Origin of the sequence: Rhizobium sp. Leaf306, assembly GCF_001423425.1 — a bacterium.
Lineage (GTDB): Bacteria > Pseudomonadota > Alphaproteobacteria > Rhizobiales > Rhizobiaceae > Neorhizobium > Neorhizobium soli.
Genome location: NZ_LMNX01000003.1, coordinates 403701 through 461371, shown reverse-complemented (window position 1 = coordinate 461371; position 57671 = coordinate 403701). Strand labels below are relative to the sequence as shown.

Here is a 57671-nt window from a genome sequence, read left to right as displayed (position 1 = left end):
TACGCGATCTCAAGCCAACATTGCTGCACATTAATAGCTTTGCCGGCCTGGAGTGGGTTCATCAGAAAGCGCTTCTCGAGTTTATATCGAACGCCGAAATCCCATACCGATATGTAGCTCATGACTACTCGGCGGTAAGCCGGTTCTATCATCTGACGCGGCCGGATAATATCTACCGGGGTCTGCCCGACTGGCAGGAAATCGAGTCTTGGTCGCGGATGATCGAACACGGGCCTGCTGACATGAGCAGTATCGCGGAACGGCGCGCGACCTATAGCCGATTCCTGTCAAAGGCCGACGCCGTGGAGTTCCCAAGCGCCGCCACACGACGCGTGTTCGAGAATTTCTATTCGGACTTCACAGCCGAAGTTATTCCCCACGAGGAGCCGTTTCGAACAGACGAGCGGGCTGTCCGCCGTTTGAAAGACGGTAAAATCCGTGTCGCCAGTATTGGCGCGATCGGTCCGCACAAAGGCAGCGACGTGATTTTAGCGTTGGCCCGTCACGCGGTATCGCACGAGCTTGACATCGAATATTCCATCATTGGTTATTCCGACCAGGATGCGGCAATGAAGGCTGCCGGCGTCAATGTGACCGGCGCCTATTCATCCGAGGACGAGGTGATCGAGCATCTGAAGGAAATGCAACCCGACCTCGTGTTCATCTCGAGCGTCTGGCCGGAGACTTACTGCTATACGCTTTCAATACCGATCGCACTCAAACTACCGGTTATGGTTTTTGATTTGGGAGCGCAAGGCGAGCGAGCCGCCGAGCTCCCGTGGAGCGTTCGGCTTGAACCGAGATTGATCAACGCGCCGAACAAATTATCGAGCGACATCGCAGAGCTCGACATCGATGAGCTATGGAGACTTCTAGATCCGTCCGAATGACGACGTCCCGACAGGGCACGATTAGGGCATCTACCGTATTGCCAAAGCGACGACTGGGGTGCCAGCCCTAGTTGTCGATGCCAATCACCGAAAGTGATCCTCACAGGCGATCCTTTGTCGCGAAAAATGCGGCGTTAGATGGGGCTGCTGACCAGGCAGAAGCGGCTTTCCAATACGTGCCGTCGTGCGTCCTTGAAACCGAAAAGCCGCCTTGCGGCCCGTCGGAAGATCGGTACGTATGTGGCGCAGCCCGCAAGCATAGATCGGCTGCGGTCGTCAATCAGGTCGTTGACCTTACGAGCCTACTTTGCCCCATGGTCTCCCGCGGGTTGAACCTTGTCAAGCAGATCCGTTAGGGCACCACACCTCGCTCCGCCTTAGAACGTCCTGGCCGACGGTCGCTTGAGCTCGGCTCCGAAATTGTTGAGCGTTCGAACGGGCCTTAGACGATTTGGGGGGAAAGAACCGTCCTTTCGCTTGCGAAGGTCGGCGTGCAAGTGCCTGGGCGACGTTCGCCGCGCTACTTTGGGCGGCGAAGACGATCAACGTCCATCGAATGCTTCGCTCACGATACCCTCGAGCGAATGCCAAAAGCTAGACTTGCAGCGGAATCGATGCCCATTGTGGTGGACGATTAGTCCTACGAAAATATAGCGGCACGTCGACATAGCCACCGAGATATGGAACGGCGCCTTCAAGCCCTGAAGCGGACCGGCGAGCACGATCAGGGCTCATTCCACAAGGAAGAGCCGCGCAGTACACGCGGCGATCCGTTGCCGCGTCATTGGCACGCGTCTATATGTGAACGATGTGCAGCAAAGGAAGCAGCCGCATCGCCTTCGCTTTCGGCACCATCTTTGCTATCAAGGTCATGGAGATCCGCGTGTACCCCTCAAGACAAGCGTTATTGTCAGCTACCCTAAAGTTTTTCCACAAGGCTGACCCCGAATCTGGGGTCCACGTAACGCTCGGAAGCGATGGCTCTCTGGTTGGTTACGGCCATGTCAATGAAGCGAGCTGGACGCTAACCGAACAAGGGTTCCTGTCATTCGTATCTCAAGGCGGGCAAACTAGCGTCGTCTTCAACAAAGTTTCAGACGAAGGGCGCTTCCTTTTGGAAGGGCAACATCTCCTCGAACCGAACACTCACATCACTCTTTGCCTCGAAGAGGTTTACCGTCAGGTTTCGGTGATAAATCCCCAAGAGACCCGAGAGCTATTCAAAGAGCAGATTACCCATTTCGGGTGGTCGATCGGAAGGCACACATACGGGCAACCATTGGTTTACAGTACTGGTCACCAGGTACTCAAAATCGGCAGCTACACGGCTATAGGGCACTCTGTAGCGGTCGCTCTGGCTTATCACCGCCCAGAGTTTTCAAGCATATTTCCGTTCGTCATATATAGAAATTTATGGCCAAACGTGCCGGACAATCTCAACGACCACATTAGCAAGGGCGGAGTGGAAATCGGGAATGACGTTTGGATCGGGCACGGGGTGTTCATCGGAGACGGCGTGAAAATTGGTGATGGTGCCGTAGTTGGTGCCCATAGTGTGGTGACAAGAGACATCCCACCTTACGCGATCGCAGTGGGCAACCCAGCCAGAGTAATCAAAATGCGGTTCTCGGACGAGATCGTGACGCGATTCCTTAAACTCAAGTGGTGGGACTGGCCAGATGATAAGGTCAACCACTTCATCCCGCGGATCCTCTCCGAAGACGTTACCGGGTTCTTAGATGAAGCAGAAAAGCATCACCTTTGAAACGCTTCTCCGGGGGTCAGCTTCGCCAACATCTTACGCTGCTCCGAATAGTCGTTCGTGTAGTTGTCAGGCATATGATGGATGTAAGCCTGCGGAACAGGTAGGTTATCTCTAAAGCCAACAACGTACCGAGATGTATATCCTGTCGGTACGTTATCCCACGTAATCCCCATTGCGGCGCGCTCGGCTATCCACCATCCGTGAGAGCCAGCGCTTCCCTCTTTGTCAAAGGACGGATTCGACAAGTGCTCTTCAGCATGGGATCTCGTCATGACAAACATAGCGATGTATGGGTAATCAGAGTTCATGAATGATACGCCGTGGAGATCGACATGTTTCTTCCCAGCCATTCGCTGAGGGTGCATGTGGTCACTCAAGCAGATGGTAGCGCGGCTTTGGTTGTATTCAAATCGAACGAAGCTAGGGATTAGACCGTGCTGCCTTAACTCTTGCTCGCTGCAGACGAAATATTGGAAATTTGAGTACGTAAACCGAAGGTCATCCTCCATGTAGATAAAGTGTGTGAAATCCTTCTGCTGATCACGAAGACACTGCTTAAGGTAAGGCTTGTGAGCCCATGTCAGATCGAAAGGGTGCTCGAGATCATCAACACTTACAATTTGGAGAGACTTCAGCTCGTCAAAGGTGTTTGCTCGGAACGCTTGGATGCTCTCGATGGCATCTGTGTCTACGGTGTTCGTAAATACGATAACATCCATGCGCGTTACAGGAAACTCGCCCAGGGACCGCAAGACCTGAAAAAGATAATGCAGACGCTCGCGGCGGAATGCAAACGTGATGAACACGGCTATTCTAAAGTCTTCAAGCACGAACGCGATCTCCGAGTGACATAGGCCTCACCATTGCCATAGGCTCATTGGGATCATCAAGCTGTTTCATATTATTTCCCAGCCTTACGGTCCGACCGTTTGCCCCATCAAAGCACGGATGCAATGATATACAGCTAGAGCGATTGACTAGGTGTAACACGCTCCTTAGAGCAGATGATCATATGCCATTCCTTGAAGGCGGTAGATGCAGCGCGTATCCATTCACGATCTCCATCGTGAGATCATTCTAAACTCAACATCCCCTGGGTTCGATGCACCGCCCCCGAAGGTCCTGCATAAGGATCTCATTCCGGAAGGCCCGCATAACGCCATGCTGCCGGCATGGACAACGCGGACCTTTGAACCGCATCCGCTTCATGTTGTTCGACTGTTTGATGTCTATCTTACCGGCGAAGGTCTTTTGTTTGACCGCAACAAAAACTTGATTTCGGAGAGCGTGACTCAGTACGAGCCGGCAGGGATAGCCGAGGCGCACCGCCGGGTTCTTGATGCCGCGGATCCCCGCACGGAATGGGGTTCCTGCGTTCTTCTTCGCAAACGCGGTGACTCAAACTACGGTCACTGGATGATAGAGCTGCTTCCAAAGCTATGGGCAACAGAAGACCTGTGTAGAATCGACGACTGCGTGATACCGAGGCGTTCAGGTGCCATGGAAGCGGTGATGAAAACCGCTTTGCGGCTATCGTCGAATGGTTCTTACGGTTTGATCGAACATTCGGATGATGAGGTCATCTTTTTCAAGCAGTTGCTCTTTGTGGAAGGACTAACCGCGCACGGCGTGTATATGTCGCCCCTCGTCTTTGCAAAGACAGACAAGCTGATTACAGGCAGAGCAGATCCCAAGAAGATTTTTGTTAGCCGTCGCGGCGCGCCCCGTGATCTTGCCAACGAAGACGAAGTGATCGCTTCTTTGATGGCAGTCGGCTTCGAAGTTGTCCATCCTGGTGGCATGTCTTTGGAAGAGCAGGCAACGACGTTTGCCAGGGCCAGTCATGTCGTCGGGGTAATGGGAGCCGGCTTAACGAACATAATGTTTTGCGCTCCGGGTGCAAAGGTGATCAATCTTGCACCTGCGACTTTTCCAGACACCTTTTTCTACCTGATCGCGCAGAACCGAAAGCTGGATTACACAGAGATCCGCGGCACGAATCTTACTGAAGGACCAGGCTGGGATCAGCCCTTCCTAATTTCACCACAGGATATTGTGGGATGCCTATGACATCCGAAATCCTGGCGTAGTTCTTGTCATGTCAGACGAGAACCTTCTCTCGGTTCTCGTGCTCCAATTGTTACAAACAAGCAGGTGATCGTCTCTACCGCTCAAGCCCGCCGTCACATTTGAACAACCAGCCGGATCACTTCGCCTCGGTGCAAGCGGTCGAAACCTTCGTTGATCTCGTCGAGCGGGATCTCGCCGCTGAGAAGCTTGTTCACCGGCAGGCGCCCGGACTTGTAGAGAGCAACGTAGCGCGGAATGTCGCGGACGGGGACGCAGGTGCCGATATAGCTGCCCTTCAGCGTTCGCTCCTCGGCGACAAGACTGACGATGTTGAGGGGAAGCGTCGCGGTGGGTGCCGGCAGTCCGGCCGTCACCGTCGTCCCGCCGCGCCGTGTCATCCTGTAGGCGCTCTCCAGCGCCTTTTCGGAACCGGCAAACTCGAAAGCAAAATCAGCGCCGCCATTGGTGAGCTGCCGAACCTTGTCGACCGCGTCCGCATCGCGTGCATTGACAGTCGCCGTCGCGCCCAGATCGCGGGCGATGCTCAGCTTGTCATCCGAGAGGTCGACGGCGATGACTTGCGCCGCACCCGCCGAAATAGCTCCCAGCAGAGCGGCAAGCCCGACCCCGCCGAGGCCGATGATCACCGTGGTCTGGCCTGCCTGGACCTTCGCCGTATTCACCACCGCGCCGACGCCGGTCAGGACCGCGCAGCCGAAGAGCGCTGCTTCGTTGAACGGCAGGTCCTTGTCGATCTTGACGATCGAGCGGCGCGACACGACCGCGTGTTCGGCAAAAGCCGAGCAACCGATGTGATGATGGACCGGCTCGCCATGCGATTTCAGCCGAATGCTGCCTGTCAGTAGTGTGCCCTTGCCGTTTGCTGCAGCGCCCGGTTCGCAGAGCGCCGGTCTTCCTTCCGCACAGGGAAGGCAGTGGCCGCAGCTTGGCACGAAGGCAAGCACGACGTGATCGCCGACCTCGAGATCGTCGACACCTTCACCCAGCTCCACCACTTCGCCCGCGGCCTCGTGACCGATTGCCATCGGCAGCGGTCGCGGCCGGCTTCCGTTGATCACCGAGAGATCCGAGTGGCAGAGCCCTGCGGCACGAATGCGCACAAGCACCTCTCCCTGCCCCGGCGGATCGAGATCCAGCTCGGCGATTTCAAGCGGCTTGCTCTTTGCATAAGGCATGCTCGCGCCTGTCTGGCGAAGCGTTGCGGCTCGGATCTTCATGTCATACCTCTCTGGAATCTGGAATGCGGCGTGTGAAAACTAGCATTGTCTGCACCGCATGCGAAAACTTCCGCCGTCGGTTTCGATCTGCGTGGCGTGTGGCACCAGGAAATGCCCCGTCATCAGCATAGTCTCTGTATCGGCGATATCGCCCAGCAATGCTGCCCGCGTAAGCGCGGACTGGGCCTGATTTTCGCAGCCCATGCAACTCAGTTGCGGATATTTGAGCTGGATCGGGTGATGGATGATATCGCCTGAAAACACGCATTCGCGGCCATTGGAATGCAGCCATATCGCGACATGGCCAGGCGTGTGGCCCGGCGCCGGTTTGAACGTGAGGCAGCCATCCAGTTCATACCCATCGTCGACCAGCACGACCTGACCGGTCTCCACGACGGGCAGAACGCTGTCGCTATAGGCTGCAAGATGATGGCCGCCGGGATCGGAGCCGTATTTCTCGGCCCAGTAATCGTACTCTGTGCGGCCAAAGATGTATTTGGCATTCGGGAAGGTCGGAACCCAGCGTCCGTCGATCAGCCTTGTGTTCCAGCCGACATGATCGGCGTGGAGATGGGTGCAACAGACATAATCGATGTCCTCGGGCTCAACGCCTGTTGCGCGAAGACGCTCGAGAAACGGGGTCGAAAGGTTGGACCACTGGGTGCGAGCGTGCCGTTCCTTGTCGTTGCCGACGCAGGTATCGATCAGGATCTTGTGCCGGCCGGTGTCGACCAGCCAGGCATGGATGCTGAGCCTGATCCGATCGCTATCGGCATCGTAGAAAGCCGGTGCAAGCCAGGAACGCTCGCGCTCGAGGATCTCGTCCGTAACGAGAGGGAAGAACGTCTTCATCCGGAACGATGTATCTTCCAGCTCCCAGATGGCCGAAACGGTGATGTCTCCAATGGCAAAACGGGTCATGAAATTCTCCGAAGTTCGGGCCTGCTCACGCGCTCGCGACAGCTGCCTGTTGCCGGACCGGCGGCCAACCGGAATCAGTCGATGTCGCAAGCCGGTTCAGCAGCTGTTTCAGCACCCAGACCTCGTTTTCGTCGAGAAGCGCAAGGCAGTCGGCTTCGGCAGCCTTCAGCATGGCGACGATCTCCATCATCGCCTTGCGTCCCGCGCCCGTCAGATGCGCACGCCGTGGGGCTGTCCCGTCGATCTCGATCAACCCTTCGGCCTCGAGCTTTGCCATCGTCTCGTCGGTAATCTCGTCTCCGCGCGAGCGACCGATCTCGCTGATGGTGTCGAGTGTCCTGCCATCCTCATGGCCGAGCAGCGTCAGCACGGCATAGTCCGCGCCGCTCCATCCGCGCCGCCGGCGTTCGACCACCGCGTCGTTGCGGATCTGGTAGAAGACCCGCGAGATCTGGTAGATGAAATCATCGGGCGAAAGACTGCTTTCCGTTTTCTCAAACGAGGTGTTTTCGCCGGCGTGGCGAATGAGCCGGCCGTATTGCCCGCCATGGAAGACCAGCGGCGGTGTGCTCGAATGCTCGAACCCGGTGATCTCGCCCACGAAAATGATATGGTCCCCGCCTTCATACTGATGGGCGGTCCGGCATTCGAACCGGGCAGCGCAGTCTTTAAGCAGCGGAATGTCGCCGTCTCCCCTCTCCACGGTCAGCCCCTCGAACTTGTCTTCCTTCTTGCTGGCGAAAAGACCGGAGATGTCGCTCTGTTCGGCTGACAGGATGTGAACTGCGAAATGGCCCGCCTGCCGGAAATCGTCAAAGCTCGAGGATGTCTTGGCAAGGCTCCAGAGGATCATCGGCGGATCGAGCGACACCGAGCTGAAGCTGTTTGCGGTGCGTCCGATATCCTGCCCGTCCGCGGATCGGGTGGTGACGACGGTCACGCCGGTCGCGAAGGATCCAAGCGCGTTACGCAGAATGCGGGGGTCGTTGGACATGGTGATTGCTCCCTGTCTTATTGATGGTGATGAATGGTCTTTGCGGGTGATGCCGGTTGGGGCAGCGAGCCGCTCTGTTCGTCCTCGAGATCGGCACCGGCCGCCTCGCGCAACGGAATGATCGTGACGACCGACAGGCAGGCGGCGGCGATGATGTAGCAGGCAAGCGGTATCCAGCTCCCTGACCAGGCCCAGAGCGCGGCTGCGATCATCGGCGTCGGTCCGCTCCAGAGCACGGTTGCGAACTGATAGGCGACGGACACGCCGCTATAGCGGACCGACGCCCCATACTGCTCGGCGAAAAGGCTGGGCTGGGTGGATTGCGTCGTCGCCTGTCCGAAGATGATGGACACGGTCATCGCAGCGGTGATCCAGAATACGCTCGCCGTATCCATGAGAAGAAAGAACGGCACGATGAAGAGGCCGTTGAAGATCATGCCCCCCATGAACACACGCTTGCGGCCGATCCGGTCGGAAAGTCCGGCAAACAGGGGCTGGGCGATAAAGCAGAAGACGGCTGCGATCATCAGCGAATTAAGCGCCGTCGCCCGGTCGATGCCGACGACCGTCGTCAGATAGACCAGCGAATACACCGCCACGATATAGAAACTGGTGTTTTCCGCGGCCTGACAGGCGACCAGAAGCGCTGTCTTCTTGCCATGCTTGCCCAGCACGTCCACGATCGGCAGGCGCTGGCGTTCGCCACCGGATTTCAGCTTCTGGAAGCTTGGCGATTCCGCAAGGCGTCTGCGGAGGAAGATACCGAAGACGAGAAGGATGCCACTGAACAGGAAGGGCAAGCGCCATCCCCAGGCCATGAACTGCTCGGGCGTCGTCAATCCGCCGACAAGCGCCATCACGCCGGACGAAAGAAGAAGGGCCGCCGGAATGCCCATCTGCGGCCAGCTGCCGAAAAAGCCGCGCGTCTTGTTCGGCGCGTGTTCGACGACCATCAGGGTCGCTCCACCCCATTCGCCGCCAACCGCAAAGCCCTGCAGAAAGCGAAGCACGGTAAGCAGGATCGGCGCCCCGACGCCGAGGACGGCATAGGTCGGGATAAGACCAATCAGAAATGTGATTCCGCCCATCATGGTGAGGCTGAGGATCAGCATCGCCTTGCGGCCGATCCGGTCACCGAAATGGCCGAACACGATGCCTCCGAGAGGCCGGGCAATGAACCCGATGGCGAAGGTCGCGAAGGCCGCGATCATACCTGTGACCGGGTCGAATTCCGGAAAGAACAGTTTGTTGAAAACGAGTGCCGTGGCGGTACCGAAGATGAAGAAATCGTACCATTCCAGGGTCGATCCGATAAAGCTCGCCAGTGCGACCTTGCGGATGTCGGATGTTTGCGTGGCCATGAAGCTCCTCCCCGAGCTGTTATTGGCAATCGCATGGGTCTCCCTCAAGCCTCCAGCGGAAGACCCATGCGCAGGTCGTGGTTAGTTTTCGAGCGGGATATCGACATCCAGCAAGGGTGCGTGCTGTTGCGCACCGTAGACGTCGGTGTCGCCGATATCGCCGGCGGGAATCGCTCGCGGGAACGTCGCCTTGAACGCGGCGGCGGTATCGTAGGGCGTAAACAGCACGTCTTCTTCCTTGACGCCGTAGAGCCGGGAGAAGAGGGCCGCATTGAGCGTTCCCGTCGCCTTCACGCGGCGGTAGAGGTCGTGATCCTCGAACAGGACGTCGATCGTGACGTTGAAAGGACCGGCATTCTTGCTCTTGCAGATCTGGGCGATGTCTCTGATGAGGGCCATGTCACACCTTCTCGTATTCGATGGGGAACAGGGCGCAGGGATCGCTGACTTCGACCGTATGGAAGATGCTGAAGCGATACATCGGGCCCATGTCGATATCCGACGGACTGAACGGGAACGCCATGTTGCCTTCCTTGCACAGACGCCCCGGAAAATCCGCATGCAGCATCGAGGTGCGCGCCATTGCGATGACCGCATTGGCGATATCCGCCGTCTTGGCGACAACCTCGATCACGAAGCCAAGTTCGTGGCTGGTGATCTGCTTGACCGGCTCCCAGCCGCCCATGACGCCGTCCTTGCCGTAGCAATGGATGATCATCCGGTAATCGTCGCGCGGAACGCCGAAGGATTCGGCCTTCACGGCAACCTTCTCGCGGTGGGTGGCGAGATAGTCGTCGATCTGCGAGATCAGGATCGGATCGCGCGTGCCGCAGATCGCGATGGACCGATAACCGGCCATCTCGACGCCTTCGAGCTTGACCGTGTAGCGATCGGCCGGCGTCCAGGTCATGCCGTCGATCTTGACGGCACGATCGCTGATCGCCTCGAACCGGCAATCGGTCGTATCCAGCAGACCACCGGGCTCGACGTGGTGGATCGGGCTCGAATTTTCATGCAGCGCGAAATTCGCGACGGCCAACGGCGTCGAGCGCCGAATCGGGTTCGGCGGCTCGCAGACGACATGGTCGTCGCGAACGCGAAGGAAAATGCAGTCCGGCTCCTTGGGCACGGTCGGCTCGGCGCCGCATTCCAGCATCTTGCCCGCATACCACGACGGTGCAGGAGCCATGCCGGCCCGGATGGCGGGTGCCGCCCACTGCGCCGGATCGCTGCTTCGACCGGCAAGAATGACCTGCGCACCTTCGTCGAGGGCCTTCGCAAACGGCTCCGGCCCCATCATGCCGACGACGCGGGTAGAGTTGTCGATCATCTGCCGGTCGAGCGGCTTCATCTTTGCCAGCGGTTTCGTGAGGCCTTTTTCGGCCCAGCCGGCAAGGTCGCCCTTGCTTTGCTCGGAATGGATCAGCGCCATCTTGAACGACAGCCCCTCCTCCCGCGCAATTTCCCGCACAAGTGCTGCCGTATCCTGCAGATGCGGCTCGCCCCCTGCCCCACCGGACGTGCCGATGATGCAGGGAATACCGGCCGCGATGCTGGCCTGCAGCATCAGCCGCAGGTCACGCTTGACCGAAAGGCGCGAACAGAAGGACGTTCCGGCACCGAGATAGTAGGGCCCGGGATCGGTACTGCCGCCATCGCAACCGATGACATGGGGCTCCCAGGACATTCCGATCTTGAGCGATTCCTCGGCATAACCGTAGCCGAGAATGCCGCTCGTCGAGAGCATTCTGAATTCTTTCATCACTCTTCTCCGACTGCTCGCTTATTCCGCCGCCTGGCGCTGGGCGGGATGGACCGGCATGGGGATGCCGAGGTTTTCGCGCAGCGTCGTGCCGGCATAGTCCTTCTGATAGACGCCGCGACGCTGGAGCTCCGGCACCACGTAGCGGACGAAGTCCTCGTAGGCGCCCGGTGTATGGGTCGCCGCCAGCACGAAACCGTCACAGGCTCCTGATGTGAACCACTCTTCCATCTGGTCGGCGACCATGGTCGGCGTCCCGCAGAAGATCGGAAACTCGCCGATCGTGCCGCGGCCCGAATAGTGCACGAAGTCACGCACGGTCGGATTGGGTTTGCCGCTCAGGGAGATGACGCGCTCCTTGAAGCCCGACCAGGACAGCTTCTTCAGCTCCTCGTCGGTGAATTCGCTATCCATCGGCTTGCTGGCGAAATCGAAGTTGAGCGCTTCCGACAACAGCACGACAGCATCGATCGGCTTGGCGAGCGCACGAATGTACTCGCGCTTCTCCTCGGCGATTTCCTGGCTTTCGCCGACGCAGACGTAGCAGGCCGGGCAGATTGCAACCTCGTCGGGATTACGACCGGCGGCAGCGACCTCCTGCTTCACGGCGGCATACTGTTTCTGCCCTGCCTCAAGGGTCGGGTAGACGACAAAGATCAGATCGCCCCACTTGCCGGCGAACTCGCGACCGCGGCCGCTCTGGCCTGCCTGAATCAGCACCGGGCGCCCCTGCGCCGACGGCGGCACCGGCAGCGGACCCTTCGAGCTGAAATACTTGCCCTTGTGATCGAGCCGATGGACCTTCTTCGGATCGGCAAACTGGCCGGTCTCCTTGTCGACGATCAGCGCATCAGGCTCCCAGCTGTTCCAAAGCCCTGTCACCACGTCCAGGAATTCGTCGGCCCGCTCGTAGCGCAGGTCATGCGCAAGATGCTCGACGCGGCCGAAGTTGGCCGCCTCGGAATTGTTGAGCGAGGTCACGACGTTCCACGCAGCACGACCCTTGGTCATCAGGTCGAGCGTTGCGAACAGACGTGCCACATGAAAGGGCTCGTAATAGGTGGTCGAATAGGTAATGCCGAGGCCGATATGGCTGGTTGCCATGCCGATCGCCGTGATGATCGAGACCGGATCCATCTTGACGACGCGAACACCGTTCTCGACCGCTTCCTGGTGATCGTCACCGTAGATGTCGGGCATGGCCAGACGGTCGTCGAAAAAGGCGAGATGGAACTTGCCGTCCTCGAGGATGCGTCCGATGCGCTGGAAATATTCGGCGGACAGAAAATCGGTGGCGCCGGCAGGATGCCGCCATGAGCCGGGCGCAATCGAGCAGTTCTGCGCCTGCAGGAAGCCCACCATTTTCATCTGGCGTTTTGAAGTAGACATCGTTCCTCCCGTGTCATCGTCAATCGCAAATATGTGCGCAAACGTTTGCGCACTCCGATCCAATCGCTTTCTGGAGGAGATGTCAAGTTGGGAGCGAATATTTTGTCATGCAGCCCCTCTTTTTCGCATCGGTGCGGATGCGGAGTGGCGCGACAGGGCGCAGCTGTTTTGTTATGAATCGGTATGAACTCAACACTGCCGCCATCCACACCGCGCCGAGCGACGGTCGTTACCCTGTCAGCACTGGCGGGAGTCGCGCCATCGACGGTGACCCGCGCGCTCAAAGGCGACACGCGGATTTCCCAAAAAATGCGGGACCTGATCATCGGGCTTGCGAAAGAACACGGCTACATGCCGAACGTTCTGGCGCGCACGCTGTCTTCGGGGAAGAGCGGTCTGTACGGACTTGTCCTCGGACCGGCTGAAAACCCGTTCTATACGGAGCTGTTGCACGAAGCGACGCGACAAGCGGAGAAGCTCGGCTTTCGCCTCCTCATCATTCATGCCGGCGGCGGGCCTATCGAGGATACCACTGCGCAGGCGCTGATTCAGTACCAGGTCGATGGCTGCATCATCTCGTCGGCCATATTGTCTTCAAAGGCCGCCGACATCTGCGCCCAGAACAACGTCCCGCTCGTGATGGTCAACCGCGTCGCACTTTCGCATGGATGCTTCGTCACCTGCGACAATCGTGCTGGCGGTGCTGAGATGGCGAAACTTCTGATGTTGCGAGGATGCCGTCGTTTCGGACTGATCTACACCTCCTCCACCAGTTCGACGTCTCGCGAACGCGAGGAAGGATTTGTCGCCGAACTGGAACAGGCCGGTCTGGCACTCTCGCTTCGAATCGACGGCCACTCCAATTACGACGGCGGCTTCGAGGCCGGTCGCGAGATCGCGGCGATCCCCTCGGCGGAGCGCCCGGATGCGATCTTCGCGTTGAGCGACATCATGGCCATGGGCGTCCTCGACGCACTGCGCCTGGCGTCGATCGATGTGCCCGGCGACATCCTGGTTGCAGGCTTCGATGGCGTTGCGGCGTCCGCCCGGCCGATCTACGACCTCACGACAATCCAGCAGCCCCTGCCCCTGATGATCCAGCGCGCCTTTGAACTGCTGCGAGCGCGCACGGTCGATCCGAGCCTGCCGGACGAACTGATCGCCATGCGCGGCAAGCTGATTGTTCGCGGCTCCACCGGCCGGGCATGAAAAAGGGCGCGAAAAGCGCCCTTTCTCGACCAGTTGTCGGTGCAGCCTATCCGCCCGCTTTCGGAATATACATCACGATTGCGGGGAAGAAGTAGATGGCAAGCACGGCGAACAGCATGATGACGACGTATGGCAGAGCCCCGTACATCACCTCCTTCAAACTCGATTTCGCCACCGACTGGATCACGAAGAGGTTCATACCCACCGGCGGCGTAATCAGCGCGATCTCGATCATCAGCACGAAGTAGATGCCGAACCAGATTGGATCGATTCCGTGCACGCCGAGCGACGGGAGGAGCACCGGAAGCACGATCAGGATCATCGCGATACCCTCCAGGAACAGGCCGAGCAGGAGCAACACCGCGGTGACCGCCAGCATGAACATGCCAGCCGTCTCGATATTGACGGCGATCCACTGGGAGATTTCGTAGGGAATGCGGTAAAGCATGATCGCCTTGCCGAATACGTTTGCCCCCGCAATGATCAGCAGCAGGTTCGCCGTGGTAAGACCCGCGCCGAACACTGCCCCGCGAAAATCTGCAAAAGACACGCCGCGGCGTATGCCGAATACGTAGATCAGGGTCATGACGAGGCCCACAGCTGCCGACTCCGTCGGCGTGAAGACGCCTGCATAGATCCCGACGATCATCGTCAGCGCAATGACCATGGTCGGCAGGGCGCGAAGGCTTGCAGCCATCCGACCACCCGAACCGGATTCATTTTTTTCCGCCTTCGGTGCCGCGCCCATGAACGACTTGACGATGCAGTAGATCAGGAACAGCAAGATCAGGAACAGCCCGGGCCCGACGCCGGCAAGGAACATCGAGGCGGTCGACTGCTCCGCGACCGCCGAATAGATGATCAGCGGAATGGACGGCGGGATGAGAATGCCAAGCGTTGCGCCAGCGGCGAGCGTTCCCATGACAAAGCGACGATCGTAGCCGCGCTTGGTCATCTCGGGAATTGCCACGGTGCCGATCATGGCCGCAACGGCCACGGACGAGCCCGAGATCGCGGCAAAGATGCCGCAGGAGATGATCGTTGCGATCGCGACACCGCCGCGCACGCCGCCGACCCATCGCTGCACCGCATCGAACAGGTCTTTCGCGACCCCCGCCTTCAGCAGGATATTCGACGTCAAAAGAAACACCGGCACCGCCAGCAGGATGAAATTGTTGACCGAGCCGAGGAATTCCATCGACACGCTGGCGAGCGGCACGTCCTTCATCAGGAGAAGAACGATACCCGTCGTCGAAAGCGCGATACCGACCGGTATGCCCGCAAACAGAAAGACGAAGAGCGCGACTAGTACGATAACGCTTTCCATATCAGATCTCCTCGTGCGCGAGTTCGAGCTTGCGTCGCTGCCCCGTCGCAACAAGCAGGATCAGTTCCAGCGCAGCCTGGACGAAGAAAAGAAAGAACCCGATCGCGACCGGCAGGTAGAAGAGCCAATAGGGGATGCGCAGGACACTCGCCGTAGCGCGGCCGACTGTCGCCGCGTCGATTGCGGCAACAAGCGCCTCGAAGGAGACGACGGCACAGGCGAGCGCAATGATCGCAAAGCTTATGCCTTCGAGAACGACCTTGGCGCGTTCGCCGACCGCATCGGAGAAAAGCGTGATCGAGATCAACTGCCGGCGCCCCATGCAGGCTGGAAACAGCAGGAATGTTGCCCATACCATGCCGAGACGTGAGGTCTCCTCGACCCAGTCCGTCGGACTGTTGAAGAAGTATCGCGACGCCACTTCATAGGCGACGATGATACCGATGAAGAGGTAGATCCATGAACTGTATTCACCGATCCTCATGATGGTCGACTCGATTGTGCCGACCCATTTCTTTTCTTGCGGGGGCATGGTGCCGTTCCTCCCAGACGTTCGCGTCTGACCCTCTCAGACGCTGCGCGAATGCGCGTTTCGCCGCGACGGTGGCATTGCGCCCCGCCCTTGTCTTTGGTGTCGTGCTTTTACATTGTGCCGACTCTGTGCGAGGCGGCGCGGCTAGCAAATTGCCGCTACTGAAGCTTTTGCGCTTCGTCGAAAACAGATTTCGCAAGGTCGTTTCCGTTGTCGTAGAACGACTTTGCGACAGGTGCCGTTTCCTCTTTCCACCGGACGATTTCATCCGGCGTGAGATCGATGATCTCCATCTTCTTAGCGAGAACCTCGCGCGTATGCTTGGTGGCATCGAAGATGCGATCCATGAGCACCGTCTCGAGTTTCGCGGCCTCCTCCTGGAAGATCGCACGAAGTTCGGTCGGCATCTTTTCGAGCGCTTTTTCGCTCATCAGGGCGAAATGCGTCTCGTACATGTGGTCCGTCGCGATGACGTAGCGCGAAACCTCGAAGAGGCGGCGCTCCTCGACCGACGGCCATCCCGTCAGCCCGCCATCGACGATACCGCGCTGAAGCGCCAGGAACTGTTCGCTACCGCTGGTGACGACCGGAGCGGCTCCCACGGCCTCGACGAATTCGCTGACGGTAGAGCCGAACGTTCTGATCTTCAGGTTGCGCATATCCGCAGGGACATGAACTTCCTTGTCGCGGGTGATCATCGTGATGAAGCCATAAGGGATCCAGAACATCGCGCGCGACCCGGTCTGGTTGATCCTCTTGTCGAGTATGGTTCTGATCGGGGTTCCGGGCAGCACGGCGCGATCGAGCTTTTCGCGCGTATCGAAAAAGAATGGCACGGCGAACACGTTGAGAGCGGGCACGGTGCCGGCAAGGATGGATGCAGAGGCGATGCCGATATCGATTGTGCCGTTTGCAACCGCCTCGTCCATGTGCTGGTCGCTGACGAGTGAACCCGAGTCATAGAATTCGAAGGTAATTTCGCCGTTGGTCCGCTTCGACACGTTGTCTGCGAACTCCTTGATGACGTTGGTGAGGTAGTGATTGTGCGGAACGCTGGTGGCGACGCGAAGGGCCCGCTCGGCGGCGAAACCCTGTCCCGTTCCCATCACAAGAGCTGCCAGAACGACAGCAAGTGTCTTGAGCTTCATCTTATCCCTCCCGGTCAAAGCTTGCATCCGGTGACTCAGCCGCGACCTCCTAATCGCCGCTGCAGATGCGCAAACGTGTGCACTAACTTTCGCAAATTTGCTCGTCCCGTCAAGTTTTTTTCTGCCGACGCCTGAAATATCCTTCTTCCCTGGTCGTGCAGGATCGTCTTCAGGCACTGCCGCGCACGATCAATTTGCCAGGCAGGATGCTGGTCGTCGTCTCGTCGAGTGGAACGGTATTGCTGGCCTGTATCAGGCCCACGACCTCGGAGATCATGCGGGTAATCGGCTGCCGGATCGTCGTCAGACGATAGGATCTCCAACCGGCCATGGGAATGTCGTCAAATCCAACGATCGAAAGATCCTCAGGTGCGGACAGTCCAAGTTCGCGGGCAGCATCTATGGCGGCGAGCGCCATGATGTCGTTGCAGCAGAACAGCGCATCCGGACGGTTTTTTGCTGTCAGCAGTGATAGCACTGCGCCGTAGCTGCCTCGGTAGGTGAACTCCCCGTTTCCCTCGGCAAGCACGGAATGCCCGCTCTCGCGTAATGCTTCGGAAAAGCCTTCTGCCCGGTCACGGTGGGTAGACGTGTTGGAGATCCCGCCGATGAAGCCTATCCGTCGGCGCCCCCTGCCGAGCAGAAACAGTGCCGCATCACGACCGCCTGCGTGATTGTCGCACGCGACCGCATTTACGCGGACATTGCGCTGGATCCGGTTGAGCAGCACCACCCGGATGCCATGCTGCCGGCAGGCGTTGGCCATTCCAGACGTCAGGCTTGCGGAGGTCACGACAAGTGCGCTGGGGCGAGCGGCAAGGATCTGCGGCGTCAGCTGGTCCATGTCCGCCTGCGGCGGGATAGCATAGACGAGCAATTGTCTCCCGACCGCCTGCAGTGCTTTTGCGAGCGTGTCGAGAACGAGTGGATAGAACGGGTTGGCGAGATCGCCTGCCACCAACGTCACTGTACCGGCGGAGATCACCTCGGCAGTACGGCGCGCCGGACTGCTATAACCCAACTGCGCTGCGACCTGAAGGATACGCTGTCTTTTCAACGGATCGATGGACGACCCCGGCGAAAACGCGCGTGATACCGCGGCGATGGAAACGCCCGCTTCATGAGCGACCTGCTTGGCTGTCGGCTTCAAAACAGACTCCATGAAATTTTTTCACGCAATGATGAAAACTTGCATTCAGCGTCGCTAGCACATTACGCTCAATGTCAAAAGGGAGGTGAGACATGTCAATTCGCTATATGAAACAGGGGAGGGCGGCCGCCGAACGCGCCGAAGATGACGCCAAAGTCAGGACGCTTGTCGAAGCGACGCTCAAGGACATCGAAACCCGAGGCGACGCCGCAGTGCGCGACCTGTCGGCGAAATTCGACAACTTCTCTCCGGCCTCGTTCCGGCTGAATGCGTCCGAGATCGAGGCAGCGGTCAACAAAGTGTCGGCTCGCGACATGGACGACATCAGGTTTGCCCAGACTCAGATCCGCAAATTTGCCGAAGCGCAACGAGCGTCGATGACCGATATCGAAATCGAGACCATGCCCGGTGTCTTCCTCGGCCACCGCAATATTCCGGTCCAGTCGGTCGGTTGCTATGTTCCGGGCGGCAAGTACCCGATGGTCGCGTCAGCACATATGTCGGTCCTCACGGCCTCGGTGGCGGGCGTTCCCCGCATCGCAGCAGCGGCTCCGGCCCAAAAAGGCGAACCCCACCCTGCCATCGTCGCCGCAATGCATCTCGGCGGGGCCCATGAAATTTATGTCCTCGGCGGCATTCAGGCGATCGGCGCGATGGCGCTCGGGACCGAGACCATTCGCCCCGTCGACATGCTTGTCGGCCCCGGCAACGCGTTTGTTGCGGAAGCTAAGCGCCAGCTCTACGGGCGTGTCGGGATAGATCTCTTTGCCGGCCCGACCGAAACGATGGTCATTGCGGACGAGACTGTGGACGCGGAAATGTGCGCCACCGACCTTCTGGGGCAAGCCGAACATGGCTACAATTCCCCGGCGGTTCTCGTGACCAATTCGGAGACGCTGGCCAAAGCGACGATCGCTGAAATCGATCGTATTCTTGGAATCCTGCCAACTGCCGAAACCGCTTCCGTATCCTGGCGCGAGTACGGCGAAATCATCGTCTGCGACACTTACGAGGAGATGCTCGACGTCGCCGACGACATCGCCTCCGAGCACGTGCAGGTTATGACAGACCGCGACGACTGGTTTCTCGAAAACATGCATTCCTACGGTGCGCTCTTCCTCGGCCCACGCACCAACGTTGCCAATGGCGACAAGGTCATCGGCACCAACCATACTTTGCCGACGAAAAAGGCGGGGCGTTATACCGGCGGTCTCTGGGTCGGCAAGTTTCTCAAAACCCATTCCTACCAGCGCGTCACAACGGACAAAGCGGCGGCTGAGATCGGCGCCTATTGCTCGAGGCTGAGCATGCTCGAGGGTTTCGTCGGCCATGCCGAACAGGCGAACTTACGGGTGAGACGCTATGGCAACCGCGACGTCGCCTACGGCGAAGCAGCCGAATGAGCGGCCTTTTCAATCTTGCCGGAAAGCGGGCGCTCGTCACCGGCGCCAGCCGTGGCATTGGACGCGCGGTCGCCGAAGGCCTTGCCGAGGCGGGTGCCGAGGTAACGCTTTGCGCGCGCTCGCGGACGGAGATCGAGGAGGCCTGCTCTTTGATGTCTACGCGCGGCTGGAGGGCGTGGCCGCTTGTGTGCGATGTCACCGACATTGCCGGCTTCCGCCAGCATGTCGAGGCGCAAGCGCCGTTCGATATCTTTGTCAACAATGCCGGCACCAATCGCCCCAAGCCGCTGACCGAGGTCACTGAAGACGACTACGATGCCGTCTTCGGCCTGAACACGAAGGCTGCAATTTTTGCAGTCCAGTCCGTGACGGCCGTTATGCTGAGGCACGCTAGTCGGGGCACCGTCATCAACATGTCCTCGCAGATGGGCCATGTCGGCGCGGCCAACAGGACACTCTATTGCGGCTCAAAATTTGCGATTGAGGGTTTTACCAAGGCGTTGGCGGTCGAACTTGGACCTGCCGGCATCCGCATCAATACCCTTTGCCCCACCTTTATCGAGACACCCATGACCGCCTCGTATTTCGAGGATGAGGAGTTTCGCCGCGAGACGCTGTCCAAGATCAAGCTAGGTCGCCTGGGGCAGCCGGCAGACGTCGTCGGCGCCGCCATTTTCCTTGCCTCCGACGCGTCGTCCCTGATGACCGGCTCGGCGTTGATGATCGACGGCGGCTGGACGGCGCACTAGTCCGCCACCGCCTGCTTCGCCCGGACGATCCGCATCAGCATTTCATCGCGCCAGGAGCGTCTGGCATCGAGATCCTGCTCTGCGAGCAGTTCGCGACGCTCCGCATCCGCCCGTGTCACCGCATCCGGCGCCCAGCCTCGGTCTGCCCTGCGCTGATCGGCAAATCCGGCATACATCGGCCCGAGCCGTTCGGCATAATCTGCAAGCCCCTTTGGCGCGTTGAGATCGATGGTCTCGAACGGTCCCATGAACGACCAGCGCAACCCAAGCCCGTCGCGCACCGTGCGATCGATGTCTTCGGCCGTAGCATAGCCTTCCGCAAACAGTGCAAACGCTTCGTCCAGCAGGGCGCCCTGCAACCTGTTCAGCACGAAGCCGGGAATTTCGCGCGACAGCGACACGGCTGACTGCCCCACATCCTTCATCAGGCGCCGGACACGGCTCGCTGCCTGTGGCGCAGTCCAGGGCGTCGGGACGATTTCGACCAGCGGCACGAGATGCGGAGGATTGACGGGATGCGCCACCATCAACCGCTCCCGGTTGCCACACTCCTCATAGAACGCCGACCCGGGAAATCCTGAGGTGGAACTGCCGACGATGGCATGGGCGGGAAGCACCGCATCGATCGCAAGACTGACCTCGCGCTTCACATCGATCCGCTCGAACGCCGACTCCTGTACGTAGTCGCAGCCCGACACAGCCTCGCTGAGGCTCCGCGCAAAACGGATGCGCGACAGGACCAAGGACGCGTCGCCGCAAAGCCCCCCGGCGGCAAGATCGCCGACGGCCTTGTCGATCTGCGCGCCGATGACAGCCTCGGCGTTTTCGCGGGCATCATAAACGGTGACGTCCATGCCGGCCCGCGCGAAGACAATCGCCCAGCCCTGCCCCACCAGACCTGCGCCGACGATGGCAACGTTCCTGATCGCATTCATGTCCTGGATCTCCCCTTGTGAGCTGCAGTCAAAGGCAGCGCCTTCACGCTGGCTGGGTGAGCAAGCAGCAAGGCAGCCCGAGGGTCAATCGCCGATCATCCCAGTGAAAATCTTTCACGAAGGAAGGTGTCCCACCGTCGTCGTATCGGGCTTGTGGCAGTGGAGGAGGCAGGCGGTTGCTCCCGGACTGATATCCCGAAGCAGCGTCACCGCCGGGGTTTACTTCTTTCCAGAACCGAACTTTTCCGAAAGGATTTCCGCAATTTCGGTGCTAGTGCGTCTTCGACGGCGAAGAGCCTGTCTCGCCGTAAACAGAGAAATCCTTGGACAGCCCACCTCATGCAGAGATGCGATGCCGGAGGACCGCTCCGACGAATTCGCTAGCGTGACGCCGAACAGCATTGAAAGCCTTCCAACCACGCGAGGAATTCGGACGGTTGTGTCAGTGCGCTGAAAGGACAGTGGCCGACATCGCGGTTTGCCTTCGCGGCGATGGTTCCCTGATGGAAAGCCAACAGAAGTTGCTCCTTATCGACTCCAAGGTTTCCATCCTGTTCTTCGCGGACTGAGAAGTCATCGAAGACACTTTTGCATCGCGTAGCGAGCATGAGCCCATGCCTCCCATTGTTAAGTTGGAGGTCAAACTAGTCATCGGGCCTGAATGGTGACTGAATACCAGCTCCCGCAATTTCACACGACCAGAAGTTCCAAGAGCGCGCGACCACTGTGTTGGACGCAGTTTGTGTGGCGGTAATTTCCGATTGGAAGCCCGCCAAACGGCGTCGGGCCGCCCGTGAATGGTTGATGGGTGTTGTCCAGGCAAAGGCTGGTAGGCAGTTCGCGCATGCCAGTTAACCCAGCGGATTTGTCCGGAGAATGCCTCGCGATAAGGCTCATTCCGCAACCGCTCTTCGCACTCGTTGGTAGGAGGATGCCTGAGGAAGTCGTGCCGCTGTTTCGCCATTTAACGCAGACGTAACCACCTTACTTACCCGTGCTTTAATAGCCTCTGTTTTACCATCACGTAAAATAAGAGATGACGGTTGCGGGATGAAGATACAGTTTCAGAGTCAGTGGTTTCTACGATGGTGCCTGCCGGCTCTCGTTTCTTTGGTCGTCTGTGGTCTGCTTTTACTGAGTTTGAGTTGGGCGGCGGCTACAAGCGATGAGGTGGCCGCGTCAAGGCAGCGCGATCTCATGAAACTTACGGTCGCGAAACTGACGGCTGGCATTGCGCATGACCAGGAAAGCGCAACTGTCTGGGACGACGCCGTGAGGCATGCAACCAGTGGCGACCTGAAATGGATCGAGACGAACCTCGGTTCATGGATGCACAGCTATTTTGGGCATGATGGCGCCTTGGTCCTTCGACCGGACCTCTCTGTGCAATATCTGTTTTCATCCGAGACAGACTATTCCCCTACCCCAGATGATCTCCGCAACGCCTACTTGCCGCTCGCTAAAAAGCTTCAAGCGCGTCTACTTGCCGAAGATACCGAGGGTATCAGCGAACGGACGCTTTCGATTGGCGAAGCTGATCTGAGCTATGTCGGATTTCGACCTGCAATTGTCAGCATAAAGCCGATCGTTTCGGACACCGGTGATCTGGAACAGACGCCGGGCGAGGAAATGCTGCATGTGAGCATACGCTTTCTCGACGGCGATCTTCCTCTGGCCATCGGTACCGAATATGAGTTCGCCAAACTGGAATTCACCTCCAAGCGACCTCTGGAACGGAATGTTGCGTACGTGCCCTTGGTCGCACGAGACGGGCAAGTTTTTGGATACTTCCGTTGGAACCCATTCCAACCCGGACAATATGTATTCGAAGCCACTGCCCCAGCCCTTTTTATCGCGTTTATTGCACTTTTCGCTGGGACCAGTTTTTCTGGAGGTGCAATCTGGCGCCGCTCCGAGCGGCTGGCTGCGAGCCGCGCAGAACTGAAACATCAAGCCTCCCACGATGCCCTGACCGGGCTTGCAAACCGCGCTTACTTCAACGAGCAACTCAATCGTCAACTATCGAGCGGGCACGCCGAGGCTCTCCACTGTGTGTTGTTCGTTGATCTTGATCGCTTCAAGGCTGTCAACGATACGTTCGGTCACCCGGTTGGCGACAAGCTGATCTGCTTGGCAGCAAACCGGATGCGCGATCTCCTGCCGCAATCTCTTCTGGCGCGGGTGGGAGGCGATGAATTCACCATTCTGCTGAGAGAAAATGATGCCAGGAATGCTGAAGATCTCGCATCGAAAATTGTTCAGTCACTGCGGGCACCGTTCGAAATCGGAACGACGCATGTCGTCATTGGCGCAAGCGTCGGAGCAGCTCTAGCAACCGGCCCATGTGACCCCATCGAACTGACGCGCCAGGCTGATATTGCGCTTTATCATGCCAAAGCAGCCGGCAGGAATACCCATGCGGTGTTTGGTGAACATATGGACGAACTGCTACGCAGGCGCAGAGCGTTGGAAAGCGATCTCCGTTTTGCAGTCGAGACCAGGACCCAGCTCGAGACTTTTTATCAACCAGTCTTCAATGCGACCGACGGAAGCATTTGTTCTCTCGAAGCGCTTGCTCGGTGGAAGCACCCGACGATGGGCTACATAAGTCCCGACCAGTTCATTCCTCTGGCGGAGGACATCGGGTTGATCAACGACATCGGCGCCCTTGTGCTGGACAATGCATGCAGAACTCTCGCTGATCTTCCCGGCATCTCTATTGCGATCAACGCTTCGCCGCTTGAGCTTAGTTCTCCCGGCTACAGTCTGCGGGTTTTGACGACCCTCGCAAACATGAACGTAAGCCCCGAGAGGCTTGAGATCGAGATTACGGAAACTGCAACTGCGGATAACACGATCGACCTGAAGCGAACCATAGCCATGCTGCGAAAAGCAGGCGTTCGGTTTGCCATAGACGACTTTGGAACCGGGTATTCTTCATTCTCGCGCGTGCAGAATATCGAGGTGGATCGCATCAAAATCGATAGGTCGTTTATCGGCGAAATGCACCAAAGCGGCAGCAGAGCCGTTGTTGTTGCGATGATTGGCATGGCCAGAGCGAAAGGGCTGAAGATAACGGCTGAAGGCGTTGAGACAATCGAGCAGCGTGCCGAACTTGAACGGCTTGGATGCGACGATCTTCAGGGCTTTCTGATGTCGCGACCTCTTACTCGCCAGGACGTTGCAGCATACGTCTCCCGGATGGCCCGAACCTGAAGGGGACAGGTTACGCTGGGGCTTTGCATTCTGATGCCATGCCCCGGCAGGAAGACCCCACGCGCAGACTTAAACGCATGCGTCCACCGCTGCGTCATCGTAACGGAACTTGCTCGGCGTCGTTTCGGACGCGCTTACGGCCATCACGCGTTTAGCAGTACCGCGCTGCTGCTGCGTTGTCATTTGAGCGTGTAGGGACTGCGCGCCAGTTCCCCCTGGCCGAAGACAACGGCATTCATTATCTGAAGATATCGGTCAACGCGCTGTCGGCGCCAAGGAAACGACCCATGTCTGATCTCAGCTTTATCTGGCCGCTGTCCGGCGGCCTTCTGATTGGCCTTTCCGCCGCGATCTACCTGCTGCTGAACGGTCGGATAGCCGGAATTTCCGGTCTGGCCGCATCTGCTGTCGGATGGACAGGCAGTGGAATCAGTCCGCTCGGGGTCGGTTTTCTGGTTGGCATACTCGGTGGAGCTGCCGCCGCGTTTACCTTGTTACGGCACGCAGAGTTCGCGATCACCGCCTCGCCTCCCCTTCTTGTGGTAGGCGGGCTCCTGGTCGGCTTCGGGACGCGGCTTGGTTCCGGCTGCACCAGCGGCCACGGTGTTTGCGGACTGGCACGCCTATCGCCCCGGTCCATCGTCGCGACGGCAACGTTCATGATCGTGGCGGCAGCAACCGTCTTCATTACCCGACATTTGATGGGAGTGGCATGATGACCCAGCGCATTCTCGTCTCCATCGCCTGCGGAATTCTGTTCGGCATTGGCCTTGTCGTGTCCGACATGGTCAATCCTGCCCGTGTTCTGGCGTTCCTCGATGTGACCGGTAACTGGGATCCGTCACTTGCTTTCGTGATGGGCGGGGCACTGATCCCGTCATCAATTGCCTATGCGATCCGGCGTCGTTGCAGCAAACCGGTCTTCGAAACCCAGTTCCATGTGCCGACGAGCCGCATGATCGACCGTCCGCTTGTCGCAGGCGCTGCACTGTTTGGTCTCGGCTGGGGCCTCGTCGGTCTATGCCCGGGTCCCGCAATCGCCTCTCTCGTTACAGGCCGCTGGGAAGCAGCACTGTTCGTCGCGGCCATGCTTGCCGGTATGTTTGTCCATCGCATGGTGTCGTCCCGACAGACTGTGGCAGCGCGGTCCTGATGGGACGGAGAAGGTAACTTCCGCAACCTCGATGGCATTCGAACCACCATCCCATGAACCATTGAAGGCAGTATAAGGGTTTCTTTACTCCCGCATTGTCGAGCATAGCATTTACCAGAAGCCAGTTTAGCTTCGCCCTCTCGTCCGGCCCGCGGCGCGGCCTTCTCCCGCCCAATCCGACAACACAATCATCATGCTCCAGAGACTGACGAGGTCTCAGTTAAGCAGTCATTAACCATCTTCAGACGTATATTAGAATTGCTTGAAATGCTTCGGCTTGGAAAGTAGTCGAGCGGCGGTGGTTTGTCTTTGCAGGTCCGTCTGGACCTGCGGGCTTGGGGGATACGATGAGCATGCTTTCCCGTGTTGTCCGGACGGCGATATTTGTGCCGCTCGCCTTCAGCGTTGCGTCTTGCGCGCAGACGCAGACGCGGGCGCGGACGACATCGGTCGACAGTATCGCGACCGCATCAGTCCCGAGCTCTCGGCCCGCAGTGAAGGACCGGAACACGAATTTGACCATGCAGGCGGCCGTCCGGCGGGCGGTCGACTATCAGCCATCGATCATGCAGGCGGCGGGCGAACTCAACCAGCAAGGCGCGGCGATCCGGGATGCACGCTCGGGATATTTTCCGTCGATCGGGGGCGGGATCGATGTCGGCAGGCGCAGCGCATTCGGGAACGGTTTTCAGCCGGCCGCGACCGTGACGGCGTCGCAGATGATCTACGACTTCGGGAAAGTCTCCAGTCAGGTCGCCAGTGCCACGGCGACAGAGGAAACCCGGCGCGCCGAGTTCATTGCCGTGGTCGACAACGTGATCAGGGACACCGCGCTTGCGTCCCTCGAAACCCTGAGAAACCGCAGTCTGGCGGTTGTCGCGTCCGATCAGGTGCGCGACACGAAGGAAATCCTCGAGCTCGTCAACGCGCGGACGGAACAGGGAGCCAGCACGAGATCGGACAAGCTTCAGGCCGAAGCGCGGGTGCAGATGGCCCAGACCACGGCACTGGAGATCAGGTCTCAATCGGAGCGCTGGCAGGGCAGCATGGCGTCGCTGTTGGGTATGTCCGGGAAGATCAATCTCGGAGCGAGTATTCCCTCAGACCTCCCCAATGCCTGCTCTGCCAAAGAGCCCGATTGGGATACGGTGCCGAGCGTTCGGGCAGCGGCATCGAAGAAGACGGCCGCCGAGGCCAATCTGCGGTTCAGCAAGGCAGATGTCCTGCCCACCCTGGCGCTCGAAGGCGGTAGCAGCATGGATCTGCTCGGAAATTCACCAGGCAGCCCGGACTATACGATCGGTCTGAAACTGACCGGCAAGCTTTACAATGGCGGCTCCTATAAGGCCCGGAGCGAAGCTGGCCAGTTCGCGGTTCAGTCCGCTGAGGCCGGCATCGCCAGTGCCAGGACAGGCGCGCAGCGGAGCTGGATGGAATCGCGCACGCAGCTGTCTGGAATGCACGCTTTGCTCACGACACTCGCCTCGCGACAGACGCTGATGCGCGAAACCCGAGATCTTTATCAGAGGCAGTTCCTCGACCTGGGAACGCGGACTCTCCTCGATGTCTTGAATGCCGATCAGGAGCTACATGCCGCACGTTTCGACGCAATCAACATCCAGTTCGATGTCCATAAGCTGAATATCGAGTGTGCCTCCGCGGCAGGGCGCTTGCGGGACATCTTCAAGCTCGAAAAGAAGCCGGGCACGGCCGCGACCGTCCTGAACGGCGACGCATCCAGGTCGGAGACGCCAATCGAAATGGCGGTCGCGATGCCTGCGCGACAAGCACTGCCGATAGAGGCAGGAGCAGCTGCCGCAGAGAATGCCGAACGCGGAGCAGACGTTGAGACCGAGCTAAGCGAGGCGCTTGCAGTTTCGCTTCAAGCCTCAAGTATCAGCGCGGACGTTAAGGACAAGGGAAACCGATTTGAAGAGCTTGCTTTGCGCGGCGCTCTCTAGCCCGCAGGGGTCAAATTCGTTTCTGTCCGCCTTTCATAAACGCAAATACGCTGACCGGCATTAACCCTGCATCAACCGTCCGATGCGAGAATTAGTCATCGCTAATTGATAACGTTCTAAAATTGAGCAAGTCTTATCCCAGAGTTTCTTGGTAGGATTGACAGCAATCGAGACACTGCCGGACCAGCCAGTTCGGTATTCAACATTTTGCCCGGCGCAGACCTTTGACGGTCCGTGTCATCGCATCTCGCTGCCCATCCGCCAGGTCCGTTCAGTTTCGCTGTGACGCTCACGGCCTTAAGAGGATGTATCCATGGTTGCCGTTGTAACGAATATCGCAAGTGGTGAAAGCATTACCGTCGCATCGGGAAACATCTCTGTCCGTGAACCAAGTGTTATTCAGCTTGAGGTCGGCCCGAAAGACATTGCTGCGACCATCCGTCAGGGCGACGATCTCGTCATCCGCCTGCAGAACGGTGAGGCGATCCGAGTTGCCGATTTCTACGCCAGCGGCCCTGGTGAAGCATCAAGCAAGCTGGTCCTGGTGGATGAGAACGGGGTCGTCTGGGATGGCAACCACACCGTCGGAGAAGCCGATTTCTCATTCACCGAGTCAGCCGGCGGCGACCAGTTGGTGGGTGGCGCTGAAGGTGGTGGCGATGCATCCATTCTCGGCCTTGCTGCACTCGGCGCGCTTGGAGCTGGAGGAATAGCTCTCGCTTCCGGAGGCGGCGGCGGTGGCGACGACAACGATGACTCGGACGCAGATGCAGACGCGGATGCCGACGCGGATGCTGACGCCGACGCCGACGCCGATGCGGATGCTGATGCAGACGCGGATGCGGATGCGGATGCAGACGCAGACGCGGATGCCGATGCGGATGCCGATGCAGACGCAGATGCCGATGCTGACGCAGATGCCGATGCTGACGCAGATGCCGACGCAGATGCCGATGCTGACGCAGATGCCGATGCTGACGCAGATGCCGACGCAGATGCCGATGCTGACGCAGATGCCGATGCGGATGCAGATGCTGATGCTGACGCAGATGCCGACGCGGATGCGGATGCCGATGCCGATGCAGACGCCGACGCAGATGCCGATGCTGACGCAGATGCCGATGCGGATGCAGATGCTGATGCTGACGCAGATGCCGACGCGGATGCGGATGCGGATGCCGACGCGGATGCTGACGCCGATGCAGACGCGGATGCCGATGCAGACGCAGACGCAGACGCAGACGCAGACGCAGACGCGGATGCCGACGCAGACGCAGACGCTGACGCCGATGCGGATGCCGACGCAGACGCAGACGCTGACGCCGATGCGGATGCCGACGCAGACGCGGATGCCGATGCCGATGCCGATGCCGATGCAGACACAACCGCCTACGACAATACCGCCGTCGCGTCGATCAACCTTTCCCCCGTGGTGACCAACGTTGATATCGGTACCCAGACTTACGGCGTTGCCGTCAGCCTTGGTGGCTTGGACCTCCAGGTGCTTCCGAACGTCGAAACGATCGATTTCAACGTCGAGGAGGGCCATACGCTCGATGCACGTTTCGAACTCGACGAGGGCCTAAGTCTCGGCGTTCTGTCCGATTATCAGGTGGTCATCCAACGATTTGACGGTGTCCAGTGGACCAACGTCACAGGCACCGGCACCGGCAATGCCACACTGCTGGACCTGCAGTTGCTGGATGGTGCACCGACAGTGAGCCTGGAGGATCTTGGACCGGGCCAGTATCGCGCCTTTATCGCCTATGACGGCTTGCTGGGTGCGGGCCTCGGAAGCGAGCTGACGATCACCGGGACGGATACCGACACAACCAGTATCGGCGCCATCGCCGTAGTTGCGGCCAGCGGCAACGTCATTACCGACGCAGGTGTCAGCGGCGAAATTGACGCGGTCAATCCCGGCACCATCATTCAGAGCATCAATGCCACACCGGTGACCGCTGCAGGTGCAACCATCCAGGGAGATCACGGTACACTGGTCATCAGCCAGGATGGCAGCTACACCTACACCCCGAACCCCGATGCAGCCGGCATCGGACGGGTAGACTCCTTCGAATACACGATCTTCGATCCGCAAACCCAGGCGACTTCGACTGCGGAACTGCATGTTCAGATCGACAGCGAGGGACAAAACCTCACCTTCTCGACGATTGATCCAACGGCGGATGCGAGCCTTGGAATTGTCGCCACGGACGACGCTGGGGCGGCGACCGTCGTGACCACTCACCCGGTGACGGAGGCCGTGAACGCCGACTTCCTCGATGTCTCGTTGGGACTGTTTGGGGGAAGTGAAACGGGAACGTTCACGGTGGCCGCCGGATCCTTGGCAACGGTTCAGATCGGCGCGGACACAGACCAGCTCCTGGGTCTCCTCGGGACAACGACGATCACCGTCGAAATGCAGCAGGCTGACCTCAGTTGGACGGTCGTCGAAACCAGCACAGGTGCCAATCTGGCCGAGCTTGCCGGTTTGCTTGGCGGCTCCACAGGCCTGGAACTGCAGGACCTGGAAGCGGGCAACTACCGCGTTACGGTATCGCAGGATGGCGTGAACATCGGTGGCAACATCGACGTGCAGCTCGCCACGTCGACGAGTGACCTCGGAACGGTCATTTCCGATGGCGTAGTCGCGGCAGTCGGCAACGTTCTGGACGGTGATACGCTCGGCTCCAACTTCACCAACTTCCAGGTGTCCAATGGGACAGTGTTTGTCGATCCGGCCGCCGCAGGTACCGTCATCGTTGGTGATCACGGCACGCTCAGAGTCTCTGCCGATGGCAGCTATTCCTATGAGCCGAACGACACACTCGGCCTCGATGGAATGACCGACAGCTTCACCTACCGTCTCGTTCATCCCAATGGAGAGGTCGTTGAAGCAGAGTTGACGATCCTCATCGACCAGGCAGAGCCCGTCGCCGGAACGTCGGTGATGATGGCGGCCGATACAGGCTCTGAAGCTTTGCAGCCGAGCATGCTGACGTCCGCGTTCGCAGACTTCGACCTCCTGGATCTCGATACCGGAAGTCACGGCCGGTTTGGCGATCTGACAGACGTCATCTCGCTGGATGGTGTGAGCACCGATCTCGGTGAGTTCATCGATCTCGGGAGCGTCAGCGCACTGCCGATCGACGTTGGCCTCCACGAACTTCTAAGCGGAGACCAGGGCCTTGTCGTGGACGGTGACCTTGATATCGGCGGGCTCGCCGGAGCCGTCGGTGTTGCCGACCTGCCCGAGTTTGCCGGCAACCTCGTCCCCACGGTCTTGGAGGACACGACCGTGGACCTGCTGGACGGTTCGGCCGCAGACAGTGTGCTGCATGGCGGCTTGCTGGGGGGAACTGTGGGCAGCCTGCTCGACGACGACGCTCTGCACCATGCCGGTACCTCAGTGATCTAGCCCTCAGTCGTGCTGCTGCCGGTTCTGCGGCAGCGGCACGACACCCGCTCGCCCGTCGTTTGCAGACGCTTGAAAGGCACGGCATTGACCCAAGCAACACCTCAGTTCGACGTCGCGCAGCAGAACCAGGCGGACGGCTGGATCGAAATGTTTGAGCAGGTTGCCCGGATTTACGGACTGGGCTTCTCGATCGAAGCGGCCCGCAAGGCTGCGGCGGCTTATTCGCTGGAAGACCAGGCGAAATACGTCCAGCGGCTCGCGCAAAAATTCGGGCTTCGTGTGAAGCTGGCTCAACCCAGTCTGGACATGATGACCAGCTGGAGGCTTCCCGTCATCGTGCAGCTCAAGGACGGGTCGGTTGCAACGGTTGTCGCCATCGATGCGCAACGCAATGGCGCCGTCGTCTTTGCCGGCGACAACGGTCTGAAAACGACGCTGGCGATCGATGTGCTGTGTGCCGAGGCAACGCTTGCGGCCATTCCCAGGCCGGCACGCTCCACACCTGACTCGAGGGTAGACACCTATATCGCCCCGCATGACGAAAGCTGGTTCAGACGGTTCGCGCTCGGTGACCTGCGCCCCTATGGCTATGTTCTGGTGGCATCACTGATCGCCAACGCGCTGTCACTCGCCGGCGTCATCTTCTCGATGCAGGTCTATGACCGCGTTGTCCCCGCCAACTCCATGAGCACCCTTTATGTGCTGTTTGCAGGCGTCATGCTCGCCGTGCTGTTCGACTTTGTCGTTCGCAAGATTAGAGGTTCGATCATCGATATTCTCGGCAAGCGCTGTGATCTGCGACTGTCCGACCTGATCTTCGGCCACGCGCTGCGTGTGAAAAACAGCGTCCGCCCAAGATCGACCGGAACATTCATTGCTCAGTTGCGGGATCTTGAGCAGGTCCGCGAGGTGTTCACCTCGACCACCGTTGCCGCGGTCGCGGACCTGCCGTTCTTCTTCCTGTTTCTGGTCATCTTCTGGTTCGTGGGCGGGATGCTGGTCGTCATCCCGGCGGTCGCACTCTTGCTGCTTGTCCTGCCTGGAATTCTGTCACAACGAAGACTGCACCAGAGCGCCAGCGCTGCAATGCGCGAGGCATCGCTCCGCAACGCGATCCTGGTGGAGAGCATTCAGGGCATCGAAGACATCAAGATGCTGCAGGCGGAGGAGCGCTTCCAGCAGAAATGGAATAACTACAACGCGGTCAATGCCGATGCCCAACTGAAGATGCGCGTTCTGACGTCGTCTCTGACCGGCTGGAGCCACAGCGTTCAGACGAGCGTTTACGCGTTCATCGTATTCTTCGGCGCACCGATCGTCATGGCTGGGGACATGACAACGGGTGCGCTTGTTGCCTGCTCCATTCTCGGTTCCAGGATGATGGCGCCGATGGCGCAGCTCACCCAGGTTCTCAGCCGTGTCCAGCAGGCAAAAATCGGGCTGAAGAGCCTTGACGCGATCATGCAGATGCCCGTCGACCATCCGGTCGCCGAGACACGCATCTCTATTTCCGCCATTGCCGGAACCTACGAGTTTCGATCGACCGCGTTCCACCACGCGGAGCCTGCCGGTAAACCGGCTCTGGTCTTGAGAAGCCTCAAGATCGCCGCCGGCGACAAGATTGCCGTACTGGGCAAGAACGGTGCAGGGAAATCGACTTTTCTGCAGGCGCTATCTGGGATGATCGAACCGAGTTCCGGCGAAGTCATGCTCGACAATATTGCGCTGAGACATATCGATCCGTCGGATCTGCGCCGTGACGTGGGGCTGCTGACCCAGAACTCCCGCCTGTTCCACGGGACCCTGAGGGAGAACGTTACGCTCGGTGCCTCCAACGCCTCCCAGTCCGCAATCCTCGACGCGCTCTCGATCGTCGGTGCCGACGAATTTATCCGCGCGCTGCCGAAGGGACTGGACTACCCGTTGCAGGAGGGCGGCAACGGGCTGTCCGGCGGGCAGCTGCAGGCGCTCCTCCTCGCCCGCCTGCTGGTGCGCGATCCCAATGTCGTCCTGCTCGATGAGCCGACAGCCGCCATGGACGAGGCCACGGAGCGGTTGTTCATATCGCGCTTCCAGACCTGGTCGCGCGACAAGACGGTTGTCATCGCAACCCATCGCATGCGGGTTCTGGAACTGGTCGACAGGGTGATGGTGTTCGACAAGGGTCAGCTGGTGCTCGACGAGGCAAAGGCAGATGCGATGACGACGCTGAAGGGCATCAAGCCGCTCGCCCCAGAAAAAACAGTGCCACCCAAACTGGTTCCTGTTCACAACACGTCTGGCGGGATTTGAAGACATGGCAGAGATCTCGAGCGACAAGGCTTCGGACTACGGGTGGGCTTTCGGTGACGAGGACGATGTCCAGCTGTCAAAGGCAAAGACCGTCATTCTTTTGGCCATGATCCTCCTGACAATCGCGACGGTTTGGGCTTATTTCGCCATGCTTGAAGAGGTCTCCACCGGCGCGGGTCGTGTCGTTCCGATCAGGCGCGAACAGGTCATCCAGTCGCTTGAGGGGGGCATCGTTTCGGAGCTCTTTGTTCGCGAAAACCAGATTGTAGAAACCGGTCAGCTTCTGGCGCAGCTGGATCCGACGATCACCGAATCGGATGTCGGTGAATCATCGGCCAAATACCGTGCCTCGCTTGCGGCCGCCGCACGCCTGACGGCCGAGATCAACCGGACACCTTTGACCTTTCCGACCGAGCTGAATGCCTATCCGGATCTGATCCGTTCGGAAACCCAGCAATTCGAGGCGCGGACGACAAGCCTTGAACAGTCTCTGGAATGGATGGAACAAGCGATCGTGCTGGCCAAACGCGAGCTGGAAATGAGCGAGTCGCTTGCCAAGATCGGCGCCGCCAGCAATGTCGAGATCATCCGGCTGAAGCGGGAATTGGTCGATCTTGAAATGAAGAAGGTCGATATCGCCGCCAAGCAGAACCTCAGCGCCCGCGAGGAACTCGCCAAGGCAAATTCCGACATCACATCGCTGTCCTCGACCATCAAGGGACGGTCCGACAGCCTGCAGCGCCTGACGCATCGCTCACCGGTTCGGGGCATCGTCAAGAATATCGAGGTGTCGACGATCGGTGGCGTCGTGCCGCCAAACGGCAAGCTGATGGATATCATCCCGCTGGACGACGAGTTGCTGATAGAAGCGCGTATATCGCCACGCGATATCGCCTTCATTCACCCCGATCAGCGCGCCAGCGTCAAAATCAGCGCCTATGACTACGCCGTCTATGGCGGGCTGGAGGGACGGGTAACTGCGATTTCCCCCGATACCATGCGCGACGAGGTCGATCCCAACACGTTCTATTACCGTGTGTTCGTGCAGACCACCACAGATGCGCTGGTGACCGCGCAAGGGACGCGCCTGCCGATCGTTCCGGGCATGGTGGCAACCGTCGATGTCAACACGGGCAGCAAGAGTGTGTTGGACTACTTGATCAAACCCTTCAACAAGGCGCGCGAGGCGCTGCGCGAGCGATAGGTGACCATGCCCGCAGAAACTTTCGGCCTTGCGCGGCTGGATCGCCTTCGAGACCCTGTTCGGCAGGTCATCCAACCACTCGACGCACCGCATCCGGCTTATGTGCTGTTTGTCTCGATCAGCGACGGAGACAGACGAGCGTCCGTTGCAACGGTCGGCGCCGACAGTTTTGACGCAGCCTGGCAAAAGGCTTTAAGCGCCGCCGGCGACCTCCTGGACAGCCAGAGGCTCGACGGCCGTCTGTTGCGGATCGACTGGCCAGTGCGGATCGAGAAGATCACGGTCAAGACCCTCCACAAACAGCTTGGTCGCACCAAGAGAAACTACTTCCGGCTCGGACTGTCGCTCAACGACCAATTCGAAACCGCGTTCCTGGACAACGAACTGAACGCCAACGCCATGCTTTATGGTGGCAACAAGGTCGAGCACTGCGTTCTAAACGAACGAAACTTCGCGCTCTATGCGAAGACACGATTTGGAAACGCGTTCGAAACGGATTTCGCCGAGGCGAGACCGCTCTGGGCGTTTACAACGAGCGGTTTTTTTCTCGATGAGGAAGGCCGACACTACCGTCTTTGCGGCGAAGGTGCGGGAAGCGGTCAGCGTGAAGGTCAGCCGCTTGATCGTGCCATGCTCGATCGGCTGATCGACTCCTCATCCAGCTATCTTGCGTCTCAGGTCAAGCCGGACGGCGCGTTCGTCTACGGCTATCACCCGTGCTTCGACCGCGAGATCCGCACCTACAATGTCCTGCGCCATGCAAGCACGACCTATGCAATGATCGAAGCTTACGAGGTAACGAGGGATAGCAAGACGAGAGCTGCAATAGAGCGCTCGCTCGGGCAGCTGACCGGTCATCTTACCCGGATCGCGAGACTGCCTGATGGGGCCGAGGCCGCCTTTCTGATCGACGTCGGTTCGGAGATAAAGCTCGGCGGCAATGCCGTCTTCCTCCTGGCGCTCGCGAAATATACAAGTGTCATGAGCGACGATCGATATCTGCCGCTGATGGATAAACTCGCCACCGGCATCGTTCATATGCAGGACGCAAAGACCGGTGAATTCCGCCACGTCCTGCTTTACCCGGACCTTTCCACCAAGGCCGAGTTCCGCACTGTCTATTACGACGGCGAGGCCGCCTTCGCGCTGATGCGCCTTTATGCGCTCACCCACGACATCCGCTGGCTCGGCGCGGTTGAAAAGGCTTTCGAGCATTTCCTGCGCCGGAACTACACGCAATATCACGACCACTGGCTGGGTTATTGCGCCAACGAACTGACGCTGTTTCGGCCGGAGGAACGCTATTTCCGCTTCTGCGTCGAAAATGTCAGCACCTATCTCGATTTTGTCGCCAATCGCATCACCACCTTTCCGACACTGCTGGAACTGATGATGGCAACCCGGCAGGCGCTGTCGCGGATTGCTGACAACCCGGATCTGGTTCCGCTCCTCGGCGAGATCGACCTTGCAGCGTTCGAGGTAGCGCTCGAAAAACGCGCTCATTACCTGCTGAACGGTCATTTCTACCCGGAGGTGGCGATGTTCATGCGCAACCCAAGGCGGATCATGGCTTCGTTCTACATCCGCCACCACGCGTTTCGCGTAAGGATCGACGATGTGGAACACTATCTGTCCGGGCTGATCGCCTATCGCGCGTATCTGAACGAGAAAGAGGCGTTCAAATCGCTGGTCTCTCGGCAGGCAGGAGCCGGGTCATAGTACGGCTCACCAAGGGCGATCGCTGTAAAGAGTTGAGTTTAGACAATGTCTGCCACCACCTCTATAAACTGTTGACCATGCGCGGACGGGTCACGTTTCAATCGATAGTAAGCGCTTCAACGAGGGCATTCCAGGACACCCTGTCAGGAGCAACCAACAGACGACCAACCTTCAGGGTCGGCCTGTAGGCGTCGCCCGTAAGAGTTGCTGCATAGCCACCTGCTTCCGTGTGAATTAAAACACCCGCAGCATGGTCCCATGGCTTCAAACTCTCGTTGAGGCAGAAGCTCATCGCACCTGTCGCCAGCATTCGATATTCCCAGGCCGAGCAGCGCCATGTCGTCACGCGCAGGAACTTCAAGACGCGCGGCGCGAGTTGTGCGCGCATGTCCGGTTCAAACATATGCAGCGGAATGAAGCCGTGCATTTCGTCGATCGGTGTCGGTGTTGCAGCAGTAAGGCGGGTGTGGGTTCCGTCTTCGGAGACATGCCAGGCGCCCTCGCCCGGCCGCGCGACGAGGAAGTCGCCCAAAACCGGATAGTGGATGATGCCGGCGATGGTTTTTCCGCCGGAAACGATGGCAAGAATGCTGCCGAACATCGGCGTGCCATGGGCGAAATGCCAAGTACCGTCGACCGGATCGATGACACCAGCCAGATCCGCATCGGCAAGACGCGACAGGATGGAGGCATCGTCTGAGACGGCTTCCTCACCGATGATCTCGATCCCGGGAAACCTCGCGGCCAGTCGCTCGCTCAGCACGCGCTCGGCCGCGATATCGGCGTCGGTCACGATATCGTCGGCGGCCGTCTTGGCACGGATGGCATCGGCCGTAATGGCGCGAAACCGCGGCAGGATTTCAGCCTGCGCCACCTCGTGCATATCGTTCATCAGCCCCGCCAGGAGCTCGTCGCTGACGGCCTTCATGTGCGGCGCTCCGCGAGATAGGCCTTCAGTTCTTCCGGCCTATCGGTCTGGAAGACGCTGATGCCTGCATCCATCAACCGGCCCCAGATGCTGTCGGGATCGATCAGCGCCTTGTCGTCGCGCCATTCGCCGCTGCCGACCTGGTCGAGCGTGTTGACCCACAGGGCCATTTTGGCACCGAGGAAACGCTGACGGTTGGCAGAGATCGTATCGAGATGATCGAAGTGAATTTCGCACATGAACGGCTGGATCTCGCCGAGCAGAGCCATCGTGGTGTCGAACCCGCTCGCCGTGAAGTCAGTCATCGCCATGAACGGCACGCCGTGGATGGTCTGGGCGCGCACCCAGTTCAGATCCTCGCGCGTCATCACTGATGTCTTCAGGTCGACGTAAGGTGCAGCGCCCATGTCGCGGGCGCAGGCGGCAACTTCCGAAAACAGGTCGCGGTCCTTGAGGTCGAGGTCTGCAAAAATCCGACCGCGAATGATTTCAAGCGCCTGTTTCAGCGTCGGGATCCGCTGATCCGTCGTCGCGCGGTGTTCACCGCCATCGTCTTCGCGCAACGCGATCGCCTGCAGTTCGGCGATGGTGAACGTCTCCGCATCGCGGTCGATTCCGGCCATGCGCAGCAGCGTGTCGTCATGCATGATGAAGAGCTCGCCATCGGCGCTCTTGCGAATGTCGAGCTCCACGATATTGGCGCCGACCGCGATGGCGCGCTCGATTGCGGCCAGGCTGTTTTCCGGTGCGCCGCGCCATGCGCCGCGATGGGCAACGATGGCCGGATCACGGTTCCGGTCGGCGATATAGTCTACATAATGCGTCATGTGGGTTTCCTTAGAGCGTATTCAGGCGCGGCGAGCCGCGAGATAGGATTTGAGAGCCGCCGCCTCGTCGGTCTGGATCGCCGAGATGCCGGCATCGATCAGCCGCCCCCAGACGGCATCGGGGTCGGCAAGTGCTGCTGTGTCGGTAAAGCCGGCGCAGGCGATGCTATCGAGCGTGTTGACCCAGAGCGCCATACCGGTGTTTCCAGTGATCGGCTTCAGCGCCTCCAGCTCTTCGAGCGAATCGAAATAGATCTCGCAGACGGAAGGCGACAATTCCTCAAGCAAAGCCAGCTGCCTGTCCGCATCGGGAACGTTGAGCCGGGTCTTGGCCAGGAAAAGCACATCATGGGGAAGGATCGTTTGGCGGATCCAGGCAAGGTCTTCGCTGCTTTCCAAGGATGCCCAGCAGTTGACCTGCCCGTCGCAACCCATGGCCCTGGCGAGAGCGATCACATCCGGGATCACCTTGCGATCCTTGACGTCGAGATGCAGGAAAATGCGCCCGCGGGTCAGCTCGAACACGTCGCCGAGGCTCGGCAGTCGTTCCAGTGTGACGCTGTTTTCCTCGCCCCCATCGCGGTCGCGCAAATGAAGGGCGGCAAGCCCGCTTGAAGTCAGCGCCTCCGGCCTCTGATCGAGACCGGTCATGCGCTCCAGCGTCTCATCATGCAGCAGGAACAGACCACCATCGGCCGACCGGCAGATGTCGATCTCCACGACATCGTAGCCTCCGGATATCGCCAGTTCGATGGCGGCCAAGCTATTTTCAGGCGCAGCGCGCCAGATCCCCCGATGCGCAACCACGGCGCAATCGCGCGTCTGGTCGGCAATAAATTCCCTGTAGATCACTGGTATTCTTTCACAGATGCCGGTCGGCCCTCGGCAAAGGCTTTGGGAATGGCGCGGCCGCTGTCGGCATCGAAGAGATGCAGGCGCGCCTGGGGGAAGGAGAGCTGCAGCGTCTGGGTCGTATCGAACTCGACACCGAATGGCATGGCGATCCGCAGGTTCTGCTCGGCGATCGTCGTCTCCAGGATCTCATGAGAACCAAGATCTTCGCGGTAGCGAATTTCGGTCCTGATCGACCCGCCTGCGCCGACGGTGATATCTTCCGGGCGAATTCCGAGCTGGAAATCCCCCTTGCGCGCGAAGTCCGCGACGACCTGGCCATCGGCAAGCCGCAGATGGGAACCATCGCCCGTGACCCGAAGAACGTTCATCGGCGGCGACCCGATGAATTTGGCAACGAAGACGGATGCCGGATTGTGGTAGATCACCTTCGGCGTATCGAACTGCTCGATGCGCCCCTTGTTGAGGATGAGGATGCGATCGGCAAGCGTCATCGCTTCCACCTGGTCATGGGTGACGAAGACGCTGGTCGCACCGATGCGACGATGAAGCTCGGTGAGTTCGACGCGCATGTCATGGCGCAGCTGGGCATCGAGGTTGGACAGCGGCTCATCGAACAGCAACACGCCGGGTTCGCGGATGATGGCACGGCCGATCGCGACACGCTGGCGCTGGCCGCCCGAGAGCTGGCTCGGCTTGCGAGCGAGGTAATCGGCAAGGCCAAGCATCGTCGCGACAGTGCCAACGCGTTCAGCCCTCTCGGCCTTGGAGACACCGGCAACCTTTAGGCTGTAGGCCATGTTTTCGGCGACCGTCATATGCGGATAAAGCGCGTAGTTCTGGAAGACCATGGCGCAACCGCGATGTTTCGGCTCCAAATCCTGCACCTCGCGGCCGCCGATGACGATTTTGCCGCCCGATACCCTTTCGAGGCCGGCGATCATCTGCAGAAGCGTCGACTTGCCGCAACCGGAGGGCCCGAGCACAACGGTAAATTCTCCGGGGCGCAGCGAGACGTCGATAGGCGGGATGATGACGTTCTTGGCATCATACGACTTGGTGACGCCGATGAGCTCGATCTCGGCTGCCGCGGCGCGAATGGCTGTGTCGATAGCGATCATGGGATCATTTCTCCGAGAGAACGAGGCCCTGGACGAGAAAGCGCTGCAAAAGAGCGATCATCGTGAGGGGGACGAGGGAGACAAGCACGGCGCCGGCCATGATCATCGGAAAATCGGGCACCCGGCCGTCTGCGTCGGGCACGAGGCGGGCAAGGCCAACCACGGCTGTCTGCATATCCGGTGTCGAGGCGCCCACCAGGGGCCACAGATATTGGGTCCAGCCACTGAGAAAGGTCAGCACGAACAGCGAGGCGAAGCTGGTGCGCGCAAGCGGCAGAAGGATATCAAACAGGAACCGGATCGGCCCTGCCCCATCCATGCGCGCCGCCTTGAACAGATCCTTCGGCAGCGTCATGAAAAACTGGCGAAACAGGAATGTGCCGGTGCCGTGGGCGACCAGGGGCGCGGTCAGGCCGAAATGCGTATCGAGGATGCTCAGTTCGAGATGGACCGGCGAGCCGAAAGCGGTTTCAATCAAGCTGTTGAGGCCTGTGACATCCAGAATAGCATTGAGCGGCGAGAAGATGTTCGATGCGACCTGATAGGTGGTGATGACGCGGATATCGAGTGGCAGCATGATCGTTGCGAGGATCAGTGCGAAGGCGACACCTGCCCAGCGGATGCGGAAATAGACAATCGCATAGGCCGACAGGAACGACAGCACGCAGGTCGCGAGCCCATTGGAAAAGGCCACGATCACGCTGTTGAGCATCTGGATCGGGATGTTCGTCTCGTGGATGACCTTGCTCATATTGGCGATGAGCTCTGTGCCCGGAAGCGAGGCCAGCCCGTTGCGCAGCATGTATTCGTAGGATTGCGAGGCTGTCGACAGCGTCAGATATAGCGGGCCGACGATATAGAGGATGCCGATGGCGAGCAGGATGCTGGCCGCGATATTGATGGAGCGGGCGTTCTCGACCATGGCTCAGCGCTCGTAGTTGATGCGCCGGCCGAGGAAGAAGAACTGGCAGGCTGCGAGAAGAAGGACGAAGACCATCAGGATGGCCGTCTGGGTGGAGGCGCCGGAGAGATCGAAGCCGCGGAAGCCGTCGACATAGATCTTGTAGACCAGCAGCGTGGTTGCACCGCCAGGACCGCCGCCTGTGATAGTGTCGATCAGGGCAAAGACGGAGGTGATGCTCTCGGTAAATTCGAGGACGAAGGTCAGGAACAGATGCGGCATGATCAGCGGCAGCTGCACGTCGATGATACGCCGCCACGGGCCGGCACCGTCCATCGCGGCTGCCTGGTACATGGTATGGGGGATCGAGCGCAGGCCGGCCAGAAGGATGACGAAGTTGAACGGTATGCCGCTCCAGACATGCGCGCCGACGAGCGTGATGAAGGCATCCGTGCCATCAATGCCCGGGTTCCAGAGGCCCGGAAACAGCGCATTGAGAGGCGCCATCAGCCCGACGAAGGGATTGAAGATGAAGGCGAAGACGACACCGATCGAGGCCCCGGCAACGCCCTTCGGCCAGACGAGAATGTTGCGCGCGGTATAGGAAAGCCCGATCTTGCGATCGGCCGCAATCGCCAGCATCAGCGGCACGACGACCGCAAGCGACGACGCCGTCAGCATGAAGACGACCGTACGGCCGGTGGCGGCCCAAAATTCGGGATCGCTCAGCACGCGCTGAAAGTTCTGCAGGCCGACAAATTCGGAAGTGCCGCCAAAGGGCTGCTCCAGGAAAAACGACCAGTAGAAGGCCTGGAAGACGGGCACGTAAAAGAACAGCACGATCAGGAGCATCAGCGGCGCCACGAACAGAAGCGGCAGCCAGCGATGGCCAAACAGGGACGATTCCGACTTCATGGCGTAAGCTCCGGAACAGAAGGATGGCATGGGGCGCGAGCCGCCCCATGCTGTGAAAGATGAAGAGAGCTCAGGGAAGCTTCTTGCCCTTGTAGGTCTGCTCGAAACGGCGGAGCAGCTGGTCGCCGCGCTTCTTGGTGTTGTCGAGAGCGACCTGCATGGTCTGCTGACCGGAAAACGCCTTCTGGGTTTCTTCCATGAAGACTTCACGGAACTGCACGTAGAAGCCGAGGCGGATGCCGCGGGTATCCGGCGTCCCGGGCTGGTTCATGGATTCGACACCGAGCTTGGCGGTCGCGTATTTGGGCGAGTTCGCCTCGTCGCTTTTGGCAATTGCATCAAGAACGTCGGTCGTGACAGGCACGTAGCCCGTGTTGGCCGTGAAGAACATCTGCTGTTCGGGCATGCGGAGGAAGTCGAGGAAAGCCTTGGCGGCCTCGATCTCGGCCTTGTCGTGGCCCTTCATGACATAGATGGATGCACCGCCGACGAAGGTGTTGTGGCGCTGAAAGCCTTCGTACATCGGGGCCATCGAAACGGTCAGCTGGTACTTGCCGTCGAAGGCCTTGGAAGCCGCAGCATAGGAACCGGAGGACTGTTCCATCATCGCGCATTCACCGGCATTGAAGGCTGCGGTGTAATTGCCGGCCTTGGTGTCGGCGGCCAGACGGACGAGCCCTTCCTTGCGCCACTGGACCAGGTTGGCGAGATGCTTGGCAGCGAACGTCGTGTTGACGAGGTATTCCGCATCAAGCCCGTCATACCCGTTGTGCTTGGTCGCAATCGGCAGGCCATGGCGGGCGGAGAACTGCTCGAGGACACGCCAGGTGTCGCCATCGGTGACGAACGGGCACGCGTGGCCCGCAGCCTTCAGCTTGCGAGCGGCTTCGATAATGCCTTCCCAGGTCGTCGGCGTCTCGGTGATGCCGGCTTTCTCCAGTTCGGTCTTGTTCGTGTAGAACAAAAGCGTCGAAGCGTTGTAAGGCTGGGCAAAAAGCTTGCCGGTGGAGGTTTCGTAATAGGTGCGGGCACCGGCGATATAGGTGTCCCACTTCACCTCGGGCATCAGATCTTGGATAGGCTCGACGGCATCGGACAGCATTAAGTCAAGCGTACCGGCATCGAAGAACTGGATGAGAACCGGATGGTTCCTGGCGCGGTAAGCGGCGATCGCCTTCTGCATGGAGACTTCGTATGAGCCCTGGCCGACGCAAGTCACCTTGTGCTCGCTCTGCGAGCCGTTGAAAGCATCGCACTGAGCCTTGATCGCAGTTTCGACCGGGCCGGTATTGCCATACCAGAATTCGAAATTGGTTGCCTGAGCGGACCCGGCACCCGCCATAACGGCAGCCACAGCCGCCAGAGTGAATTTGTTCATCATCGCCCTTGCCCCTTGCGTAACCGAGCCCCGCCCGGTCTTCGTGGCGGTTTATTACGCTTTGAGTGTAACAACTACGTGACGACGGTCCGGGCTTGAAATCTCATTCCCCGGCTTCTAAAATAGGCCGTGTTGCAGATGGAGACATCGCGATTATTACACCCGTTCAGTGGATTGGCGCGTGCTAGGCAAATACATCCCCGAGGCCTTGATCGCCACTCGCTTTCTTCGAGCAAACGAGACAGCGGTCGTTTCCTCAAACGAGCGCCGTCTGCTGCAACTGATCTGGCGAAATCCCGGCATCTCCCGCTCCGAAATCACCGCCCATATCGATCTTACCCAGCAGTCCGTTCACCGCATCCTCGATCACCTGGCTGCGCGCAACATCATCCGCCTTGGTTCGGCAAGGCCCGGCCTGGGGCGCGGCCAACCCAGCCCGATGCTGCACCTGAATGGTGCCCATGCCTATGCCTGCGGCATCTCGGTCAATACCGACATCATCGGCATCTGCCTGATCGATCTGGCCGGCGCGATTCTTGGCGAGCGGGAAGTGCCGCTGCGCGAGACCACGATGGAGCAGGCGCTTCAACTGGTGAAACAGCAGGTCATCGATCTGCAGCGCCAGAACAGCCTGGCTGAGGACGACCTATTCGGCGTCGGCTTTGCGATTGCCGGCTATCATGTCGATGGCACGCGTCACAATGCACCGCTGCCGCTGCACGAATGGTCGATGATCGAGCTTGGCCCCATCATCACCGATCTATTCGATCGGCCTGCCTGGGTGATCAACGGCGGCAAATCCGGTGCCATCGCCGAATCGATGTTCGGGATCGGCCGTTTCATCCGGCATTTCGCCTATCTGAGCTTCAACTATGGCTTCGGCGGCGGCGTGATTATCGACGGAGAGTTGCTGCATGGAGGAAGGGGCAATGCCGGCGAGTTTTCCGGCCTCTATGATGAAGTCGAGACGGACCGCCGGCCGGCGTTGCAACATCTGATCGACAGGATCAATCGGAATGGAGTCCATGTACCATCCATCCACTTTATGCGCCGCCATTTCGATCGTGACTGGCCTGGCGTGTCGGACTGGGTGGAAGACGTAACGCCGGCCTATATCCGCCTCGTCAATGCCATTCGCGCCACACTGGACCCTCAAGCAATCGTCTTCGGCGGCGAGATCCCGGCCCAGCTGGCATTGATGCTGATCGAACGGACAAAGATCTTCGATCGGCCCCGTTACGGCGCCCATCGGGGTGGACCGAAGCTCATTGTGTCGGAGATACCGAGCGACGCAGCCGCCATGGGAGCAGCGATCCTGCCCTTTCGGCGGATGTTTTACTAGCTTCCGCGAACCTCGTTTCAATCACGCAGCGCGGTCTACCCCACGCGCGTGAGTGTCACGCGAAGACGTTTCCACCGCGAGCTGGAACATGCCCACAAGACCGCGTAGGCGTTGCGCCTCGTTCATGAGCAGTGCGCTTGCCGCATTGTTTTCCTCGACCATCGCGGCATTTTGCTGTGTTCCGTGATCGAGCATGTTGACGGCCATGTTGATTTCGTTGAGGCCGACGGATTGTTCGCGAGCCGAAAGGGCAATCGCTTCGACTTGCGTGGTGATCGCTTCCACGCGGCCGGTGATTTCGGTCAGTCCTTCGCCGGTCTCACGGACGCAGCGAACGCCGTCTAGAACTTCTCGGTCAGACGTCTGGATCAGTTGCTTGATTTCTCGTGCGGCTTCCGCCGACCGTCCTGCCAGAGCGCGGACCTCCTGGGCAACCACCGCAAATCCTCGTCCTGCCTCCCCCGCTCTTGCCGCCTCGACCCCGGCGTTGAGAGCCAGAAGATTGGTCTGGAAGGCGATCTCGTCGATCACGCCGATGATTCCGCCGATTTTGGTCGACGAGATCTCGATGCGTGCCATGGCTTTCAACGCATTTGAAACGAGCACAGCTGTGCTTTCACTCGCGGCATTGGTTTCGCTGGCAATACGATGGGCGTCTTGCGATCGGCGCGACGCGTTGCCGACATTGGCAGTGATCTGTTCGAGCGCTGCCGCGGTCTCTTCGAGCGATGCGGCCTGCTGCTCGGTACGGCGGGACAGATCGTCAGCGCTCGAGGCGATCTCGCGGCTTCCCCCCTCGATGGAAATGCTTGCATGGGCGATCGAGCTCATGACATCGGCCAACTGGGCGACTGTTGCATTGAGATCGCGGCGTAGATTTTCGAAGTCCGGCGCAAATGGCTCGGTCAGTTCGAAAGCGAGATCGCCGCTTGCCAAACGCCGCAGCCCTTCGGCGAGACCTCCGGTTGCATGGCTCAATCGTGCCCTTGCCTCGGTCTCTGCTTCCCGTTGCAGGCGGACGCGTTCACCTTCCGCGTTGGCCCGTACGGTCGCTGCTTCTTCTTCCAAACGACGGTTGGCGATCGCCGCCTCCCGAAACGTGTGCAGCGCGCCGGCCATGGCACCGAATTCGCTGCGAGATCCAAACGACGGGATCGCAAGATCCGTCTGTCCCTCGGCGAGTTTACCCATGGCACCGGTCATCGCCGCGACTGGCCGCGTAATGGACCGGCCGATAATCCAGACGCCGCCACCAAGCCCGACGATCGCCAGCAGAACCAGGCCGGCGACGACGGTAAGGTTGCGAGACGCGACTCTTTCATTTTCCACGAGGATAGTCTCGCGCTCCGTTTCGTAAGCTGTGCTGACAGCCTGCACCTGCGGCTCTAACGCAAGGTAGGCAGCTGCAACATCCTTGCGGGTCTCTGCTTCCCCAATGCTGGCTTCGGCGTAAAAGCGAAATGCCGATCGGTAAATTTCCAGGCCATCGAGCACCCGGCTGCGCTGCGCGCCTGGGCGGAAGGCGTTCTTCACAAGCGTCGCGAATGTCTCAGCCTCCTCTGTGTGTTTTTGCAGATATGAGGCATCGCCACGCAGTATGAAGTCTTTCTCATGACGCCGCAGCATCAACATGCTGGCGCGAATAGCGGTATCGTCGACGGAGTCCAGACGTCCCTCGATCGAATGAACCGCCGAGCGCATGGCGCCCTGCAAGCCATTGTCCTGATCGAGACCAAGGTCCTGATTGTTCTTCACAAGCGTATCAAACGCTGCTTCGTAGGCGGTCAGGCCAATGCTCAGTTGGTCGAGTTGGGCTGCGAGATCAGGAGTGGCGGAACGACGAAGGCTCGCCAGCACGCTACGACCTTGAGAAACGGCTGCCTTGAACTTTTCCGTGCTGGCCATCTCTTTTTCGAGCAGGAATGCCTGCTGGAACATGTAGCTGGCGCTCACGCTGGCCGACAGGCTTGCAACGTCGGCTTTGCTCTCGGCAAGCGCATCTGCAGCGGCACGATATCCGTGCTCGACGTGGCGCTGACCGATAAAGATGGCGCAGATCGTGATGATACCGACGAGCGCCATCGCCGCCAGGAGCATGACGCGCTGCGAGATTCGAAGATGGGCGAAGAGCAAAGGCTTAGACCTCAAAGGCAAGAAAACAGCGGCATCAATGCCCTTCGGCTCTTAAGCAAATGTCTACGGAGTGTGAATTTACTGTGACACAGCCGCGTGCGTGCCGGTGCGGCGCAGCTCACTTGCCCCCTCGGCTAGATTGCGGAAGAGGGCTTCAGCACACTGAAGCTGTGATCATTGTGGAGTGCGATAACACCCTCGTATTCAAGGGCATAGAGAGCGTTGAGTAGCTCGTGCCTGGAAAACTTCACTGTCGTCGGCGTGTTTGCGATCGTGCGAAACCGAATCTGCGACGGCGGCCTCAGCCGCAATCGTCGCAATAGATCCGATAAAGCATGCACAACTTCGAGATGGGTTCTCAACGACCGGGTCTCCAGGTAACACTCTCGATCAGCGCAACACGCGCCGAAGCGACAATGCTGTCTCCAGCTATCCCTGGTCTATTTCAGTTTTGTGACGCGGCTTGAGGAATAAGATGGCCTTGCCCAAGCAGTCGTCTGCGGAATCCTGGGCGGGCGTCCCCTGATGGACTTGAGAGCCATGATGGCTGCCCCGTGTGCGATCCTGACACGAGGTCTGTCCGATCCAGTTTGACACCAGGCCGGGCAGTCGTCAGGATCAATTTGCCCTGAACGACATTCGCACACCGTCGTCATCGGAACCGAACTTTCATCCGAAAAAGGAATCGTCCTCATGGGCAAGAAACTGAACAAGGTCTACGAGGCGCTCGTCAGTGGCGCAGCCGACGGTCTAACCGGCAAAGAACTCTATGCTCATGTCGTAGACGAATGCCCGAAGACATCGAGCAAACGCATTGTCAAAGCCTCCCTGTTTGCGTTGTCCGACCCGGACATCAAGGAGAGGGGTCTGCTGGAAGCGATCTACGCGCTTGCTATCGACTATCGCCTGTCCTCGCTGGGGGTCGATGAAGAAACTCAGGAGACAGATGACGAAAACAGTCCGGCTCCACTTGTTTCACAGGAACTGAGAAACCGGCTCGAAAGCACGGTTTCGATTATTCCGGCCATTCGAGAGGACGCGACATTACCCGAACCGTCTAAAGGCATCCATTGAGTGCAGATAGGCACCGCTCGATCCGACGCACTCAGCGTCCATCGGGCACGTCCGTCACAGCAATTTCCAAGGGCTTGATGGCCTTCAGTACGAATTCGATAGCGAGAATATCGACCTCGTTCTACTGCCCTACCCAGTCGGAACTGGCTATGCCTCGCACCTGACCGTCATCCACACGTCACATATTCGTGGAATCTGATCTTGACGATCGGAGGGCGATTACGTGCCGTATCTATGCCTCAACGCGATATCGAAGCACTTCGACCAGTTCACAGCGCTGGATAGCGTCTCGCTCGCGATACCCGACGGAGCGTTTCTCGCCTTGCTTGGACCTTCAGGCTGCGGCAAGACCACTCTTCTGCGCCTGATCGCCGGGCTTGAGCATCCCGATCAAGGAGAGATCCGTTTCGACGATCAGTTAGTCGCCGGTGATGCCGTCTTTGTCCCACCGGAAAAGCGTCGCGTTGGCATGGTCTTTCAGTCGTATGCGCTCTGGCCGACGATGACCGTACGAAAAAATATCGAGTTCGGCTTGAAAGTCGCCGGGCTCACGGTTCAGGAGCGAAACCAACGCATCGATGAGGTTCTGGACGTCGTCGGGCTTCGGGGGCTGGATGGCCGCCGACCGCACGAACTGTCGGGTGGACAGCGGCAAAGGGTAGCGCTTGCTCGCTCGCTCGCAACCAGACCGCAACTCATCCTGCTCGATGAACCGCTTGCCAATCTCGATTCTCACTTGCGTGAGGCCATGCTCGCGGAATTCCGCCGCATCCATAGTCTGACCGGCGCCACATTCGTATTCGTCACCCATGATCAGGACGAGGCGATGGCGGTTGCGACGCATGTCGCCGTCTTGGACCGGGGCCGGCTACAGCAGCTCGGTACGCCGGAAGAGCTTTACCGCCAGCCGTCTTCGAGCATGGTTGCCCGTTTCATCGGTCGGGGACGGACGCTGCCGGTCCAAGTGGTTGAGTCCGGAGCGGGTCGAACGAAGGTCATGCTCGGCCAGCAGCTCCTCGACATGCCGGGCGAGGCCCCGACAGGCTATGGCTGGCTGTGCTGTCATGCCTCCGATTTCAAGCGCGTGCCTGAGGGCGGCCACCTGAAGGTCGAGCTCCTGGGGCAGGTCTTTCAGAACGGCGTCTTCCTCAGCCACTGTCTGCCGACTGAGATTGACGGCGACGTCGTCAGCCTGCCGCTCGAGGAGCGGTTAGCGCCCGGCACATCGATCGAACTCGTCCTTACGGGCGGCTGGGTGATCGGCGACGGCGGAACAGGCCAAACCTGGGCCGGCCGTGTCACTGGTCGATCGTCAACCTGTCGTTCTGCCGTCATCTCTGTGAGCTAGGCGAAACAGCACCTGCCGAACCGGTGGCCGTCTCCCCATCGCCCGGGCGGGGCCGCGTTCATAACAATCTGCCCTATCAACGAGGTTCTCATGTTCTTCCGCACGCTCGTCGCCACAACCATTCTTGCCGGCCTCGCCTTCCAGGCCGCGGCCGCAGACACGATCACCGTTTACACCTCGCAGCCGCAGGATCAGATGACCAAGGTCATCGAGGCGTTCAACGCCGACCATCCAGAGATCAAGGTTGAACTCTTCCGTTCCGGCACGACCGAGGTCATGGCCAAGCTGCAGGCTGAATATGCCGCTGGCAACAGCCCGGCCGACGTCATCCTGATCGCTGATACCGTCGCGATGACGCAGTTGAAGAACGACGACCGCCTTCTGGCCTTTACCGACGCTCCGGTTGCGGGCATAAACCCGGCCTTCATCGATGCCGACAAGACCTTTTTCGGCACCAAGGTGATCACCACAGGGATCATCTACAACACGAACCTCGTGAAGACCGCCCCGAAGAGCTGGAACGACCTGCTTGCCGCCGATGCGGCCAAGAGCCTTATCATGCCAAGCCCGCTCTATTCCGGTGCGGCCGTCATCCATGTCGGCACGGTAACGCAGCAGCCTGAATTCGGCTGGGCGTATTACGAAAAGCTGGCCGAGGCCGGCGCCGTTGCCGGCCAGGGCAATGGCACGGTTGTCGAAGCCGTTGCGCGCGGCGAAAAGGCCTACGGCATCATCATCGAATACATGGCCCTCAACGCCAAGAAGAAGGGTTCACCCGTCGACTTCGTCTTTCCCGCAGAAGGTGTAAGCTCGATCACCCAGCCAGTCGCCGTGCTCAAGGGGTCCGATCAGGTCGAGGCAGCCAAGACCTTCGTCGCCTGGCAGCTCTCCAAGGCAGCCCAGGTACAGGCCGCCGCCCAGGGCTATTTCCCGATCCTGCCCGGTGTCGCGCAGCCGGAAGGGTACCCGGCGCTTACCACACTGAAGATCCTGCCCGCCGATAGCGATGCCATGCTCAAGGCCGACAAGGAAACCAAGGAAAAGTTCGCGGAACTGTTTGGCGGTTGACCCTATGATCCGCAGACCCGTTATGGGCCGGCCGCATCGTTTGGGAGGCGAGCATCTGCTCGTCTCCCTTCTCGTTTTATACGTGTCCTTCACGACGCTATGGCCGCTCGCGCGGCTCTTTTCCGCCGCCTTCCAACCCGGCGAGGACGGCACGCCGCTCGGGCTGATGCTGACCACGCTCGCCAGTCGCTCGGCACTCAGGGCGCTCTCGGGAACGCTGCAGACCGCGCTTCTGTCCGTTGCCGTGTCGACTGTCATCGGCGTGGCGCTCGCCTTTGCAGTCAGCCTTTTGAAACTCCGCACCCGCGCCGCACTGACCTTTCTCATCCTGATCCCGCTGATCGTGCCGTCGCAAACCATGGCGCTTGCCTGGATTGAACTCTTTGGCGCGCAGTCGCCGATCCTGAAACCGCTCGGCCTTGCGCCACCGCCGGGCTCCACCAACCCGCTTTATTCAACTGGCGGGATCGCGCTTGTGATGGGCATCGAACACATGCCGCTGGTTTTCATTGCTGTCCGGGCGGCGCTGCGGGCACTGCCGGCCGACCTTGTCGAGGCCGCGCGCATCCTCGGTATTTCGCCAGGCAGGATCGGCCTCGGAATCGTCTTACCCATCGTCATGCCTTCGGTGCTGGCTGGAAGCTTGATCGCGTTCACCGCGGCGATTGGCAATTTCGGCGTGCCGGCACTTCTTGGCATTCCGGGCCGCATCTCGGTCCTGACAACGTTGATCTACCAACGGCTGAACGGCTTCGGCCCGGCCGCCGCCGGCCAAGTGGCGACACTGGCGCTGATGCTCGCTGCCATGGCGGCGCTTGCCATCGTCCTGCGCAACATCGTCACGACCCGCATCGCCGTGCCGCTTCCGGCCGGGACACCCTTCGTGCCTACCCGCCGCGCGCCTGTAATCGAGTTCCTGCTGTGGATCGTGGTGCTCATCCTGTCGCTCGTGCCGCTCGCGGCGCTGACCATGACTGCGCTCTTGCCGGCCATCGGGGTGGCCTTCGGACCCGACACGATAAGCCTCGACCAGTTCCGCGCCGTGCTCGACAATCCGACCGTGCGAAGGGCTTTTGCCAATTCGCTGCTGCTCGCCGTGATCACGGCCGCAATTTCGATGCTGGTGGCCGTACCGCTGGCCTTTCTTTCTCAACGCCGTACAAATCCTGTGCTCCGGCTGCTTGATTTCGTCATCGAGGGGCCCTGGGTCGTTCCCGGCACTGTTGTCGCGCTCGGCATGATCCTCGCGTTCCTCAAGCCGCTGCCGCTGATCGGGCTGTCGCTCTACGGGACCATGGCGATCCTCGTCATCGCCTATCTCTCGCGCTTCCTGCCGCTGGTGCTCCGGCCCGTGGCCGCCGCCGCGCAATCAGCCGACCCCGCACTGGACGAGGCGGCTCGCATTACCGGCGCCGGTCTTAATCGCCGCATCCTGTCCATCTTCTTGCCCGGCGTGCTACCGGCCGCGGCTGCCGGGGCGATTCTGGTCGTGATGACGGCGCTCAACGAGCTGACGCTTTCGACACTGCTCTGGTCGTCGGGAAATGAAACCATAGGTGTGATGATTTTTGCTCTTCAGTATGAAGGAAACTCGACTGGCGCAGCGGCAGTCGCAGTTCTCTCAACCCTCCTCGTGTTGAGCCTTGCCGGGGGAGCGACATTGATTGGCTCAAGCATGCCGAAGGGTACGCTACCTTGGTTGGAGTGATTGAAGTACGGGGGTTTGATGGACAAGAGCCGCCACCGATCCTGTCGATCTACACGCTTTCCGGCAGAACACGCTCGGCATCGCCAACGATTTTGCGTGTTTCTTCGCCTTTCACGCGATTACAGTCCTTAATGCGCGCTCTCCATGTACCGAAGTATCGCAATGCGGCACCAGAAGTGACCCTCCGATGCCCTCTTGATTTCGTAAGTAAATCCATGGCGAATTCTCAGTGACATGCGCCAGAAAGTCGGTCTCGCATCATTTTTACTGGATCTCAGTGAGCTACCCGATACGCCGATCGGATGCCTGAGGGTCAGGCCCGGCACCCACCAGTCCACCTCCCGCCCTCCTCCTCCGTTACATAACCTTCTCAAAACTGTCGCAACACAGTCATGTCGCGGCTGCATAGCCCCTTCGAAAAGGAGCTCAGAATGCAGCCTCAATCGCTTAACATTGCCGGCATCGGGAAAGGCTTCGGGGCCGACGACGTCCTGAAGGGCATCGACCTATCCATCCGTCCTGGCGAGTTTCTATCGCTCGTGGGCATGTCCGGCTGCGGCAAATCCACGTTGCTCCGGATCATCGCAGGCCTTGAGACCGCGGATCGCGGAACGGTGTCGATCGGCAGCCGCGACGTCACCGATGTGGATCCGTCCGACCGCAATCTGGCGATGGTCTTCCAGTCCTACGCGCTCTATCCTCATATGACCGTGCGCGACAATATCGCGACGCCGCTGCGCATGCGCCGCCTTTCGGTCTGGTCGAGGTTGCCGCTGATCGGGCGCATGATCGCGAATGCCGAAACGCTCCGCGAGATCGACGCTTCGGTGAAAGAAGCAGCCGACGTGCTGCAGATCGGCCACCTGCTCGATCGCAGGCCGGCACAGCTTTCGGGCGGACAGCGCCAGCGCGTGGCGCTTGCCCGCGCCCTGGTCCGTTCGCCCTCTGCATTCCTGATGGATGAGCCGCTGTCCAACCTCGACGCAAAATTGCGGGCTCATATGCGGGGCGAACTCACCAACCTGCACAGCCGCCTTGGCGCCACCTTCATCTATGTCACCCATGACCAGATCGAAGCGATGACCATGTCGGACCGCATCGCCCTGATGTCGGAAGGTCGCATCGAGCAGCTCGGCACGCCGGATGAACTTTACCGGCGCCCATCGACCTTGACCGTGGCGCGTTTCATCGGATCGCCATCGATCAATCTCCTGCCCGTCGAGCTGGACGCATCCGGAGAGATCGTTCTGTTTGGACAAAAGCTTGGCATCACCGCACGAAATGCATGGCCGGGACCTGCGACACTCGGCATCCGCGCCGAAGACGTTTTTCCCGCAGCTGATGGCATCGAGGCAAGCCTCGTGCGGACTGAAACGCAGGGTGCCGACCGTTTCGTCACCTTCAATCTCATCTGCGACCCATCCATTTCTATCGTCATGCGGCAGCGGGTCGGTGACGATCTTGGCGCGGATGCGGATGGAAATGTTCGGTTGGCGTTTTCAAAGGAAGGCGTCCATCTTTTCGGGTCCGACGAGAAGCGCCGCGAGATCACCGTTCACGAACAGGTGCCGGCGTGAGTATGGCGGCTTCAACGGTAGAGGCAATTTCAGAGGCCCGGCCACGCAAATCGTCGACTGCACGCCGCATGGCGCGGCGGGGGCTTTTCTTCGTTGCTCCGGCTGTGCTGCTGATGCTCGCCATCTACATCATTCCGATGCTTGTTCTCGCCGTCTTCTCGGTCACGGACTATCAGCTCGGCGCCATGTCCACCAGCTTCGTTGGCCTCGACAACTTTCGCAAGGCGTTCAGCGATCCGGTATTCTTGCGGGCATTGTGGAACACGGTGCTTTACGCGGTCATCGTCATTCCGGCGGGTGTCATCCTGGCGCTCGGGGTGGCACTTCTCGTCTATAACCGCAAGCGCAGCCGCGGCTTCTGGGAGATCGCCTATTTTCTGCCGGTGACGGCAACGCTCGTGGCCATGGCAACGGTGTTCCAGTTCCTGCTGCATCCCTCGCTCGGGCCGGTCAATGCGGCGATCAAGTGGTTCGGCTTCGAGCCGGTCGGCTTTCTGTCCAACCCTTCGCTGCTGATCCCGACCATGGCGATCATCGGCATCTGGCAGGTGCTGGGCTTCAACATGGTGCTCTTTCTGGCCGGTCTGACCGCGATCCCGAAGGATCTGCACGAGGCCGTGAGGCTCGACGGCGCGAAGAACCCGATCGACCGTTTCCTGACGGTCACATTGCCGATGCTGGGACCGACCATGATGTTCGTCATCGTCACCACGTCGATATCGGCATTCAAGGTTTTCGAAACCGTCGCGGTTCTGACCAAGGGTCGTTCAGGCTCGGAAGTGCTGTTGTTCGCGCTCTACCTCGAAGGCTTCGAATATTCCAACACCGGCTATGCGGCCGCCCTCACCCTGATTTTCCTTGCCATCGTGCTGGTACTCTCGATCGGCCAGACGGTGCATATGGACCGGAAGGTACATTACTGATGGCCGCGCTCCGCAGATATTTGCCGCATGTCGTTCTGGCCGCCGGGGCCTTCGTGATGCTGCTGCCGTTCTACTGGATGTTTCTGACCTCCATCCGTTCGCCCGCCGAGATCTTCAGCGTCTCGCTCTGGCCGATCCCGGAGAAATTTGCAGCCCTCGACAACTATTCGCGGGCCGCCAGTCAGGTTCCGATGCTCCGCTTCATGATGAACGGCGTGATCGTCTGCTTCGGCATCCTGATCGTGCAGGTACTGACTGCGGTGCCTGCAGCCTACGCGCTCGCAAAGCTTCGCTTTCCCGGCCGCAAACTTCTGCTGACACTGGTCATCGCCGCACTGACCGTGCCCATCCAGGCGCTTGCCCTGCCACTCTTCGTCGGCCTCGCAAAAGCGCAGCTGCTGAACACCTATTTCGCAATGATGATGCCGTTTCTTCTCTCGGTCTTTGCGATTTTCCTCTTCAACCAGTCGTTCCGCAGCTATCCCGACGAGATCATCGAGGCCGCACGCATGGACGGATTTTCGGAACTCGAGATCTGCTTCCGGCTGGTGCTGCGCGGCTCTCTGCCTTCGCTTGCGGCCTTCTCGGTGTTCTCGCTGGTCGCCCACTGGAACGACCTCTACTGGCCGATGATCGTTGTCACCGACACCAATCTGGCGCCGCCGCCGCTCGGCATGCTGTTTTTCGCGGACGTAGAGTCCGGCGCGAACTACGGCGCACTGATGGCGGGTGCGACGATTATCACGGCCCCGATGGTTGTCTGCTTCCTTCTTGCCAGAAAACATTTCATCGCCGGCATCACCATGACCGGCGTGAAGTAACTGCTCTCCTCCTCCCTCCCCCAACCGAACTCTTCGGAGACCAAAATGCATATCACCAGACGGACCGCGCTTGGCGGACTGGCTCTCGGCCTCGCGCTGACAGGCTTTTCCACGCAAGCATCTGCAGCGGATGTCACTTTGAACGTGCTCTACAACCTGCCGGGCTTCACGAAATTCCATCAGCCGCTGGCCGATGAGTTCATGAAGAACAATCCGGACGTCAAGATCAACTTCCTGGCGCCAGCGCCCGGCTATAACGACGGCCAGCAGCAGGTTCTGCGCGCAGCCGTCACCGGCAACCTGCCGGACGTCTATTTCTCGGGCTACAATCTGACGGCAGAACTGGTCCACACACTGGCACCGCGCAAGCAGATCAACGATCTCGCTCCGTTCATTGAAAAGGATGGCGGCCAGGCTTTCCTCGACAAGAACTATTCGCCGAAGATGTCAGCGCTGGGCATGGTCGACGGCAAGCAGTACGGCCTGCCGGTCAACGCATCCTCGCCGATCATCTATGTCAACGCCGAACTGGTGCGCAAAGCCGGCGGCGATCCGGACAACATGCCGAAGACATTCGACGGCCTGATCCAGCTTGCGAACAAGATCCATGCGCAGGACGCCAAGGTGTCCGGCATGGGTTACGATATCAACCTGTGGCCGGATGACTGGTTGTGGCAGGCGCTTATCACCAATCAGGGCGGCAAGCTGGTCGACGAGACCACCAAGACCGTCGGCTTCGACAACGAGATCGGCCTCAACGCTCTGAAGCTCGCCCGTCGCTTCGTCACCGAAGGCGGCCAGAACCTGCTTGACTGGGACCAGTCGCGTCAGCAGTTCGGTGCAGGCCTCACCGGCTTTATCTTCTCGACGCCTGCCCATGTGCAGACGATCGAAGCCTTGGTCGGTGACCGCTTCAAGCTGGTGACCTCGACCTTCCCGCTGGATAACCCTGGAAAGGGCGGCGTACCGACCGGCGGAAACTCGGCCGTGATGCTGACCCAGGACAAGGAAAAGCAGGACGCAGCCTGGAAGTATATGAAGTGGGTGACAGGTCCGGAAGCGCAGAACGTCATCGTTCGCATCACCGGCTACCTGCCAACCAACAAGCTGGCCACCGGTCCGGAATTCCTGGCGCCCTACTATGCCGAGCATCCGAACGTCAAAACCGCTTCGCTCCAGGCTGAGCGCTCGCTGCCGTGGGCCGGTTATCCGGGTGGCGATTCCGTGCGCATCTGGCGCACCCAGCGCGACATCATCGGCACCGTCATGCGCGGCGAAGTCACGCCTGAGGCCGGTCTGAAGCAGATCGTCGAGCAGACCAACGCCCTGATGAAGTAATCGCGGACACCATGCCCAAGGTCGCGGGGAGCCTCCCCGCGACCAACTCCTATTTTAAGAGACCGACGATGAAAATTCTGCAGATCACCGATACGCACCTGATGCTGTCAGGCCAGTCCGTGAACGGTGTCGACCCCGAGAAACAGCTGCGCGCAGCCGTGGCTGATGTCCTCGAGAAGCACGCTGATGCGGACCTGTTGGTGATGACCGGCGACCTTTGCAATCACGGTGATCCCGAAGCCTACGACATCCTCAAGGATATCCTGGCGCCCGTACCGTTCGAAGTGCGCCTGATGCTCGGCAACCATGACGACCGGCCCAATTTCAGGGCGGCCTTCCCTGCCCATCCGGTCGATGCAAACGGATACGTACAGTCCTTCCTCGACACCGAGTTCGGGCGGCTTGTCTTTCTCGACAGCCATGAGGCGAGCGTCATCGGCGGTATCTACGGCGAAGACCGCATGGCGTTTCTGGACGAGGCGCTCGATAGCGCCGGCCAGCACCCGGTCACAGTCTTTATCCATCACCCGCCGATCGACTGCGGCATTGCCCATTTCGATCACATCGGCATGCATGACGACGGGCGGATCATGCGCCGGCTTGCCGGCCACAAAGCGGGCATCCGTCATATCGTGTTCGGCCATATCCATGTTCCGATGTCGGGAACGAGCGCCGAGGGCATCGCCTACAGCTCCGGTCAGGCCTGCGCCCATCGATTCGTGACAGACCTTGCCAATCCGATGCCGTTCTGGACGGGCGGCAATCCCTGCTACCGGATCATCAACCTCGATGGACATGGCCTGCGCGCCTACGCCGTGGAAGTGGGTGAGACGATCACCGGCCAGGCGCCGATCTGCGAAGGGCCTTGATTTCGGACGGTCGAGGCGAAGTCGTGCGCCTCGACCAAAGCCTGCGTCTTGCAGAGCCTGAAAGCAGGCGATGCGTCTTTTCCACCACAGACATCAGCCGTCGATCAGACTGCAACCGAAATACCTCCGGCGAGGCTCTTCTATCGGCCTTGGATGAACTTGACGTCTATCAGGTTTTCGCGGATGGAGGTCGTCCACATGCGCGGATGAGGACGACGCGCTCTACGGGAGGAAAACACGTGTTTCATGCGTTGAACAGACGGACTTTTGCTGGCGCCGTTGCGGCTGCCACCCTTGCAGCGACCTGGGCAACCGGTGCCTTGGCACAGGCAACCGAGGTGAAGATCGCCTACGCGCTGGCGCGCGATTCCCATTACGGTGCCGCCGCCGATGGCTGGGACAAATACGTTACCGAAACCAGCCAGGGCAAATTCAAGTTCACGCATTTCCCGTCCTCCGCACAGGGTGGCGAGCGCGAAGTCATCGAAGGCCTGCAGCTTGGAACCGGCGTCCAGGCCGTCGTGGTCTCCTCCGGGGCACTTTCCAACTTCGTACCCGAGATTGGCGTCACTGATATTCCGTTCCTGTTTCGCGACCTGACGCATGCGCGCGCCGTGCTGGACGGACCGATCGGTGAAGGCATCCTTGAAAAGTTCCGCGATCGCGAGCTGATCGCCCTTGCCTGGGGCGAGCAGGGCTTTCGCCACATCACCAACAACCGCCAGCCGATCGAAAAGCCGGA

The 57671-nt window shown here is 59.6% G+C and carries 47 protein-coding genes and 1 pseudogene (2 of these 48 cut by a window edge); 26 read left to right on the top strand and 22 right to left on the bottom strand.

The features are described 5' to 3' along the window. Positions 1 to 890: the 3' portion of a tetratricopeptide repeat protein gene (locus tag ASG19_RS15535; RefSeq protein WP_062459188.1), read on the top strand. The gene continues 1798 nt to the left of window position 1, outside the view; the window shows 890 of its 2688 coding nt (coding positions 1799–2688); the start codon falls outside the window, past its left edge; the stop codon is at positions 888 to 890. Between the two features lie 808 nt (positions 891 to 1698). Beyond that, positions 1699 to 2655 carry a CatB-related O-acetyltransferase gene (locus ASG19_RS23580; RefSeq protein ID WP_200933910.1) on the top strand — a complete coding sequence of 319 codons (957 nt, stop codon included), beginning with the start codon at positions 1699 to 1701 and terminating at the stop codon, positions 2653 to 2655. On the opposite strand, the gene ASG19_RS15525 is transcribed toward ASG19_RS23580, so the two are convergent. Next, the gene (locus tag ASG19_RS15525; protein WP_062459186.1) at positions 2646 to 3485 is read right to left on the bottom strand and encodes a hypothetical protein; all 840 of its coding nucleotides are present in this window, start codon (positions 3483 to 3485) and stop codon (positions 2646 to 2648) included. The two genes, ASG19_RS23580 and ASG19_RS15525, sit on opposite strands and share 10 nt — an antisense overlap. Before the next feature lie 205 nt (positions 3486 to 3690). Between ASG19_RS15525 and ASG19_RS15520 the strand changes: the two genes are divergently transcribed. Beyond that, a complete protein-coding gene (locus ASG19_RS15520; protein ID WP_062459183.1) occupies positions 3691 to 4725 on the top strand; it encodes a glycosyltransferase family 61 protein in 1035 nt (344 codons plus the stop codon). A gap of 113 nt (positions 4726 to 4838) precedes the next feature. Here the strand turns inward: ASG19_RS15520 and ASG19_RS15515 are convergent, their stop codons facing one another. The 7 genes from ASG19_RS15515 to ASG19_RS15485 all read right to left on the bottom strand — a co-directional run bounded on the left by ASG19_RS15515 (position 4839) and on the right by ASG19_RS15485 (position 12390). Then, the gene (locus ASG19_RS15515) at positions 4839 to 5963 is read right to left on the bottom strand and encodes a zinc-dependent alcohol dehydrogenase family protein (protein ID WP_062459179.1); all 1125 of its coding nucleotides are present in this window, start codon (positions 5961 to 5963) and stop codon (positions 4839 to 4841) included. A gap of 39 nt (positions 5964 to 6002) precedes the next feature. Then, positions 6003 to 6884 carry an MBL fold metallo-hydrolase gene (locus ASG19_RS15510; RefSeq protein ID WP_062459175.1) on the bottom strand — a complete coding sequence of 294 codons (882 nt, stop codon included), beginning with the start codon at positions 6882 to 6884 and terminating at the stop codon, positions 6003 to 6005. A gap of 25 nt (positions 6885 to 6909) precedes the next feature. Further along, positions 6910 to 7878 carry a flavin reductase gene (locus tag ASG19_RS15505; protein WP_062459172.1) on the bottom strand — a complete coding sequence of 323 codons (969 nt, stop codon included), beginning with the start codon at positions 7876 to 7878 and terminating at the stop codon, positions 6910 to 6912. Between the two features lie 17 nt (positions 7879 to 7895). After that, entirely contained in the window at positions 7896 to 9239 is a 1344-nt protein-coding gene (locus ASG19_RS15500) for an MFS transporter (protein WP_062459169.1), read from the bottom strand. An 81-nt stretch (positions 9240 to 9320) separates the two neighbouring features. After that, complete coding sequence (locus ASG19_RS15495; protein WP_062459166.1) at positions 9321 to 9638, bottom strand: DUF4387 domain-containing protein; 318 nt, start codon at positions 9636 to 9638, stop codon at positions 9321 to 9323. Between the two features lies 1 nt (position 9639). Then, the gene (locus tag ASG19_RS15490) at positions 9640 to 11001 is read right to left on the bottom strand and encodes an acyclic terpene utilization AtuA family protein (RefSeq protein ID WP_200933909.1); all 1362 of its coding nucleotides are present in this window, start codon (positions 10999 to 11001) and stop codon (positions 9640 to 9642) included. Positions 11002 to 11022: 21 nt separating this feature from the next. Further along, positions 11023 to 12390 carry an LLM class flavin-dependent oxidoreductase gene (locus tag ASG19_RS15485; RefSeq protein ID WP_082476357.1) on the bottom strand — a complete coding sequence of 456 codons (1368 nt, stop codon included), beginning with the start codon at positions 12388 to 12390 and terminating at the stop codon, positions 11023 to 11025. Positions 12391 to 12573: 183 nt separating this feature from the next. On the opposite strand from ASG19_RS15485, the gene ASG19_RS15480 reads away from it, so the two are divergent. Beyond that, on the top strand, positions 12574 to 13599 hold the full coding sequence (locus ASG19_RS15480; protein WP_082476356.1) for a LacI family DNA-binding transcriptional regulator: 1026 nt from the start codon (positions 12574 to 12576) through the stop codon (positions 13597 to 13599). Between the two features lie 46 nt (positions 13600 to 13645). On the opposite strand, the gene ASG19_RS15475 is transcribed toward ASG19_RS15480, so the two are convergent. The 4 genes from ASG19_RS15475 to ASG19_RS15460 form a co-directional block, all read right to left on the bottom strand. Further along, on the bottom strand, positions 13646 to 14926 hold the full coding sequence (locus tag ASG19_RS15475; RefSeq protein WP_062459155.1) for a TRAP transporter large permease: 1281 nt from the start codon (positions 14924 to 14926) through the stop codon (positions 13646 to 13648). A 1-nt stretch (position 14927) separates the two neighbouring features. Continuing rightward, on the bottom strand, positions 14928 to 15458 hold the full coding sequence (locus tag ASG19_RS15470) for a TRAP transporter small permease (protein ID WP_062459152.1): 531 nt from the start codon (positions 15456 to 15458) through the stop codon (positions 14928 to 14930). A 158-nt stretch (positions 15459 to 15616) separates the two neighbouring features. Continuing rightward, positions 15617 to 16606, bottom strand: a complete 990-nt coding sequence (dctP, locus tag ASG19_RS15465) for a TRAP transporter substrate-binding protein DctP (RefSeq protein WP_062459149.1) — start codon at positions 16604 to 16606, stop codon at positions 15617 to 15619. Positions 16607 to 16775: 169 nt separating this feature from the next. Beyond that, positions 16776 to 17756, bottom strand: coding sequence for a substrate-binding domain-containing protein (locus tag ASG19_RS15460; RefSeq protein ID WP_062460418.1), 981 nt, complete (start codon positions 17754 to 17756; stop codon positions 16776 to 16778). A gap of 92 nt (positions 17757 to 17848) precedes the next feature. On the opposite strand from ASG19_RS15460, the gene hisD reads away from it, so the two are divergent. Then, positions 17849 to 19159: a histidinol dehydrogenase gene (hisD, locus tag ASG19_RS15455; protein ID WP_062459145.1), complete on the top strand. Its 1311-nt coding sequence runs from the start codon at positions 17849 to 17851 to the stop codon at positions 19157 to 19159. Further along, positions 19156 to 19908: a glucose 1-dehydrogenase gene (locus ASG19_RS15450; protein ID WP_062459142.1), complete on the top strand. Its 753-nt coding sequence runs from the start codon at positions 19156 to 19158 to the stop codon at positions 19906 to 19908. Before hisD ends, ASG19_RS15450 begins: the two co-directional genes overlap by 4 nt. Here ASG19_RS15450 and ASG19_RS15445 read toward each other — a convergent pair. Then, positions 19905 to 20843, bottom strand: a complete 939-nt coding sequence (locus ASG19_RS15445) for a 3-hydroxyacyl-CoA dehydrogenase (RefSeq protein ID WP_062459140.1) — start codon at positions 20841 to 20843, stop codon at positions 19905 to 19907. The genes ASG19_RS15450 and ASG19_RS15445 overlap by 4 nt on opposite strands. Before the next feature lie 1197 nt (positions 20844 to 22040). On the opposite strand from ASG19_RS15445, the gene ASG19_RS15440 reads away from it, so the two are divergent. The 5 genes and pseudogenes from ASG19_RS15440 to ASG19_RS24495 form a co-directional block, all read left to right on the top strand. After that, positions 22041 to 24059 (top strand): EAL domain-containing protein, encoded by a 2019-nt coding sequence (locus tag ASG19_RS15440; protein ID WP_244476190.1) that lies wholly within the window; start codon positions 22041 to 22043, stop codon positions 24057 to 24059. A gap of 287 nt (positions 24060 to 24346) precedes the next feature. Continuing rightward, positions 24347 to 24775, top strand: coding sequence for a YeeE/YedE thiosulfate transporter family protein (locus ASG19_RS15435; RefSeq protein ID WP_062459130.1), 429 nt, complete (start codon positions 24347 to 24349; stop codon positions 24773 to 24775). Then, a complete protein-coding gene (locus ASG19_RS15430; protein WP_062459126.1) occupies positions 24775 to 25212 on the top strand; it encodes a YeeE/YedE family protein in 438 nt (145 codons plus the stop codon). Before ASG19_RS15435 ends, ASG19_RS15430 begins: the two co-directional genes overlap by 1 nt. A 347-nt stretch (positions 25213 to 25559) precedes the next feature. Next, positions 25560 to 27173, top strand: coding sequence for a TolC family protein (locus tag ASG19_RS15420; RefSeq protein WP_082476354.1), 1614 nt, complete (start codon positions 25560 to 25562; stop codon positions 27171 to 27173). A 313-nt stretch (positions 27174 to 27486) separates the two neighbouring features. Continuing rightward, positions 27487 to 27669 (top strand): annotated as a pseudogene (locus ASG19_RS24495) (BapA prefix-like domain-containing protein); the annotation flags it as partial. Positions 27670 to 27786: 117 nt separating this feature from the next. On the opposite strand, the gene ASG19_RS24490 reads toward ASG19_RS24495, so the two are convergent. Beyond that, complete coding sequence (locus tag ASG19_RS24490; protein ID WP_244476228.1) at positions 27787 to 28722, bottom strand: hypothetical protein; 936 nt, start codon at positions 28720 to 28722, stop codon at positions 27787 to 27789. Between ASG19_RS24490 and ASG19_RS24485 the strand changes: the two genes are divergently transcribed. The 4 genes from ASG19_RS24485 to ASG19_RS15400 all read left to right on the top strand — a co-directional run bounded on the left by ASG19_RS24485 (position 28675) and on the right by ASG19_RS15400 (position 35806). Further along, a complete protein-coding gene (locus ASG19_RS24485) occupies positions 28675 to 30591 on the top strand; it encodes an Ig-like domain-containing protein (RefSeq protein ID WP_244476219.1) in 1917 nt (638 codons plus the stop codon). The genes ASG19_RS24490 and ASG19_RS24485 overlap by 48 nt on opposite strands. Positions 30592 to 30675: 84 nt before the next feature. Beyond that, complete coding sequence (locus tag ASG19_RS15410; RefSeq protein ID WP_244476189.1) at positions 30676 to 32883, top strand: type I secretion system permease/ATPase; 2208 nt, start codon at positions 30676 to 30678, stop codon at positions 32881 to 32883. A 4-nt stretch (positions 32884 to 32887) separates the two neighbouring features. Continuing rightward, positions 32888 to 34087, top strand: a complete 1200-nt coding sequence (locus ASG19_RS15405; protein WP_062459115.1) for an HlyD family efflux transporter periplasmic adaptor subunit — start codon at positions 32888 to 32890, stop codon at positions 34085 to 34087. Between the two features lie 6 nt (positions 34088 to 34093). Beyond that, positions 34094 to 35806, top strand: coding sequence for a hypothetical protein (locus ASG19_RS15400; protein WP_062459113.1), 1713 nt, complete (start codon positions 34094 to 34096; stop codon positions 35804 to 35806). A 97-nt stretch (positions 35807 to 35903) separates the two neighbouring features. On the opposite strand, the gene ASG19_RS15395 is transcribed toward ASG19_RS15400, so the two are convergent. From ASG19_RS15395 to ASG19_RS15365, 7 genes are all read right to left on the bottom strand, one after another. Then, positions 35904 to 36734 (bottom strand): inositol monophosphatase, encoded by an 831-nt coding sequence (locus ASG19_RS15395; protein WP_062459110.1) that lies wholly within the window; start codon positions 36732 to 36734, stop codon positions 35904 to 35906. After that, positions 36731 to 37561, bottom strand: coding sequence for a glycerophosphodiester phosphodiesterase family protein (locus ASG19_RS15390; protein ID WP_062459108.1), 831 nt, complete (start codon positions 37559 to 37561; stop codon positions 36731 to 36733). Before ASG19_RS15390 ends, ASG19_RS15395 begins: the two co-directional genes overlap by 4 nt. 21 nt (positions 37562 to 37582) lie before the next feature. Continuing rightward, positions 37583 to 38413: a glycerophosphodiester phosphodiesterase family protein gene (locus ASG19_RS15385; protein WP_062459104.1), complete on the bottom strand. Its 831-nt coding sequence runs from the start codon at positions 38411 to 38413 to the stop codon at positions 37583 to 37585. Beyond that, on the bottom strand, positions 38410 to 39534 hold the full coding sequence (gene ugpC / locus ASG19_RS15380; protein ID WP_062459101.1) for a sn-glycerol-3-phosphate ABC transporter ATP-binding protein UgpC: 1125 nt from the start codon (positions 39532 to 39534) through the stop codon (positions 38410 to 38412). The genes ASG19_RS15385 and ugpC overlap by 4 nt, the downstream gene beginning before the upstream one ends. A gap of 4 nt (positions 39535 to 39538) precedes the next feature. Next, positions 39539 to 40456, bottom strand: a complete 918-nt coding sequence (locus tag ASG19_RS15375; protein ID WP_062459098.1) for an ABC transporter permease subunit — start codon at positions 40454 to 40456, stop codon at positions 39539 to 39541. 3 nt (positions 40457 to 40459) lie between these two features. After that, on the bottom strand, positions 40460 to 41350 hold the full coding sequence (locus tag ASG19_RS15370; RefSeq protein ID WP_062459096.1) for a sugar ABC transporter permease: 891 nt from the start codon (positions 41348 to 41350) through the stop codon (positions 40460 to 40462). Positions 41351 to 41420: 70 nt separating this feature from the next. Next, positions 41421 to 42728, bottom strand: coding sequence for an extracellular solute-binding protein (locus ASG19_RS15365; protein ID WP_062460416.1), 1308 nt, complete (start codon positions 42726 to 42728; stop codon positions 41421 to 41423). Positions 42729 to 42909: 181 nt separating this feature from the next. Between ASG19_RS15365 and ASG19_RS15360 the strand changes: the two genes are divergently transcribed. Then, positions 42910 to 44070 (top strand): ROK family transcriptional regulator, encoded by a 1161-nt coding sequence (locus tag ASG19_RS15360; protein WP_062460414.1) that lies wholly within the window; start codon positions 42910 to 42912, stop codon positions 44068 to 44070. Between the two features lie 21 nt (positions 44071 to 44091). On the opposite strand, the gene ASG19_RS15355 is transcribed toward ASG19_RS15360, so the two are convergent. Then, on the bottom strand, positions 44092 to 46167 hold the full coding sequence (locus tag ASG19_RS15355; protein WP_062460412.1) for a HAMP domain-containing methyl-accepting chemotaxis protein: 2076 nt from the start codon (positions 46165 to 46167) through the stop codon (positions 44092 to 44094). A gap of 729 nt (positions 46168 to 46896) precedes the next feature. On the opposite strand from ASG19_RS15355, the gene ASG19_RS15350 reads away from it, so the two are divergent. From ASG19_RS15350 to ASG19_RS15305, 10 genes are all read left to right on the top strand, one after another. Next, a complete protein-coding gene (locus tag ASG19_RS15350; RefSeq protein ID WP_174197535.1) occupies positions 46897 to 47277 on the top strand; it encodes a hypothetical protein in 381 nt (126 codons plus the stop codon). Between the two features lie 223 nt (positions 47278 to 47500). Further along, positions 47501 to 48625 (top strand): ABC transporter ATP-binding protein, encoded by a 1125-nt coding sequence (locus ASG19_RS15345; RefSeq protein ID WP_082476353.1) that lies wholly within the window; start codon positions 47501 to 47503, stop codon positions 48623 to 48625. A gap of 90 nt (positions 48626 to 48715) precedes the next feature. Beyond that, entirely contained in the window at positions 48716 to 49693 is a 978-nt protein-coding gene (locus ASG19_RS15340) for an ABC transporter substrate-binding protein (protein ID WP_062459092.1), read from the top strand. A 4-nt stretch (positions 49694 to 49697) separates the two neighbouring features. Next, positions 49698 to 51401, top strand: coding sequence for an iron ABC transporter permease (locus ASG19_RS15335; protein ID WP_062459089.1), 1704 nt, complete (start codon positions 49698 to 49700; stop codon positions 51399 to 51401). Positions 51402 to 51832: 431 nt separating this feature from the next. Further along, positions 51833 to 52978 (top strand): ABC transporter ATP-binding protein, encoded by a 1146-nt coding sequence (locus ASG19_RS15330; RefSeq protein ID WP_062460410.1) that lies wholly within the window; start codon positions 51833 to 51835, stop codon positions 52976 to 52978. A gap of 2 nt (positions 52979 to 52980) precedes the next feature. Then, entirely contained in the window at positions 52981 to 53901 is a 921-nt protein-coding gene (locus ASG19_RS15325) for a sugar ABC transporter permease (RefSeq protein WP_062459086.1), read from the top strand. Continuing rightward, complete coding sequence (locus ASG19_RS15320) at positions 53901 to 54722, top strand: carbohydrate ABC transporter permease (protein ID WP_062459075.1); 822 nt, start codon at positions 53901 to 53903, stop codon at positions 54720 to 54722. The genes ASG19_RS15325 and ASG19_RS15320 overlap by 1 nt, the downstream gene beginning before the upstream one ends. A 45-nt stretch (positions 54723 to 54767) precedes the next feature. Continuing rightward, positions 54768 to 56060, top strand: a complete 1293-nt coding sequence (locus tag ASG19_RS15315; protein WP_062459073.1) for an ABC transporter substrate-binding protein — start codon at positions 54768 to 54770, stop codon at positions 56058 to 56060. A gap of 68 nt (positions 56061 to 56128) precedes the next feature. Continuing rightward, entirely contained in the window at positions 56129 to 56929 is an 801-nt protein-coding gene (locus tag ASG19_RS15310; RefSeq protein ID WP_062460408.1) for a phosphodiesterase, read from the top strand. Between the two features lie 239 nt (positions 56930 to 57168). Continuing rightward, a protein-coding gene (locus ASG19_RS15305; protein ID WP_244476188.1) for a TRAP transporter substrate-binding protein crosses the window boundary here: on the top strand, positions 57169 to 57671 show its 5' portion. It continues 502 nt past the right edge of the window; only the first 503 of its 1005 coding nucleotides appear in the window; the start codon lies at positions 57169 to 57171; the stop codon falls past the right edge of the window.

What these genes read in the sequence shown, in the direction of transcription:
- ASG19_RS15520 (WP_062459183.1), top strand. Translation starts at nt 3,691, where the DNA reads ATGCAGCGCGTATCCATTCACGATCTCCATCGTGAGATCATTCTAAAC.
- ASG19_RS15435 (WP_062459130.1), top strand. Translation starts at nt 24,347, where the DNA reads ATGTCTGATCTCAGCTTTATCTGGCCGCTGTCCGGCGGCCTTCTGATT.
- ASG19_RS15310 (WP_062460408.1), top strand. Translation starts at nt 56,129, where the DNA reads ATGAAAATTCTGCAGATCACCGATACGCACCTGATGCTGTCAGGCCAG.
- ASG19_RS15485 (WP_082476357.1), bottom strand. Translation starts at nt 12,390, where the DNA reads ATGTCTACTTCAAAACGCCAGATGAAAATGGTGGGCTTCCTGCAGGCG.
- ASG19_RS15325 (WP_062459086.1), top strand. Translation starts at nt 52,981, where the DNA reads ATGGCGGCTTCAACGGTAGAGGCAATTTCAGAGGCCCGGCCACGCAAA.
- ASG19_RS15510 (WP_062459175.1), bottom strand. Translation starts at nt 6,884, where the DNA reads ATGACCCGTTTTGCCATTGGAGACATCACCGTTTCGGCCATCTGGGAG.
- ASG19_RS15445 (WP_062459140.1), bottom strand. Translation starts at nt 20,843, where the DNA reads ATGAATGCGATCAGGAACGTTGCCATCGTCGGCGCAGGTCTGGTGGGG.
- ASG19_RS15515 (WP_062459179.1), bottom strand. Translation starts at nt 5,963, where the DNA reads ATGAAGATCCGAGCCGCAACGCTTCGCCAGACAGGCGCGAGCATGCCT.
- ugpC (WP_062459101.1), bottom strand. Translation starts at nt 39,534, where the DNA reads ATGATCGCTATCGACACAGCCATTCGCGCCGCGGCAGCCGAGATCGAG.
- ASG19_RS15330 (WP_062460410.1), top strand. Translation starts at nt 51,833, where the DNA reads ATGCAGCCTCAATCGCTTAACATTGCCGGCATCGGGAAAGGCTTCGGG.
- ASG19_RS15390 (WP_062459108.1), bottom strand. Translation starts at nt 37,561, where the DNA reads ATGACGCATTATGTAGACTATATCGCCGACCGGAACCGTGATCCGGCC.
- ASG19_RS15440 (WP_244476190.1), top strand. Translation starts at nt 22,041, where the DNA reads ATGAAACTTACGGTCGCGAAACTGACGGCTGGCATTGCGCATGACCAG.
- ASG19_RS15495 (WP_062459166.1), bottom strand. Translation starts at nt 9,638, where the DNA reads ATGGCCCTCATCAGAGACATCGCCCAGATCTGCAAGAGCAAGAATGCC.
- ASG19_RS15470 (WP_062459152.1), bottom strand. Translation starts at nt 15,458, where the DNA reads ATGCCCCCGCAAGAAAAGAAATGGGTCGGCACAATCGAGTCGACCATC.
- ASG19_RS15450 (WP_062459142.1), top strand. Translation starts at nt 19,156, where the DNA reads ATGAGCGGCCTTTTCAATCTTGCCGGAAAGCGGGCGCTCGTCACCGGC.
- ASG19_RS23580 (WP_200933910.1), top strand. Translation starts at nt 1,699, where the DNA reads ATGTGCAGCAAAGGAAGCAGCCGCATCGCCTTCGCTTTCGGCACCATC.
- ASG19_RS15405 (WP_062459115.1), top strand. Translation starts at nt 32,888, where the DNA reads ATGGCAGAGATCTCGAGCGACAAGGCTTCGGACTACGGGTGGGCTTTC.
- ASG19_RS15340 (WP_062459092.1), top strand. Translation starts at nt 48,716, where the DNA reads ATGTTCTTCCGCACGCTCGTCGCCACAACCATTCTTGCCGGCCTCGCC.
- ASG19_RS15335 (WP_062459089.1), top strand. Translation starts at nt 49,698, where the DNA reads ATGATCCGCAGACCCGTTATGGGCCGGCCGCATCGTTTGGGAGGCGAG.
- ASG19_RS15315 (WP_062459073.1), top strand. Translation starts at nt 54,768, where the DNA reads ATGCATATCACCAGACGGACCGCGCTTGGCGGACTGGCTCTCGGCCTC.
- ASG19_RS24490 (WP_244476228.1), bottom strand. Translation starts at nt 28,722, where the DNA reads ATGGCCCTCCTCGACGTTGAAATCGATCGTTTCGACGTTCGGAAGCAC.
- ASG19_RS15370 (WP_062459096.1), bottom strand. Translation starts at nt 41,350, where the DNA reads ATGAAGTCGGAATCGTCCCTGTTTGGCCATCGCTGGCTGCCGCTTCTG.
- ASG19_RS15320 (WP_062459075.1), top strand. Translation starts at nt 53,901, where the DNA reads ATGGCCGCGCTCCGCAGATATTTGCCGCATGTCGTTCTGGCCGCCGGG.
- ASG19_RS15365 (WP_062460416.1), bottom strand. Translation starts at nt 42,728, where the DNA reads ATGAACAAATTCACTCTGGCGGCTGTGGCTGCCGTTATGGCGGGTGCC.
- dctP (WP_062459149.1), bottom strand. Translation starts at nt 16,606, where the DNA reads ATGAAGCTCAAGACACTTGCTGTCGTTCTGGCAGCTCTTGTGATGGGA.
- ASG19_RS15420 (WP_082476354.1), top strand. Translation starts at nt 25,560, where the DNA reads ATGAGCATGCTTTCCCGTGTTGTCCGGACGGCGATATTTGTGCCGCTC.
- ASG19_RS15500 (WP_062459169.1), bottom strand. Translation starts at nt 9,239, where the DNA reads ATGGCCACGCAAACATCCGACATCCGCAAGGTCGCACTGGCGAGCTTT.
- ASG19_RS15395 (WP_062459110.1), bottom strand. Translation starts at nt 36,734, where the DNA reads ATGAAGGCCGTCAGCGACGAGCTCCTGGCGGGGCTGATGAACGATATG.
- ASG19_RS15480 (WP_082476356.1), top strand. Translation starts at nt 12,574, where the DNA reads ATGAACTCAACACTGCCGCCATCCACACCGCGCCGAGCGACGGTCGTT.
- ASG19_RS15350 (WP_174197535.1), top strand. Translation starts at nt 46,897, where the DNA reads ATGGGCAAGAAACTGAACAAGGTCTACGAGGCGCTCGTCAGTGGCGCA.
- ASG19_RS15430 (WP_062459126.1), top strand. Translation starts at nt 24,775, where the DNA reads ATGACCCAGCGCATTCTCGTCTCCATCGCCTGCGGAATTCTGTTCGGC.
- ASG19_RS15375 (WP_062459098.1), bottom strand. Translation starts at nt 40,456, where the DNA reads ATGGTCGAGAACGCCCGCTCCATCAATATCGCGGCCAGCATCCTGCTC.
- ASG19_RS15505 (WP_062459172.1), bottom strand. Translation starts at nt 7,878, where the DNA reads ATGTCCAACGACCCCCGCATTCTGCGTAACGCGCTTGGATCCTTCGCG.
- ASG19_RS15490 (WP_200933909.1), bottom strand. Translation starts at nt 11,001, where the DNA reads ATGAAAGAATTCAGAATGCTCTCGACGAGCGGCATTCTCGGCTACGGT.
- ASG19_RS15475 (WP_062459155.1), bottom strand. Translation starts at nt 14,926, where the DNA reads ATGGAAAGCGTTATCGTACTAGTCGCGCTCTTCGTCTTTCTGTTTGCG.
- hisD (WP_062459145.1), top strand. Translation starts at nt 17,849, where the DNA reads ATGTCAATTCGCTATATGAAACAGGGGAGGGCGGCCGCCGAACGCGCC.
- ASG19_RS15355 (WP_062460412.1), bottom strand. Translation starts at nt 46,167, where the DNA reads ATGCTCCTGGCGGCGATGGCGCTCGTCGGTATCATCACGATCTGCGCC.
- ASG19_RS15400 (WP_062459113.1), top strand. Translation starts at nt 34,094, where the DNA reads ATGCCCGCAGAAACTTTCGGCCTTGCGCGGCTGGATCGCCTTCGAGAC.